The 57,671-nt window shown below is 41.3% G+C and carries 57 protein-coding genes (1 of these 57 running past the window's edge); 32 read left to right on the forward strand and 25 right to left on the reverse strand.

Features of this window, described 5'->3' with window-relative positions; all coding sequences use genetic code 11:
- Positions 1 to 357: 357 nt before the first annotated feature.
- A complete protein-coding gene (locus FY557_RS16695) occupies positions 358 to 1,005 on the reverse strand; it encodes a DUF1349 domain-containing protein (protein ID WP_149248382.1) in 648 nt (215 codons plus the stop codon).
- 92 nt (positions 1,006 to 1,097) lie between these two features.
- Between FY557_RS16695 and FY557_RS16700 the strand changes: the two genes are divergently transcribed.
- From FY557_RS16700 to dnaX, 4 genes are all read left to right on the forward strand, one after another.
- Complete coding sequence (locus FY557_RS16700) at positions 1,098 to 1,853, forward strand: response regulator transcription factor (protein ID WP_149248383.1); 756 nt, start codon at positions 1,098 to 1,100, stop codon at positions 1,851 to 1,853.
- 235 nt (positions 1,854 to 2,088) lie between these two features.
- A complete protein-coding gene (locus tag FY557_RS16705) occupies positions 2,089 to 3,345 on the forward strand; it encodes an aminotransferase class I/II-fold pyridoxal phosphate-dependent enzyme (protein ID WP_149248384.1) in 1,257 nt (418 codons plus the stop codon).
- Positions 3,346 to 3,353: 8 nt separating this feature from the next.
- Entirely contained in the window at positions 3,354 to 3,983 is a 630-nt protein-coding gene (locus FY557_RS16710; RefSeq protein WP_149248385.1) for a TetR/AcrR family transcriptional regulator, read from the forward strand.
- Between the two features lie 97 nt (positions 3,984 to 4,080).
- Positions 4,081 to 5,166 (forward strand): DNA polymerase III subunit gamma/tau, encoded by a 1,086-nt coding sequence (gene dnaX, locus FY557_RS16715; RefSeq protein ID WP_149248386.1) that lies wholly within the window; start codon positions 4,081 to 4,083, stop codon positions 5,164 to 5,166.
- Here the strand turns inward: dnaX and FY557_RS16720 are convergent.
- Positions 5,147 to 5,350, reverse strand: a complete 204-nt coding sequence (locus tag FY557_RS16720) for a hypothetical protein (RefSeq protein WP_149248387.1) — start codon at positions 5,348 to 5,350, stop codon at positions 5,147 to 5,149. The two genes, dnaX and FY557_RS16720, sit on opposite strands and share 20 nt — an antisense overlap.
- Here FY557_RS16720 and FY557_RS16725 point away from each other — a divergent pair.
- From FY557_RS16725 to FY557_RS16745, 5 genes are all read left to right on the forward strand, one after another.
- Positions 5,328 to 5,789, forward strand: a complete 462-nt coding sequence (locus tag FY557_RS16725) for a hypothetical protein (protein WP_228451813.1) — start codon at positions 5,328 to 5,330, stop codon at positions 5,787 to 5,789. The genes FY557_RS16720 and FY557_RS16725 overlap by 23 nt on opposite strands.
- A gap of 185 nt (positions 5,790 to 5,974) precedes the next feature.
- Positions 5,975 to 6,241, forward strand: a complete 267-nt coding sequence (locus FY557_RS16730; protein WP_149248388.1) for a hypothetical protein — start codon at positions 5,975 to 5,977, stop codon at positions 6,239 to 6,241.
- Between the two features lie 157 nt (positions 6,242 to 6,398).
- On the forward strand, positions 6,399 to 7,478 hold the full coding sequence (locus FY557_RS16735) for a chorismate mutase (protein WP_149248389.1): 1,080 nt from the start codon (positions 6,399 to 6,401) through the stop codon (positions 7,476 to 7,478).
- A 123-nt stretch (positions 7,479 to 7,601) separates the two neighbouring features.
- A complete protein-coding gene (rsgA, locus tag FY557_RS16740) occupies positions 7,602 to 8,528 on the forward strand; it encodes a ribosome small subunit-dependent GTPase A (protein WP_149248390.1) in 927 nt (308 codons plus the stop codon).
- A gap of 563 nt (positions 8,529 to 9,091) precedes the next feature.
- Positions 9,092 to 9,508 (forward strand): nucleoside-diphosphate kinase, encoded by a 417-nt coding sequence (locus tag FY557_RS16745; RefSeq protein WP_146939275.1) that lies wholly within the window; start codon positions 9,092 to 9,094, stop codon positions 9,506 to 9,508.
- A gap of 383 nt (positions 9,509 to 9,891) precedes the next feature.
- On the opposite strand, the gene rpe is transcribed toward FY557_RS16745, so the two are convergent.
- Together rpe and FY557_RS16755 are read right to left on the reverse strand one after the other, a co-directional pair.
- Positions 9,892 to 10,542, reverse strand: coding sequence for a ribulose-phosphate 3-epimerase (gene rpe / locus FY557_RS16750; protein WP_149248391.1), 651 nt, complete (start codon positions 10,540 to 10,542; stop codon positions 9,892 to 9,894).
- Between the two features lie 95 nt (positions 10,543 to 10,637).
- Entirely contained in the window at positions 10,638 to 11,711 is a 1,074-nt protein-coding gene (locus FY557_RS16755; RefSeq protein WP_149248392.1) for a M28 family peptidase, read from the reverse strand.
- Positions 11,712 to 11,762: 51 nt separating this feature from the next.
- Between FY557_RS16755 and FY557_RS16760 the strand changes: the two genes are divergently transcribed.
- Positions 11,763 to 12,467, forward strand: coding sequence for a DUF4294 domain-containing protein (locus FY557_RS16760; RefSeq protein WP_149248393.1), 705 nt, complete (start codon positions 11,763 to 11,765; stop codon positions 12,465 to 12,467).
- Between the two features lie 37 nt (positions 12,468 to 12,504).
- On the opposite strand, the gene FY557_RS16765 is transcribed toward FY557_RS16760, so the two are convergent.
- Together FY557_RS16765 and mnmD are read right to left on the reverse strand one after the other, a co-directional pair.
- Entirely contained in the window at positions 12,505 to 12,921 is a 417-nt protein-coding gene (locus FY557_RS16765) for an NUDIX domain-containing protein (RefSeq protein ID WP_149248394.1), read from the reverse strand.
- Positions 12,922 to 13,329: 408 nt separating this feature from the next.
- Complete coding sequence (mnmD, locus tag FY557_RS16770) at positions 13,330 to 14,004, reverse strand: tRNA (5-methylaminomethyl-2-thiouridine)(34)-methyltransferase MnmD (protein ID WP_149248395.1); 675 nt, start codon at positions 14,002 to 14,004, stop codon at positions 13,330 to 13,332.
- A gap of 84 nt (positions 14,005 to 14,088) precedes the next feature.
- Between mnmD and FY557_RS16775 the strand changes: the two genes are divergently transcribed.
- The 5 genes from FY557_RS16775 (at position 14,089) to FY557_RS16795 (ending at position 18,903) form a co-directional block, all read left to right on the forward strand.
- Positions 14,089 to 15,159 (forward strand): branched-chain amino acid aminotransferase, encoded by a 1,071-nt coding sequence (locus tag FY557_RS16775; protein ID WP_149248396.1) that lies wholly within the window; start codon positions 14,089 to 14,091, stop codon positions 15,157 to 15,159.
- Between the two features lie 136 nt (positions 15,160 to 15,295).
- A complete protein-coding gene (locus tag FY557_RS16780; RefSeq protein WP_149248397.1) occupies positions 15,296 to 15,805 on the forward strand; it encodes a hypothetical protein in 510 nt (169 codons plus the stop codon).
- A gap of 81 nt (positions 15,806 to 15,886) precedes the next feature.
- Positions 15,887 to 16,924, forward strand: a complete 1,038-nt coding sequence (locus FY557_RS16785; RefSeq protein WP_228451814.1) for a peptidylprolyl isomerase — start codon at positions 15,887 to 15,889, stop codon at positions 16,922 to 16,924.
- Positions 16,925 to 17,074: 150 nt separating this feature from the next.
- Positions 17,075 to 17,650, forward strand: a complete 576-nt coding sequence (locus FY557_RS16790; protein WP_149248398.1) for a hypothetical protein — start codon at positions 17,075 to 17,077, stop codon at positions 17,648 to 17,650.
- 89 nt (positions 17,651 to 17,739) lie between these two features.
- Positions 17,740 to 18,903 (forward strand): aspartyl protease family protein, encoded by a 1,164-nt coding sequence (locus FY557_RS16795; protein ID WP_149248399.1) that lies wholly within the window; start codon positions 17,740 to 17,742, stop codon positions 18,901 to 18,903.
- 134 nt (positions 18,904 to 19,037) lie between these two features.
- On the opposite strand, the gene FY557_RS16800 is transcribed toward FY557_RS16795, so the two are convergent.
- A complete protein-coding gene (locus tag FY557_RS16800) occupies positions 19,038 to 19,412 on the reverse strand; it encodes a hypothetical protein (RefSeq protein WP_149248400.1) in 375 nt (124 codons plus the stop codon).
- A gap of 335 nt (positions 19,413 to 19,747) precedes the next feature.
- Between FY557_RS16800 and FY557_RS16805 the strand changes: the two genes are divergently transcribed.
- Positions 19,748 to 20,899, forward strand: a complete 1,152-nt coding sequence (locus tag FY557_RS16805; RefSeq protein ID WP_149248401.1) for a hypothetical protein — start codon at positions 19,748 to 19,750, stop codon at positions 20,897 to 20,899.
- A gap of 354 nt (positions 20,900 to 21,253) precedes the next feature.
- Here the strand turns inward: FY557_RS16805 and FY557_RS16810 are convergent, their stop codons facing one another.
- The 7 genes from FY557_RS16810 to FY557_RS16840 form a co-directional block, all read right to left on the reverse strand.
- On the reverse strand, positions 21,254 to 22,609 hold the full coding sequence (locus FY557_RS16810) for a M28 family peptidase (protein WP_149248436.1): 1,356 nt from the start codon (positions 22,607 to 22,609) through the stop codon (positions 21,254 to 21,256).
- An 11-nt stretch (positions 22,610 to 22,620) separates the two neighbouring features.
- Positions 22,621 to 23,085, reverse strand: a complete 465-nt coding sequence (locus FY557_RS16815; protein WP_185151753.1) for a hypothetical protein — start codon at positions 23,083 to 23,085, stop codon at positions 22,621 to 22,623.
- A gap of 139 nt (positions 23,086 to 23,224) precedes the next feature.
- Positions 23,225 to 24,631: a M20/M25/M40 family metallo-hydrolase gene (locus tag FY557_RS16820; RefSeq protein WP_149248402.1), complete on the reverse strand. Its 1,407-nt coding sequence runs from the start codon at positions 24,629 to 24,631 to the stop codon at positions 23,225 to 23,227.
- Positions 24,632 to 24,684: 53 nt separating this feature from the next.
- Complete coding sequence (locus FY557_RS16825) at positions 24,685 to 25,929, reverse strand: DUF1015 domain-containing protein (protein WP_149248403.1); 1,245 nt, start codon at positions 25,927 to 25,929, stop codon at positions 24,685 to 24,687.
- A 3-nt stretch (positions 25,930 to 25,932) separates the two neighbouring features.
- Complete coding sequence (locus FY557_RS16830; protein WP_149248404.1) at positions 25,933 to 26,895, reverse strand: D-2-hydroxyacid dehydrogenase; 963 nt, start codon at positions 26,893 to 26,895, stop codon at positions 25,933 to 25,935.
- Between the two features lie 121 nt (positions 26,896 to 27,016).
- Complete coding sequence (serC, locus tag FY557_RS16835) at positions 27,017 to 28,081, reverse strand: 3-phosphoserine/phosphohydroxythreonine transaminase (protein ID WP_149248405.1); 1,065 nt, start codon at positions 28,079 to 28,081, stop codon at positions 27,017 to 27,019.
- 119 nt (positions 28,082 to 28,200) lie between these two features.
- A complete protein-coding gene (locus FY557_RS16840; protein WP_034714414.1) occupies positions 28,201 to 28,551 on the reverse strand; it encodes a 4Fe-4S binding protein in 351 nt (116 codons plus the stop codon).
- 59 nt (positions 28,552 to 28,610) lie between these two features.
- Here FY557_RS16840 and FY557_RS16845 point away from each other — a divergent pair, with 59 nt between their 5' ends.
- The 4 genes from FY557_RS16845 to FY557_RS16860 all read left to right on the forward strand — a co-directional run bounded on the left by FY557_RS16845 (position 28,611) and on the right by FY557_RS16860 (position 31,371).
- A complete protein-coding gene (locus FY557_RS16845; protein ID WP_149248406.1) occupies positions 28,611 to 29,645 on the forward strand; it encodes an acyl-CoA reductase in 1,035 nt (344 codons plus the stop codon).
- 35 nt (positions 29,646 to 29,680) lie between these two features.
- On the forward strand, positions 29,681 to 30,127 hold the full coding sequence (locus FY557_RS16850; protein ID WP_149248407.1) for a peptidylprolyl isomerase: 447 nt from the start codon (positions 29,681 to 29,683) through the stop codon (positions 30,125 to 30,127).
- A 63-nt stretch (positions 30,128 to 30,190) separates the two neighbouring features.
- The gene (locus FY557_RS16855; protein ID WP_149248408.1) at positions 30,191 to 30,658 is read left to right on the forward strand and encodes a peptidylprolyl isomerase; all 468 of its coding nucleotides are present in this window, start codon (positions 30,191 to 30,193) and stop codon (positions 30,656 to 30,658) included.
- A gap of 26 nt (positions 30,659 to 30,684) precedes the next feature.
- Entirely contained in the window at positions 30,685 to 31,371 is a 687-nt protein-coding gene (locus tag FY557_RS16860) for a Bax inhibitor-1 family protein (protein ID WP_149248409.1), read from the forward strand.
- Between the two features lie 154 nt (positions 31,372 to 31,525).
- On the opposite strand, the gene FY557_RS16865 is transcribed toward FY557_RS16860, so the two are convergent.
- The 3 genes from FY557_RS16865 to FY557_RS16875 form a co-directional block, all read right to left on the reverse strand.
- Positions 31,526 to 31,774, reverse strand: a complete 249-nt coding sequence (locus FY557_RS16865) for a DUF6952 family protein (protein WP_149248410.1) — start codon at positions 31,772 to 31,774, stop codon at positions 31,526 to 31,528.
- A gap of 2 nt (positions 31,775 to 31,776) precedes the next feature.
- Positions 31,777 to 32,082 carry a thioredoxin family protein gene (locus tag FY557_RS16870; protein WP_146939300.1) on the reverse strand — a complete coding sequence of 102 codons (306 nt, stop codon included), beginning with the start codon at positions 32,080 to 32,082 and terminating at the stop codon, positions 31,777 to 31,779.
- Between the two features lie 125 nt (positions 32,083 to 32,207).
- A complete protein-coding gene (locus tag FY557_RS16875) occupies positions 32,208 to 32,840 on the reverse strand; it encodes a peroxiredoxin (RefSeq protein WP_149248411.1) in 633 nt (210 codons plus the stop codon).
- 322 nt (positions 32,841 to 33,162) lie between these two features.
- Between FY557_RS16875 and FY557_RS16880 the strand changes: the two genes are divergently transcribed.
- Both FY557_RS16880 and FY557_RS16885 read left to right on the forward strand, forming a co-directional pair.
- The gene (locus tag FY557_RS16880) at positions 33,163 to 33,462 is read left to right on the forward strand and encodes a GLPGLI family protein (RefSeq protein ID WP_410496091.1); all 300 of its coding nucleotides are present in this window, start codon (positions 33,163 to 33,165) and stop codon (positions 33,460 to 33,462) included.
- On the forward strand, positions 33,432 to 33,629 hold the full coding sequence (locus tag FY557_RS16885) for a hypothetical protein (RefSeq protein ID WP_149248412.1): 198 nt from the start codon (positions 33,432 to 33,434) through the stop codon (positions 33,627 to 33,629). The genes FY557_RS16880 and FY557_RS16885 overlap by 31 nt, the downstream gene beginning before the upstream one ends.
- Before the next feature lie 340 nt (positions 33,630 to 33,969).
- Here the strand turns inward: FY557_RS16885 and FY557_RS16890 are convergent, their stop codons facing one another.
- The 5 genes from FY557_RS16890 to FY557_RS16910 form a co-directional block, all read right to left on the reverse strand.
- Entirely contained in the window at positions 33,970 to 34,398 is a 429-nt protein-coding gene (locus FY557_RS16890) for a helix-turn-helix domain-containing protein (RefSeq protein WP_149248413.1), read from the reverse strand.
- Positions 34,399 to 34,509: 111 nt separating this feature from the next.
- The gene (locus FY557_RS16895; RefSeq protein WP_149248414.1) at positions 34,510 to 34,905 is read right to left on the reverse strand and encodes a helix-turn-helix domain-containing protein; all 396 of its coding nucleotides are present in this window, start codon (positions 34,903 to 34,905) and stop codon (positions 34,510 to 34,512) included.
- 112 nt (positions 34,906 to 35,017) lie between these two features.
- Entirely contained in the window at positions 35,018 to 35,419 is a 402-nt protein-coding gene (locus FY557_RS16900; protein WP_149248415.1) for a helix-turn-helix domain-containing protein, read from the reverse strand.
- A 177-nt stretch (positions 35,420 to 35,596) separates the two neighbouring features.
- Positions 35,597 to 38,536, reverse strand: coding sequence for a M16 family metallopeptidase (locus FY557_RS16905; RefSeq protein ID WP_149248416.1), 2,940 nt, complete (start codon positions 38,534 to 38,536; stop codon positions 35,597 to 35,599).
- 61 nt (positions 38,537 to 38,597) lie between these two features.
- A complete protein-coding gene (locus tag FY557_RS16910; protein ID WP_149248417.1) occupies positions 38,598 to 39,791 on the reverse strand; it encodes a pyridoxal phosphate-dependent aminotransferase in 1,194 nt (397 codons plus the stop codon).
- 145 nt (positions 39,792 to 39,936) lie between these two features.
- On the opposite strand from FY557_RS16910, the gene FY557_RS16915 reads away from it, so the two are divergent.
- The 5 genes from FY557_RS16915 to FY557_RS16935 all read left to right on the forward strand — a co-directional run bounded on the left by FY557_RS16915 (position 39,937) and on the right by FY557_RS16935 (position 45,422).
- A complete protein-coding gene (locus FY557_RS16915; protein ID WP_149248418.1) occupies positions 39,937 to 40,758 on the forward strand; it encodes a GLPGLI family protein in 822 nt (273 codons plus the stop codon).
- Positions 40,759 to 41,022: 264 nt separating this feature from the next.
- Complete coding sequence (gene rsmG / locus FY557_RS16920) at positions 41,023 to 41,658, forward strand: 16S rRNA (guanine(527)-N(7))-methyltransferase RsmG (RefSeq protein ID WP_149248419.1); 636 nt, start codon at positions 41,023 to 41,025, stop codon at positions 41,656 to 41,658.
- Between the two features lie 122 nt (positions 41,659 to 41,780).
- Positions 41,781 to 42,188 carry a hypothetical protein gene (locus FY557_RS16925; protein ID WP_149248420.1) on the forward strand — a complete coding sequence of 136 codons (408 nt, stop codon included), beginning with the start codon at positions 41,781 to 41,783 and terminating at the stop codon, positions 42,186 to 42,188.
- Positions 42,189 to 42,192: 4 nt separating this feature from the next.
- On the forward strand, positions 42,193 to 42,729 hold the full coding sequence (locus FY557_RS16930) for a DUF922 domain-containing protein (protein ID WP_149248421.1): 537 nt from the start codon (positions 42,193 to 42,195) through the stop codon (positions 42,727 to 42,729).
- Complete coding sequence (locus tag FY557_RS16935; RefSeq protein ID WP_149248422.1) at positions 42,726 to 45,422, forward strand: PD-(D/E)XK nuclease family protein; 2,697 nt, start codon at positions 42,726 to 42,728, stop codon at positions 45,420 to 45,422. The genes FY557_RS16930 and FY557_RS16935 overlap by 4 nt, the downstream gene beginning before the upstream one ends.
- A 192-nt stretch (positions 45,423 to 45,614) precedes the next feature.
- On the opposite strand, the gene FY557_RS16940 is transcribed toward FY557_RS16935, so the two are convergent.
- The 3 genes from FY557_RS16940 to FY557_RS16950 form a co-directional block, all read right to left on the reverse strand.
- The gene (locus tag FY557_RS16940; RefSeq protein WP_149248423.1) at positions 45,615 to 46,793 is read right to left on the reverse strand and encodes an acyl-CoA dehydrogenase family protein; all 1,179 of its coding nucleotides are present in this window, start codon (positions 46,791 to 46,793) and stop codon (positions 45,615 to 45,617) included.
- Between the two features lie 121 nt (positions 46,794 to 46,914).
- Complete coding sequence (locus FY557_RS16945; RefSeq protein ID WP_149248424.1) at positions 46,915 to 47,703, reverse strand: NUDIX hydrolase; 789 nt, start codon at positions 47,701 to 47,703, stop codon at positions 46,915 to 46,917.
- Between the two features lie 23 nt (positions 47,704 to 47,726).
- Positions 47,727 to 48,914: an MFS transporter gene (locus tag FY557_RS16950; protein ID WP_228451815.1), complete on the reverse strand. Its 1,188-nt coding sequence runs from the start codon at positions 48,912 to 48,914 to the stop codon at positions 47,727 to 47,729.
- 177 nt (positions 48,915 to 49,091) lie between these two features.
- On the opposite strand from FY557_RS16950, the gene FY557_RS16955 reads away from it, so the two are divergent.
- The 5 genes in view from FY557_RS16955 to bglX are tightly spaced (at most 18 nt apart) and all read left to right on the forward strand, a layout consistent with a single transcriptional unit that may run on beyond the window.
- On the forward strand, positions 49,092 to 51,989 hold the full coding sequence (locus FY557_RS16955; RefSeq protein WP_149248425.1) for a SusC/RagA family TonB-linked outer membrane protein: 2,898 nt from the start codon (positions 49,092 to 49,094) through the stop codon (positions 51,987 to 51,989).
- A 10-nt stretch (positions 51,990 to 51,999) separates the two neighbouring features.
- On the forward strand, positions 52,000 to 53,538 hold the full coding sequence (locus tag FY557_RS16960) for a RagB/SusD family nutrient uptake outer membrane protein (RefSeq protein WP_149248426.1): 1,539 nt from the start codon (positions 52,000 to 52,002) through the stop codon (positions 53,536 to 53,538).
- 18 nt (positions 53,539 to 53,556) lie between these two features.
- Positions 53,557 to 54,417 (forward strand): hypothetical protein, encoded by an 861-nt coding sequence (locus FY557_RS16965; protein WP_149248427.1) that lies wholly within the window; start codon positions 53,557 to 53,559, stop codon positions 54,415 to 54,417.
- A 6-nt stretch (positions 54,418 to 54,423) separates the two neighbouring features.
- Positions 54,424 to 55,893: a glycoside hydrolase family 30 protein gene (locus FY557_RS16970; protein ID WP_149248428.1), complete on the forward strand. Its 1,470-nt coding sequence runs from the start codon at positions 54,424 to 54,426 to the stop codon at positions 55,891 to 55,893.
- Between the two features lie 8 nt (positions 55,894 to 55,901).
- Positions 55,902 to 57,671 carry the 5' portion of a beta-glucosidase BglX gene (gene bglX, locus FY557_RS16975; RefSeq protein ID WP_149248429.1) on the forward strand. Its footprint extends 453 nt past the window's final position, so only the first 1,770 of its 2,223 coding nucleotides appear in the window; it begins with the start codon at positions 55,902 to 55,904; its stop codon lies beyond the right edge, outside the window.

Here is a 57,671-nt window from a genome sequence, read left to right on the forward strand (position 1 = left end):
CAAGGACCTTTTCAGAAACCTAAGAAGGCTCTCCTTCGGGGAAATAAAGTGCGTTGACATATAATCTATTTAAGTGGTGGTGTGATTAAAAGTAAATTTTCCAGTTCAAATATCTCACCAAAAAATCTAATTTTTATTAAATGTATTGAAAATTTGTAATAAAACAACAGTATCATGTAATATTTTACCTGAAAATTAAAATATTATGCTGATTTTGATATTTCTAATGTATTATTTAATAAGTCGTATTTGAAAATTGAATAATAACCAAAAGTTTTTTTAAAATTGTAAGCTTAAAAAAACCTCCTGAAAAAGGAGGTTAAAAATTGACTGTATATATTGAAAGTTGCTTTTGATCTATTTATGGTTCTGGAGCCACTGGAGCCGGCGTTCATCCGGCAGGTGTTTTATCTTAAAATTCTCAAAAACCGCATTAAAACCATTGCCGTCCGGGCAGGCGGCCATCAGTCCAACCATAACCGGACTGTTATCCTGAAGGTGGGCATTGCGCATCATGATGTAATTTTTATCGTCGAAAGAATAAAATACTTCTACGGCATCAAGCCTTCTTACTGCCTTGATCCATACTTCAGACGGAATTTTATCCAGGGCAATAACGCTCCAGTCGCTGGTTTTGTGAGTCACTACAGTACTGAGGTTGTATTTACCGTCTACGAACTCGATACCGGCCTTGATGTAATTTTCTTTATCAATTCTCAACATAAGGCCCATCTGGTCGAATCTCGCTTTATAGTTTCCCTTAATTTTAACCTTGGCTTCAAATTCGCCGCCGTACGTGGTATACAGAAAAGGCGCATCGTCCACCGTAAAGCCGTAATGTGAAATTCTCCAGTAATCGCTCTGCGGAGTAACAAACATCGACAAGCTGTTGTCTTTAATTTCCCATTTTTCAGGCTCATTAAACCAGGTCATCTTTTCCAGGGTCTGGGAAAGGCTTTTATTGATCATAAACAAGGTGCAAAAACTTAAAAATATTTTCTTCATTCTCTTCAACAATCTTTATCGTATAATTATTATTACTTTAGCAAAGGTAAAACGAATAAAAGTCTTCATCAATACTTATAAATAACCATTTTATGGAAATCGTTGAAACACTGAATAAAGAACTCCTGGTCAGGAACAGTGAAAAAAACAGAGCCTGTAGCCTGGATCCCGAACTGTATAAAAATATGGCATTATCTTATTGCAGAGTAGAAAATGCGATCGCCGTGCTGAGTGATATGCAGGCAGATAAAAGTTATGTTTACTTTTCCGGAACAGCGGCAGAACTGGGGATTGATTCGGCTGAAAATCCCAAAGAGATCGATTCAATCTGGGAAGAAGATGTTCTTAAAAGGATCAATCCGGATGATAAGCTTAAAAAATATATTCATGAGCTGCGGTTTTTCAAAATGCTTGAAACCATTGATTTTAAAGAAAGGGCTAACTTCAGTGTATTGTCAAAACTAAGAATGAAGGACAGAAATGGCGGTTATTGTTTTGTCAGGCACCGGATGTTCTATTTTTATTCTCCCGATAACCTGAAGTTAAGATTTGCGCTCTGTCTTTATAATATGGCGGTAGACCAGTCCAAGAATCTTTCTTCAGAGTTTTTAATTATCAATACGGCAAAAGGGGAAGTGGTAGCTGAGGACCGGTTTACTTATAAAAATGTGCTCTCTGCCAGGGAAATGGAAATCCTGAAATACATTGGTGAGGGTCTTACCAGCAAGGAAATCGCACATATGCTTTCGATCAGCATCAATACCGTGAGCCGCCACCGTCAGAACATTCTTGAAAAGCTTAAAGTAAAAAATTCCGTAAAAGCTTTCAGTGATAGCTTTGGGAAGTGAATTATTGTCTCATTTTTATTAATTAATCGTTTAATTATTAATGTTTTATATAGGTCCTGCCAGATTGGGTTTTTACTGTTAATTTTCCATTTGAATTATGAATGTGCATGGTATTTATGATTTTTTAATAAAAACATTCTACGTATATTAAATTTTATTAGAAAAATCGGTTAATTATCTTTAAAAATAGTTTTATATTTGTTATTACTAACAGCTAACAAAATATATAATAAGGATGAAAATCGACTTTACTACAGCAACCTTTAAGGATTTTGAGAATATCCAGGGATTCGACATGATGCAACGGGCAGAAATCTATTATGATTTCCTGGACTATATGAAGACAAACGGGCACCGCTACCGGCTGCAGAACAATACCGGCTGCAGCTCAATTATGAATATCGGAGAAAACAATGTGACAAAAGAGATCATCAGTTTTGTAACGAGCGACTATCTGGGCCTTACACAGCATCCCAAAGTAAAAGCAGCAGCCATAAAGGGTGTTGAAGAATTTGGTACCGGTTCTGCAGCCACTCCTCTTATTGGCGGGTACTATTCCTACCACAACGAACTTGAAACCAAAATAGCAGGCTTTTTCGGACGCAGTCAGGATGAAGCGGTAACCTTTACAACCGGATACACTGCCAACAGTGCTACGTTACAGATCCTGCTGCAGAAAGAAGATATTGCCATTATTGATATGGCCGTCCATGCCAGCGTATACGAAGGGTGTATTCTTACCAACAGAAAGACGTTTCCGCACAATAACCTGGAAGCTCTGGAACATATTCTGAAAACCTCAGAACAGCAATTCCGTACAAAACTGGTCGTAATAGATGGTGTCTATTCGCAGGATGGAGACACGGCACCTATTGAAGAAATTTATAAATTAGTAAAAAAATATAATGCATACCTGATGATTGATGATGTACATGGAGTAGGGATCCTGGGGGAAACAGGAAGAGGGACTATTGAAGAGGCTGGATTGCTTGATAAAGTTGATATCATTACCGGAACTTTCAGTAAGACTTTTGGAAATATCGGGGGATATGTAATTGCGGATAAAAAACTAACGAATTTCATCCGGTTCCAGTCCAGGCAGCAGATCTTCTCTGCAACCACACCTCCGGGAACAGCCGCAGGCACTGTAAAAGCAATTGAGCTTATTGATGAAGAGCCTCAGCTCAGAACAAAATTGTGGGAAAACATCAATTATTTTAAAAAAGGCTTGGATGCTATGGGAATGGAAACCGGAACCACCCGTTCTGCGGTAATTCCCGTAAAAATCGGAGAACCGCGTATAACAATGGATGTGGGTAAGATGCTTCTGGACAGAGGGGTATATACCAACCCTATTATGTATCCTGCTGTAGCCCGGAAGGATGCGAGAATCAGGATGAGTATGACAGCTACTCATGAACGAGAACATCTTGATAAAACGCTTAATGCATTTGAAGATATCAATAAAAAGTTGCATATTGCAAAAAAATAAATAATAACATGCCTAGAAAAGTGGTACAGGGCCCTATTAGGGATAAAGAAAAAACTAAACAGAAACTGCTGGCTGCAGTTGGGAAAATTTTAAGAACAAAAGGATATTCAGGACTAAAAGTAAGTAAAATCGCTGCAGTAGCGGGATTTGACAAGAAACTGATTTACGAGTATTTTGGAAGTACCGAGAAACTGATTGACGAGTATATCCGTTCTCAGGATTACTGGAGCCGGATGAACCAGGATAATATCCAGGTTGATATTTCCGATGGCGGAAAAGAATTATCCAAGGTAGCCATCCTTAATCAGTTCGAACATATCAAGAAAAATAAAGAACTTCAGAAAATTATTCTTTGGGGGCTTTCCGAAAATAAACCGATTCTGAAAAAAGTGGCTGACGACAGGGAAGAAATGGGAGAAGTACTCTTTAAAAATGTTGTAGATCCTCATTTCGGCGATCAGTCGATGAGATACCGTGCCATTGCTGCCTTACTGGTTTCCGGAGCTTATTACCTCAATCTTTATACGGCTTATAATGCACAGATGTTCTGCGGAATCGATCTGAAATCTGAAGACGGAAGGAGGGAAATCGAAAAAGCCATTGCCGAGATCATCGATTTCGCCTATGAATCGAAATAATGATGAGAGAAAATTTCCCATTGACCGAATTAAGTTTTTGTATTAATTTGAAAGCATTTCGTTTTTGAATTAGAACTATATTTCTTATTTTTGGCCAATGGAAAATTTTATCGTATCTGCACGGAAATATCGCCCACAGGAGTTTGACACCGTGGTCGGGCAATCTCATATCACGGATACTTTAGAACATGCTATCGGAGAAAACCAGCTGGCTCAGGCTTTGCTGTTCTGTGGCCCCAGAGGAGTGGGAAAAACAACCTGTGCCCGGATTCTCGCCAGAAAGATCAACGAAAAGGACGGTTCGGTTTCTGAAGACGGCTTTGCCTACAACATTTATGAACTGGATGCCGCATCCAACAATTCCGTAGACGATATCAGGGAACTGATTGATCAGGTACGTTACGCGCCACAGACCGGTAAATACAAGGTCTATATTATCGATGAGGTCCATATGCTGTCTTCTGCAGCATTCAATGCTTTCCTTAAGACCCTTGAGGAGCCGCCGGCGCATGCTATTTTTATTCTGGCAACAACTGAAAAGCATAAAATTATTCCAACTATTTTATCAAGATGCCAGATCTACGATTTCAAAAGGATCGTGATTGAAGATATTCAGGGTCATCTTAGAACGATTGCTCAGAAAGAGACCATCCGGTATGAAGATGATGCTTTATATTTAATTGCCCAGAAAGCAGACGGTGCATTGAGGGATGCCCTTTCTATTTTTGACAGACTTTCTACCTTTTCGCAGAAGAATATTACCTTAGCGAAAGCAGCTGAAGTCCTGAATATTCTGGATTACGATCAGTACTTAAAAATTGTAGATTTAGCTAAAGAAAATAAAATTCCCGAAGTTCTTTTTGCATTCAATGAAATCGTAAAGAAAGGGTTTGACCCGCATATTTTTATTGCAGGGTTAGGAAATCATTTCAGGGATCTGATGATGGCACAGAATGCTTCCACGATCGAACTTATTGAAGTCGGGGAACAGACCAAAGCCAAGTTTGTGGAGCAGGCACAGAAATGGAGCCCGCAGCAGCTGATCGATGCCATTGAGATCTGCAACCACGCTGATATCAATTATAAAAATTCAAAGAACCCGAGGCTTACCGTAGAAATTGCTTTGATGCAAATGGCTTCTTTAACGGCTGATTCAGGCGTTGCTAAAAAAAAAAGTTCTTAATACTGCCTCCGTTTCCTAAGGAAAAGGATGAAATTAAAGCTGCTGAAAGCCGGGAAACCAAAGAAACCAAAACAGAAGCTCCACCGCCAAAGCCGGCGGATGTTACCCAGCCACGGGAAGCAGAGATCAGGAAAACCACTACCAAGCCTCTTACCAGGCAGGTGATCTCTTCCGGCTTCAGCATCAGTGCTTTTTTAAATAAAGAAGACGTTGTTGCCGAAGAAGAAGAGGTGGCTGAAAAAACCGAAAGCCTTCCCCAGAACCATTTTACTGAAACCGACCTTCAGGCGGAATGGAACCTGTTGCTGAAACAGCTTCAAAAGAAAGACACCTTTGTTTTTAATGCCATTAAAACATTTAAGCTCCTGAAATCCGGGGAAAACCAGATTACGGTTTTATTCCCCTCAGATTCTGCAAAATCGGAATTCGATAAAGTGAGCCGTGAATTTTTCAATCATTTTAAAACAAAAGTCCATAATTTTTCTATAGGGGTGGTGTATAAAAGAGATATCGAAAACCTGAAGATCGAGGTAATGACGAAAAGGAAAATCTTTGAAAAATTTGCTGAAAAGAACCCGCTGCTGAAAGATCTTGATGACCTGATGCGGTTTGATCTTACTTAACAGCCTGTCAGAAATGAGTCAGATTCAAAACTCTGAAATCCAAATAAATAAACCTAACGGTTTTTTAAACCAGTTAGGTTTACCACTCATGCTATTTCAGATGCAGAGGTTCGTTTCAAAATTATCTTTATTTATTTCTTCCGTATTTTTAATGCTGATCCTCAAACTGATTTTTCGCAGATTGCATGAAAAAATATTGGTTCAGAAATCAGTATTTAAATAAATTTTATATATTTGTCGGGTATTTGAGCGGAAAAATCATTTTTCAGACAGATACATTTTATAAACAAAAGCCCGGAACAGACGATCCACAATGGAAAAATTATCCAATCCATACCAGTCTTTTTTCACATCCGCTGATCAATCTTTCGGCGGTGGTTTTAGCTTTTTGTTTACCTATTTTAGAAATTTCAGAAACTATTATCGATTTTATTATTGGTATTGCTAACTGAATTTCTTTCCAAAAAATAATGGGATATTGATTTCTTCAATTCCTTTTCCCTTTAATAAATAATTTTTTAACGGCAGTTTTTTGAAAAGAATTATAAAATAATTTTATAATGCTTTCTGCTATGTACTCAATATAAAACAAAAAAATAAGTAAGAATAATGGATTTAAAAGAATTAAAAAGCAGCTGGACGGATGAGTTTTCACAACCCATCATGATCGCAGGACCATGCAGTGCGGAAAGTGAAGCCCAGATGCTGGAAACCGCAAAAAGAATACGTGAAACCAACGCCAATGTTCCGATTTTCCGTGCGGGAATCTGGAAGCCGCGTACAAAACCCAACGGTTTTGAGGGGGTAGGCGTAATTGGTCTCAACTGGCTGAAAAAAGTAAAGGAAGAGTACGGTTTCAGAACGGCAACCGAAGTGGCCAATGCCCACCACGTTTTTGCCGCACTGGAAGCGGACGTGGATATTCTTTGGATCGGCGCCCGTTCTACCGTAAACCCTTTTACCGTACAGGAAATTGCTATGGCCTTAAGAGGAACCGATAAGCCTGTCCTGGTGAAAAACCCCGTAAATCCGGATCTTGCTTTATGGATCGGTGCGCTTGAACGCTTATTAGGTCAGGATATTAAAAATTTAGGGGTAATCCACAGAGGTTTTTCCACCTATCAGAAAACAAAATACCGGAATAATCCGAACTGGCAGATTGCCCTGGATTTCAAGAGCCAGTTTCCGAACATCCCGATGCTGATCGATCCTTCGCACATCTGCGGAAACAGGACGGGGCTTGCCGATATTACCCAGGAGGCCATGAATGTCGGTTACCAGGGGGCGATCATTGAAACCCACTGCAATCCGGATGAAGCATGGAGTGATGCTTCCCAGCAGATTACCCCTGAAGTCCTGGCCGGACTGATCGGGAACTTAAAGATGAGAAATTCCGGTTTTGAAGGTTTTGAAGGAGATATGGGCCGTCACAGAACCCTGATTTCGGATATCGACTTCCAGCTGATCGAACTGCTTTCCCAAAGAATGAAAATTTCGGAAAAAATCGGGAAGCTGAAAAAAGAAAATGATATTGCGATCTTTCAGCCGGACCGTTGGAAGGTCATTACGGAATATGCCAATCAAAAGGCTATAGAAACGGGGATGTCGCAGGAATTTATCGAGAAAGTGTTCAAGGCGATCCATGAAGAATCCATTGAGGTACAGAACAATATTATGATCAACAGATAATTAAGTTTGGGGTTGGGGAATATAATAGTGTGAGAGTTGGAAAGAAACTGATATTCTCCAACTCTCAGACACTCTTATTCCTAAACCTGAACCTAATTCCTTATATTTGCACCATCTTATTATATGAAAGGAAAAATCATTAAATCTACAGGGAGCTGGTATCAGGTTTTGGAAATGGAGACCGGAAAAATTTTCGAGGCAAGGATCCGCGGGAAATTTAAACTTATCAAAACCCGGCTCACCAATCCGCTTGCTGTAGGCGATTTTGTAGAGTTTCAGCTGGAACAGGATGATATTGCCTGGATCACGAAAATTGAACCGCGCACAAATTACCTGATCCGAAAATCAGTCAACCTTTCCAAAGAAGCACACATCATTGCTTCGAATATTGATCTGGCGTGCTTTATTTTTACTTTAAAACACCCCGAGACTTCACTTGGTTTTCTTGACCGGTTTCTTGCCTGCTGTGAAGCCTACAACATTTCTCCTCTGATTCTTTTCAATAAAATGGATGTTCTGGATGAGGAAGAAATTGAGATTGTAAAAGATATGGAGTTCCTTTACAATGAAATCGGTTACGGTTCTCTGGAAATTTCATCCTATTCAGGATTGCATCTCGATCAGTTAAAAGAACTTCTCCGGAACCGAACGTCCGTATTTTTCGGGCATTCCGGATGTGGAAAATCTACTTTGGTGAATGCGTTGCAGCCCGGTCTGAATCTGAAGACTTCTGAAATTTCCGATACCCACCTGAAGGGAAAACATACCACCACTTTTGCCCAGATGCATTTCTGGGATTTCGGCGGCAATGTGATCGACACGCCCGGCGTGCGTGAATTTGCCATGATTGATATCGAAAAGGAAGAGGTACAGCATTATTTCCCGGAAATTTTCAAAAAGAGAGAAGACTGCAAATACCACAACTGCCTCCACATCAATGAGCCGAAGTGTGCCGTTATTGAAGGCTTGGAAACGGGAGAAATACAGCATTCCCGGTATGCCACTTACATTAAACTGATGGAGGAGGCGGAAGAAGCTTCCCAGAAATAATTCAATCTGCCGGTTTACTTTAAGAGCAGACATTTTTTAAAAGAACGAGCCTGCAAACTAGAAACCGCCTCTGCGGTTCTTGATTTGTATAACTGAGTTTTTTTGAATAAAGATTCTCTCGGATTCAATCAAGTGCTTTTTGCAACTGCATTTTCGTGCAAATTTTCTTCTGTATATTACATCTGTCGGTTTATCAGCAGAATCATAAGCTTTCAATTATCAGTTGGGCGGTTCCTGTCCAATCTCACAGTTTTGATGCTGATATTCAAAAATCCATGCTGATATTATAATTTTGTTAAACGTTAGTTTAATTATTTAAAAATGTCTGGGTTAAGAGATGAATTTGGGGATTTTGACAATAAAAAACCCAGCCGAAGCTGGGTAAAAACTAATAACCATGAAAACTCAAATTAAACATGAGAATCGTAATAGTAGAAACAAATCCTGTGCCAAAGTTTTACCTATAATTTCTTAATAAATGTTATTTTTATGTTAAAAATATTTTAAAATTAAAAAGACAGGAATTTTTTGTATTTTTGCGCCATTAAAAAAATTATTTATTTATGTCTAACATTACATTCACTATGATTAAGCCTGACGCAGTTGCAGACGGACACATCGGTGCTATATTAGGTAAAATCGCAGAAGGAGGTTTCAAGATCAAAGCGATGAAATTAACACAGCTTACAGTAGCTGATGCAAAAAAATTCTATGAAGTACATGCTGAAAGACCATTCTACGGGGAACTGGTAGATTTCATGAGTTCAGGACCTATCGTTGCTGCTGTTCTTGAGAAAGACAATGCGGTTGAAGATTTCAGAACATTAATCGGTTCTACTAACCCTGCGGAAGCTGCAGAAGGAACCATCAGAAAAATGTTTGCGAGAAGCATCGGAGAAAATGCTGTTCACGGCTCGGATTCTGATGAAAACGCGCTTATTGAAGCTCAGTTCCATTTTTCAGGAAGAGAGATTTTTTAAGAAGATTTACTTTATCATAAAAAAATCCGGAGAAAATTCTCCGGATTTTCTGTTTTGTACAGGCAATGCCGATCAGATATTTTGATTTATTTTTAAATTATAATTCTGATCTCTAATCATTTATCCCTATTTGTTGACTAATAGGGATAAGTTAAAGATTTACTTAAATGTGGTATTACGTATAAATACGTAAATTCATTTTCCGTATTTATACGGATATGTTTGTGTTTATTTATTCTCATCTTTACACCAGCATTAGAACAAAAGGAAAATTTAAGCATTAAAGTTTTCTGAAACTAATAACCATTATAGGCTCAGATTTTCACAAAGAAGAAGGCAGTTCTCCCTTGAACTGCCTTTTATGTATTTTATTCCGAAATAAATTAAATTTTCATCAGTTCGATGGTTCGCTCCGGACTTTCTGCAGAAAATACCGCATTTCCGGCTACCAGCACATCGGCTCCGGCTTCAAAGAGTCTTGCGGCATTATCGATATTTACTCCGCCATCCACTTCAATTAAAGCCGTAGACTTATTGCTTAGAATTAAATCCTTGGTCTCTGCAATTTTTTTGTAGGTGTTTTCGATAAATTTCTGACCGCCGAATCCGGGATTTACGCTCATTAAAAGAACAAGGTCAACATCGGCAATGATGTCTTCCAGCATTAAAACCGGTGTAGAAGGATTTAAAACAACTCCTGCTTTCGCTCCCAGATCCTGAATATGATGAATGGTCCTGTGAAGATGCGTGCAGGCTTCGTAATGTACGGAAACCAGGTCGGCTCCCTGATTGATAAATTCCTCGACATACTTTTCTGGTTCTACAATCATCAGATGCACATCCACAAATTTACCGGCGTGCTGCTGAACGGTTTTCATCATTGGAAAGCCGAACGAAATATTCGGGACAAACCTTCCATCCATCACATCTACATGGATCCAGTCCGCCTGGGAATGATTCAGCATTTCAATATCCCGCTGGAGATTACCGAAGTCTGCGGCTAAAAGGGAAGGGGCAATAAGCTTTGTTTTCATTTTTACTTTTATCGTTTTACTTTAAATTAAATCTTGCAATAGACGGATAACAGATATTTCACATCAATTATCAATCATCATTCATCAATAAAATTTTAGTGGTATTTCAGCTTCATTTCCGGTTTGATCTCCAGAATGGTTTCGTAAATCAGCTGAATCACGTTTCCGACATCTTCTTTGGCCACCATTTCAACAGTGGTATGCATGTATCTCAACGGTAAAGAAATCAATGCGCTTGGTACGCCGCCGTTCGAATGGGCAAAGGCATCCGTATCGGTTCCTGTTGCCCGGCTGGCTGCGGCCCTTTGGAAAGGGATATTCTTTGATTTGGCCGTCTGAATAATCAGTTCGCGGATGGTATGGTGAACACTCGGTGCAAAGAATACTACCGGTCCGGCTCCGCATTTCTGGTCGCCTTCTTTTTTCTTTTCGATCATCGGGGTGGTGGTGTCATGGGTAACATCGGTTACGATCGCGATGTTAGGCTTTATGGTATCGGCAATCATATCCGCACCGTATAATCCCACTTCTTCCTGAACGGAATTGGTGATATATAAACCAAAAGGGATTGTTTTTTTATTTTCTTTAAGAAGCCTCGCTACTTCCGCGATCATAAATCCGCCGATCCGGTTGTCCAGTGCGCGGCAGACAAAATACCGGTCATTCATTTCAAAAAATTCATCCGGATAGGTAATCATGCAGCCTACATAAATTCCCATATCTTCAACTTCCTGTTTTGAAGTAGCGCCACAGTCAATGAAAATATTTTCGATTTTCGGGGTCGGTTCGTTCTGATTGCTTCTGGTATGAATGGCCGGCCACCCGAAAACACCTTTTACAATTCCTTTCTCGCCATGAATGTGAACGACTTTCGACGGAGCGATTGTCTGATCAGAACCACCGTTCCGGATTACATAAATAAGACCGTCATCTGTAATATAATTTACATACCATGAAATTTCATCGGCGTGGGCTTCGATAACTACTTTAAATTCTGCTTCAGGATTGATGATTCCGTAGCAGGTACCATAATGATCCACTTCTACTTTATCAACGTAAGGACGGATGTAATCCATCCAGATTTTCTGGCCTTCATGCTCATATCCGGTTGGGGATGAAGTGTTTAAGTATTTCTCTAAAAATTTCAAAGATTTCTTTTCAAATTTCATAAAAAGGAATGATTTTTGCGTTCAATTTTTGTTCTAACAAGTGTAAAAATAATGAAATTTAGTAAGATTATTTGCCTTTTCCTTTTCTTTTTTGGGGTAAGCATTTTCGGTCAGAAAGATTCTGTCATTGCAAAGCCGTTAAGCCAATACCCTCAGGAATTGCTGAAAACAGACGAATTCGGAAATAAATATTTTTATGATGAGCGGCAGAAGGCAAAGATTTACGAAATCAACGGGGAGACGGTAGTGGTGATGGATGAACTGGTTTTACTGAATAAACCGAGATTCAATAACCAGCTGGACAGGAATTATTATTATTTCCTTAATAAAAAGCTGTACCGGGTTTATCCGCTTTTCGTAATGGCTTTACAGCAATACCGCGACATTCAGGGTGAAATGACCAATCTTGATGATAAATCCAAAAGAAAATACATCCGTGACCGGCAGAATATTTTGGCCGATCAGTATGAAAAGCAGCTCCGGGATCTTACTACAACCGAAGGCCAGGTATTTGCCAAATTGATGAACCGGGCTACCGGCAAAAACGTTTATGAAATTATTAAAGAACTGAGAGGAGGCTGGAGTGCTTTCTGGTGGAATGTAAAAGGTAAAATGGCCGACATCGATCTTAAAGATCCATATGATCCGCACCGGAACCGTACCGACGAATATCTGGAATCCCTGCTTCAGTCCAACTGGAACTCCGGTTACCTGCAGCCTTATCCGGGCGCCAGTACTTTCAGGGTACCGAGATAACAAAGAATACGAAACGTAAAAATTCCTGTAAGGTTGCTTACGGGAATTTTTCTTTTAATTTATCAAATACGATCTGATCTACCGGTAACGGAAACGGGTTATCCGGTCTGTCGATGTCTACCCATTCGGTTTTTTCGATACACGGATCAAGAATCAGGAAATCCTGCTCATTGATGATATTGACGATGTAATAAATGGTCAGCAGCTGTTCGTTTTCCCTGAAGCGCGATACCAGAAAGCCTTCCTGTGTATAAAAATGCTCTGCGATCTCTATTTTTACATTCAGCTCTTCATCGAATTCACGGTGCAGGCATTCGATAACGCCTTCGCCGAATTCCAGGCCGCCACCCGGGAATTTCATTAAGGGTTCTCCTGCATATTCTTCAAATAGGGCCAGCACTTTCCTGTTTTTTACCGCACAGGCATATACCCTGATGTTGATCTTATCTATCATATTTAATAATTTGTAGGGCTAATGTAGGAATTTCTGGCGAAATGAAAGGGGTGGTGGATGTTTGAAATGAAAGTCCTGCCATAATTTTGGTCACAATTAAAAGGTTTATCCTATATAATGTGAACTCGAAGTAGACATCAGGTTGGGAGGCTGGAAGAAGAATGATGGATACCGGAAGTTTTCAATCGCAGCCAATACTGAAAATCCATTAAGATCTGAGAAGGTTTTAGAGAATTAAGATGAGTTCTGCTTTAAGCATAATGCTAAAATAAAAATCTTGATTTTTTTGCCAGGCTTAAACTCTTCATATACCTTAATGGTTTAGATATGCCTTAATGGTTTAAATTGCAGTTCTATCAATAAAATTAAACGTTATTGAGTTCATGTTATATATAAAAGGTCGTTGCCCTACAGTTTAACGGCATTGATCATTTCCCTTTTTCCCGGCGGACCCTGCTTCTTTTCCACCTGGAAATTAAGTTCCTGAAGAACTCTTCTTACACTTCCTTTGGAAGAATAGGTTGTTAACAAACCGTTAACCGACATTTTGTCAGAAACCATTTCAAACAGGGGTTTTTCCCAGAGATCCGGCTGTACCCGTGCGCCGAAACAGTCGTAATAGACAAGGTTAATTTTGGGTAACTCGATGTTTTTCAGATCGAAAAAATCGCATTCGATCTTTTTCAGGTGAAAACCTTTAATGATTTCTGTTGGTTTCCCCCAGTCAGCATGATGAATTTTGTGATAAATATTCCTGAACTCAGGGTTATCAAAAAGCTCAAAATAGGCCAAATCGTCAATTTCAGATTCGTTTACGGGATATTTTTCAAGGGTAAAATAGTTAATGATATGATTTTTGTCAGTTTTTAAATATTCATTAATTGTTACCAAAACATTCAAACCTGTTCCAAAACCGAGTTCTAAAATATTAATTTGATAATCATTTATCAAATTAAGTCCGTTTTTGATAAACACGTGTTCGGCTTCCTGTAAAGCACCGTGGTGTGAATGGTAGTTTTCGTTTAATTCATTGATAAACAATGTTTTACTTCCGTCGTTGGTGGTCTTGATTTCTCTTTTCAAGCTATTTTTTTACAAATTTACTCTAAAATTTTTATATTTAGAAAATTATATTAAATTTGTAGAACCTCATAAAAAATTTTAGAAATGATAATTCAAAAAACTGAAAACTCCCGAATTTCTACATTCGATCCCAACAACTTTTCATTCGGAAACACTTTTATCGATCATATGATCATCTGTGAGTACGAGGATGGAAAGTGGGGTGATGTAAAATTGGTTCCCTATGGTCCTTTACAATTTACGCCTGCGATGATGGGGGTAAACTACGGACAGGCTTGTTTTGAAGGTATGAAAGCCTACAAAGACAAAGACGGACAGGTTTTCCTTTTCAGGCCTGAAAAGAATTTTGAACGTATCAATAAATCGGCGAAACGTCTTGCGATGCCTGAAGTAACGGAAGAGATGTTTCTGGGCGGGCTGAAAGCACTGGTAGATGCAGACCGCAACTGGATTCCTTCCGGAGAAGGGATGTCTTTATATATCCGTCCGCTGATTTTCGCAACGGAAGAAGCATTGAAAGCGAGAGTGGCCAATAAATATATGTTCGCCATTGTGGCAACGCCTGCAAAAATGTATTATACGGAACCGGTTTCCGTAAAAATCTCAGACCATTATTCCAGAGCGGCAAGTGGTGGAGTAGGTTCTGCCAAAGCAGCAGGGAACTATGCAGCTTCATTCTATCCAACGCAGCTGGCGATCGAAGAAGGATATGAGCAGATTATCTGGACAGATGATGCCACCCACGAATATTTTGAAGAGAGCGGAACAATGAACGTTTTTGTAAGAATCAACGATACGATTTACACACCGCCGACATCGGAAAAAATTCTTGACGGGGTTACCAGAGACAGCTTTATCCAGCTGGCCGAAAGAAGAGGCATTGAAGTAAAAGTAGAGTCTATTAAAGTAAAAGATGTTATCGAAGCGCAGAATAACGGAACCCTGAAAGAAGTATGGGGTGTTGGAACCGCAGTGGTAACTACCGTGTTCCAGGCTTTGGGCTACAACGGCGAGAAGCTTGAACTGCCGAGATTATCAGATGAAGAAAGCTTCGCGGTAATCCTTAAAAACGATCTGGTTGACCTTCAGACCAACCTTACGGAAGATCCTTTCGGATGGAGAGTAAAAGTGGATCAGGTAATGGAAACCGTTTAATCGGAATATTAAAAGATAAGCAGAGGCCGGGAATTTTTTCCGGCTTTTGTTTTTGCCGTAGCTGCAGTGAAAATCACTAAACTTTGCCGGCAAGTTTTGTTAATGATTCCCGAAATGTGTATTTTCGCAAAAGTTTATGAAAAAAATACTCTTCATATCAATAATAGGTATCGTCAGCTGCAGCAAAAATGCACAGACCCATCCTCCGGTGGGCGGTGTTCTCAGCAAGAATGATCTGGAGGTTTCCCGGAACAGGATGAAAAACCTTAACAGCTTGGAAAGAACACAGATCCAGGACTGGATCAGCGGCCAGCCGGTAAAGTTTTACCCGACCCAGCTTAATTACTGGACCAACGCCCATGGCTTCGACCAGAGGCAGAGGAGACAGGACAATAGCCTGATTTCGTATTCCTATGATCTTTACGACTTCGATCAGACCAAAATTTATGATCAGCCGATAGGAAGAAGGGATGCCCGATTCGGGCACTTTGATGAACTGAAAGCGGTGGAAGATGCCCTGCGTTTCATCCATGACGGAGAAGAGGTCACCCTGCTGGTTCCTTCGGCACTGGCTTACGGAACCTATGGCGACGAAAAGAAAATTGATAATGATATTCCTTTAATCATAAAATTAAAAGCATTATAGCCCATGAAATTGTTTAACAAAAATATAATTCTGGCAGCAGCAAGTGTTTCGCTGATGAGTTGTACACCAATTTATAAAAAAATGAACGTAGACAAAGAAACTTACGAAGGTCTTAATGACGGACTTTACGCAAACCTTCAGACCACAAAAGGCAATATGATTGTTAAGTTTGAAGACAAGAAAGCCCCTGTAACGGTAGCTAATTTTATCGGACTTGCAGAGGGAAAAATCGATAACAAAGCAAAAGCAAAAGGAGTTCCTTATTATGACGGGACCATTTTCCACCGCGTGATCAAGGATTTCATGATCCAGGGGGGAGATCCTCAGGGAACGGGAATGGGAGATCCGGGATATAAATTCGAGGATGAAAAGAACGACCTGAAGCATACCGGGAAAGGGATTCTTTCTATGGCGAACTCAGGACCGAATACCAATGGTTCCCAGTTCTTCATTACGGAAGTCGCTACTCCCTGGCTGGACGGAAGACACACGATCTTCGGAAAAGTAGTAAAAGGAGAAGACGTGATCGATACGATTGCTAATGTGGAAAAAGGGCCTCAGGATAAGCCTAAAACCGATATTGTTTTAGAAAAGGTTTCTATTTTCAGCAAAGGGGACGAGTACAAAAACTACGATCCTGCAAAAACTTTTAACGAAGGAAAAGCGAAGATCGCTGAAAATAATAAAGCGGCAGCTGCAAAAGAAGAAGCGGAGAAAAAGAGAAAGGAAGAAGAATTCAAAGCGAACCAGGAGAAAATGGTAGAAGATCTGAAAGCGGGGATGCAGAAAACGGAATCCGGGCTGTACTATAAAATCACAAAAACAACGGAAGGAAAAGCTCCGAAAGCAGGTGACAATGTTTCTGTACACTATGCAGGAAAGTTGGTTGACGGAACCGAGTTCGATTCTTCATTCAAGAGAAACGAGCCGATCGAAATCCCAATCGGAATGGGAAGAGTAATCAAAGGATGGGATGAAGGAATCCTTTTATTGAAAGAAGGTGAAACAGCTACTTTACTGATCCCGCCGGCAATGGGCTACGGGGAAAGAGGAGCAGGAGGCGTAATCCCGCCGAACGCATGGCTTGTTTTCGATGTTGAGCTGGTAAAAGTAAAATAATCGAATCCGAATACAATACTGAAAGCTGTCCGAAAGGACGGCTTTTTTTGTTGGGTCTATGAAATCTTGTAACGACAGGCAATTGTTGTTCGACTTATAGGACAGACAATCTTCAATATTTATCATCTAAAACTTTAAAACAAAACAACAATGAAAACCCGGACCTTTTTGTTTCTTTTCATGCTTCTGTCTATGGTAACCTTTGCCCAGACCAAAGCCAATTCTGATGATGCAGCCATAAAGAAATCTTTGAGCGGTTTTATCAACAGCATCAAGGAAAAAAAGATTGAGCAGTGCGTGAATTATATCTACCCTAAATTTTTCACGGTAGTCCCGAAAGAGCAGATGACCCAGATCCTTGCCATGACCTATAACAATCCTTTTATGAAAATCGATATGAGCAATCTCAGGTTCGGGGCTATTGAAAAGCCGGAAAAAACCGGCAGTGAATATTTTGCCATTGCGCCTTACTTTTTTACACTGAAGTGCAATGTAAGTTCGATGAATGAGGATATGAGAAAGAAGATCGGTGCAGCCTTTACTCAAAAATACGGTAAAAACAATGTAAAATACCTGGCTGCTGAAGGTGCTTATCTTGTCAATGCGCGTATGAGAGCCTGCGCTGTTTCCCAGGACCGCAAAATCTGGAAGTTTGTGATTCTTGAAAAAGAATATAAGCCTCAGCTGGTAAAAGTATTGCCGAAAAGGATTTTGGATAAGATTTAAAGGTTAATATTTAATTATATAATCCTTCTGAAAGTTTGGCAATTTCCCCATCCCCGCAAAAAACCTTACTTTCGTATGAAAATTAGTCAATGAAGAAGATCCTGTACTCATTTTTCTTGTTTTCAACGCTTACGGTTTATGCGCAAAGCAAAAAGTTTTTTGCAAAAGGAGAGGTGGAGCTTCAGCATCCTGTGGAGAAAGTGAATCTGAGATTTGAAAACAATCTTCCTTTTGTACAGGTGAACATCAACGGGAAATTCTATAACTTTCTTTTCGATTCCGGGGCACCGACGGTCATTTCCAGTGCCATTTACAACGAACTGAAACTGAAGAAAAAATACAGGCGGTCTATAGGGGATTCCAACAAAAGGAGGCAGCAGCAGATCTTTACCGAACTTCCGGAAATGACGGTTGATCAGCTGGTGTTCAGGAACGTCGGAGCTGTCGTACTGGACCTTAATTCCGCAGAGCTGGGCTGCCTGAAAGTAGACGGGATCATCGGGGCCAATCAGATGGCCAAGCTGTTCTGGAGAATTAATTATACTGAAAATTCGCTGGAGGCTGCGCGCGAGCTTTCTTATTTTGATGTGAAAGATTATCCGGCAGTCCTGCCTTTTGAAGCGAAGTCCCAGAAAACACCTGTGATCAAAACGCCTCTTTTCGGCAAAGATGTGGAACTTACTTTCGATACGGGATTTTCAGGCCGGTTTGAAATTACCGAAACGAATTTCGATCCGCAAAAAGCCTCCCGTAAGATTGAAACTTTCGGGACGCGTTCAACAGGGGCTTTCGGTGCTGCCAAGCCGGTTGCCGGGGCTATTTTCAGGATGGATTCGCTGGCATTGGGAAATACCGTTTTCCATGATGAAATTATTTCCACCGGCACCACAGACCTGCTGGGAAACGAATTCCTGAGGGATTTTTCTTTTATTCTCGACTGGAAAAACAATAAAATTTATCTGAAACGGATCCGAAACAGCCCCGCAAGGCTTGAATCTTTCGGATTCAGCTACCGTTTTGTCGATCAGAAGCCGGTGGTGGCCTTCGTTTTTCAACAGGATCATTTTCCCTTGAAGATCGGGGATTCCATTATCAGTATCAATAATGTCGTGCTCGATCATCTGGATGGAGAGGCGGTTTGCTATTATTTCATGAACCGGGTTGAAAGAGACCAGAAAAACATCACCATTAAAATCAAAAGAGATGGCAGAATACTGGACTTTAATCTGGACCGGAAGGAATATCTAAATTAATCGGCTAAGAAAAATCATGCCTGGCAAAGCATCTTTTATTTCTTAAACCTAAAACCTGCTTATCCTGATTTATAAAAGAACAGACGGCCCGCCTGTGTTTTTATTAATAACCTGTCAGATCGATTTTGCAGCAGCTATTTCAGAAGTGAGCTGCAATTCATTCCGACGGTTTGCATTTTTTCATTAATGCCCATATCTTCAGCCTTTTTAATGAGTTCTTTCGGAGGGTTCTGTCCGGGTTTTACATCATTCAGTTTAGAAAATAAGGCAAGTTCTTCCGGTGTTAATTTTTCGCCTAAGTCTTTTATAAAGCAATCTGCAAATTTTTCGGTCTTTGCTTTAGGGATGCCGTTAACAACCATTCCTTGTATCATTTTGTTCCGGAGCGATTTCATCATGGAAGCTGTGGAATTCGTAGTCTGTGATTTTGCCGGAGCTTTAGACTGCGCCGTTAATGTCTGGCTGCTGCATACGGACATCATGCAGAATGCAAAAAATAGTTTTTTCATAGTTATTTATTTGAAAGGCCAAAAGTAAGATTATTTTTTGATAAGGCAATAGGCCGGAGGAGGGATGAGGAAACTGAAGTTTTTTGTTAATATATCATTTGAAATTTTGAATTGCTTCTTAGAATCAAGGGGTTATCTTTTCCGTCTTCAACAATCAATTTTAAGGTATAAAATATTTTACATTAATATTAACAATATGACTTTAAATTGTTTAATGTGTACGTTTTCAAGGATTAAAATAAATTTTCATTAAATGATAATTAAATATACTTAAAAATATTTAAATTCAATTATATTTGCACCCGTAAAATCAGGAACTCTTATAAACAGTAATTATGAAAAACAGATTCATCCTAGCAATCTCCCTTTCCCTGGTGTTTTTTGCGGGAAGTGCAAATGCCCAGCAGGGACGTGTAGGGATCAACACCACCTCTCCGAGAACAACCCTTGACGTTGCCGCTAAACTCGGTACTACCGATGCAGACGGCCTTCAGGCTCCGCGCCTTACCAGAGCAGAACTTACCGCCAAAGGAAACAGCGTTTACGGAACAGACCATGCCGGAACGATTATCTACATCAGCGATATAGCAGGCGGTGACGTAACTTCACAGAGAGTCAATATCAACGCAACCGGGTATTACTTCTTCGACGGGACTTTTTGGCAAAAGGTAGGCGCAGGTAGCGATTTGTACAAGGATAACGGGACCCTGACTTCCAACCGTACAGTTTCGCAGGGAACCAACACCATGGCCTTTACTTCTTCTGCAACTACGGGAACCAGCCATTTTACGGTAGACAACAGCACGTTGAATGTTGATGCCGCTAATCATAGGGTAGGTATCGGAACCAATAGTCCTGCTACTAAACTGGATGTAAATAACGGGACTACTCCGGGAGCAGTGAAAATTACGGACGGAACGCAGGGAGAAGGGAAAGTTTTAACCAGTGATGCGAACGGCGTAGGAACATGGAGAACCATGGCGTTTTCCAGCAATGTAGAAGGAACCTGGCTGATTAATAATTCTCAGGCCGCTACAAACAATTCCATTCCTGTGAATCGTTACAGTTCGGTAGCCAAGCTTTCGCTTCCGATGGCGGGGACTTATCTGGTATTCCTGAATGCGGATTTCGGATTTGACAATGCGGTATCGATTCCGGCACAGGTCGAATATCTGATTACCCGTGGCGGAATCAATAATGAAATAAACCTTGCCAATGCTATCGGGGCAGTGCCCGGCACCTGGAACAGTATCTATAATTCCGTAACCTCGGGAATGGGCGGATTTACTATCAACAATACCTTTTTTATTGTGACGACGGGTCCGCAGGATATTTATTTAACCATCAAGCCAATTCCGGGACAGCCGGCAAACAACGGAGTCATTGCGACCAGGCTTATGCGATGGGGCGGTACGGCAGAAAACCCGTCATATCAGGGAATTCCGGGCGGACTGGCCATTGACCGTTTCGTAGCGTATAAATTCTAGATTTACTGAGTGAATTTTGCTTTGCAAGTGAATCGTCAATGCTGAATTTAACCGCGATCATGTTGGAAGACAAAGTCGCAAGAGGTTTTTAAATGCTTTGTGCGGCAAGGTGCAAGGATTTTATCTTTGATAAATTGTGTACCGCTTATTGATTTCGGGAAATCGCCACTCTTAGGCAAATTCCCTTAGTAGCAATTCTGTTCCGCTTTGACGGTTGATTATTAAATAATTAATCATAAAAAAGTTTATTGAACCCGTTTCAATAAACTTTTTTTAATCCAGGTAACTGAAGTAAGGCTTTAAATCTTTACCTTCATACATCCATCATCCGGTAACCCATCCAAACCTTTCACTTTACCAGTTCTTGTCAATCATATAAATGATTTGGGTTAAAATACCGGCACCCATCAGCAGCTCTCTCCGGTTTACCTTTTCAAAGGTATCCTCTTCCGTGTGGTGGATGTCGAAATACCGCTGTGAATCCGGAACAAGTTCCGCCGTCGGGATGCCCATGTCATGAAGCGGATACAAATCGGTACCGGAAAACGTGCCGGTAAAATCATAGACTCCGTAAGGCAGGAACAATCCCGCCCAGTTCTGGATCTGCTTTCTTTTGGCATCGTCCATATTTAGGGAAATTCCTCTCGGGCTGAATCCTCCGGCATCGGTCTCAATCGCAAACAGGTGCTTTTCATTGTTTTCCTTTGCCATTTTGCCATACTGGATACCGCCTTTTACCCCATTCTCCTCATTGGCGTAACAGACCACCCGGATGGTATGGTTGTTGGGGATACCGAGTTTTTTAAACGTTCGTAAAACTTCAATGCTCTGAACGATTCCGGCTCCGTCGTCATGCGCTCCTTCGCCCACATCCCAGGAATCCAGATGACCGCCCACAACAATGACCTGGCTGTCTTTTTTACCCGTAATTTCGCCGATGACAGAATGGGATAGCTTTTCATCTCTCATGCCACAATTTGAGTTGAGTTTTGCCGTTACCTTTCCGGTTCGTAAAAGTTCAGCCAGTTCGTCGGCAGTGGTGCTTCCAATGGCAACCGCAGGAATTTTTTTATCATCGTTGTAACGCATTGCTCCGGTATGCGGAACATCATCAAATGCAGAAGAAAGGGAGCGGATAATGGCAAATTTCCCGCCCTTTTTGGCTGCCAAAGAAGCTGCCGTTGTCCTGTATTTTGAGGCATCGCTATAGCCTTTGAAAGTTTCTACAAAAGATTGGCTGAATGGGTAGTTGAAAAAAACGATTTTATTTTTTACCTGCTCCGGTGTAAGTTGGTCATATTCCTGCATCGACCGTACCATGATGATCTCGCCGGAGACATCTTTTCCGCCGGTTCCTTCGGAGTTTCCTAAAGAAAGCATCCTCACGTTTCTCCATTTTCCGTTGGCGGTTTTGATCTGTAAAGATTCTTTTCCCCTTACCCAGACAGGAATCATAACATCCTGCAGCCATACTTTATCAGCTCCGGCATCGCGGAGTTTCTTCGCGGCCCATTGCACGGATTTCTCATAAGCTTCCGAACCACTGAGGCGGTGACCGATGTTCTTGGTAAGATCCCGCAGTTCGGTGTAGGCTTTTCCATTATTCAGTATTTCCGAGAAAATTCCGGCAAACTGTACAGAGTCTTTTTTTGTTTGGCTGTAAGCCGTTATACCGGCTAAAAGAAGGGCTGTGCCTATTATCTTCTTCATCATTCTTTTGTTTAATATTTAATTTCGACATCCAGCTGTCTGTTCTCTGTTTGTGCCTTTTTATCCATCGAAGCACCAACCGCGATCCCGATACTCATTCCAATGGGAAGTCCGATTCCAAGGAACCCCATATTCCCAAATGAAATTCCGAAGATGACGCCCAGCGGAATCCCGAATGCAGCCATGCCTGCAGCCAGCCATAGGTTCCGGTAGTGGTTTTTCGGGACCAGTTTTTCATTCTTTTCAAGAAGTTTGAGAATGAATGTCTGCTTTACTTTTAATAAATTCTGTAAAGATTTATCCTTTAGAGAAGTAGAGTTGATGGCTTCAACTTCTTGATTAATGATTCCTGCGGTCTCAGCGGATATTTTTTTGTCCCCAAGACTGTCCAGCAAAGCCTGCCATTGTTGATAAAGCCTGTTGGTTTTATGTTCCGTTAAAAGTTCAGTTTTCAGATGTAATTTGAGGATCTCCATTAAGTTCTTTTATTAAAGCATCTGTTTTTATTTTCAGATGCAAGTTTTATTTTCAGGTACGTAGTTTAAGTGAGCAAAGAAAAAATCAACAGGTTGATTTGATGAAAGAGGTTTCTGTCAGTACGTTCTATCACTATCCTTACCAGTTTTTATCGATCATAAAAACCAATTGGGCCATGGCTACCGCACCCAAAAGAAGTTCCCTCTTATTCACTTTATCAAAAGTATCCTGCTCGGAATGGTGGTAATCGAAATATCGCTGGGTATCTACCACAAGCTCGGCCAACGGAATATCCAGCTTTTTCAATGGCGAAATATCCTGGATGGCATCGGTCTGGTCGAAATCGTATACGCCATACGGAAGAAAGTAATTTTTCCACTCAAAGATCAGCTTTCTTCTCTGGGGCGGCATATCCAGGGAAAATCCCCTTGGCGAGTATCCTCCGGCATCGGTTCCCAGAGCGAAGACATGCTTTTCATCTTTCTTCTTTACGTACGCAGCATACATTTCCCGGCCCTGTCCGCCGTTTTCGCTGTTGGCATAAAATACCACCCGTATGGTATGGTTGTTTTCTATGCCGAGTGCTCTAAAGGTCCTCAAGACTTCCATGCATTGCGCGACTCCCGTACCGTCGTCGATGGCACCTTCTCCGAAATCCCATGAGTCCAGCTGGGCTCCCAGGACAATTACCTTCGAATCTTTCTTACCCTGGATCTCAGCAATGATATTCGGATTGGTGGTATCGCCTTTGGGTTGGGCCGTCATATTCAGTTTGGCAGTAACTTTCTGGCTTTTCAACAGTTTCTCGAGTTCATCCGCCGACTTTACGCCGATGGATAATGCCGGGATCCTTATTTTATCGTCCGGTTCGTAATATACCATTTTGGCATGCGGCGTGTCATCCGAAGCTGTAGTTAAAGACCGTATAATCAAAGCTTTGGCTCCTGTCTTTGCAATTACCGACGCCGAAATCAGTTTCGATTTGGCCGTAAGAAGGTAAGAATCGCTGGTGTTGATGATTTTCGGATCCATCGGAAGATTGACGAAAGCAATTTTGCCTTTCAGCTGTCCTACCGACATGGCATTCAGTTCAGAGGTTGAATTGATGAGTACAATTTCTCCGGTCAGGTCTTTCCCGTCAGTTCCTTCGGAGTTCCCGAAAGAAAGCATTCTGATATTTTTCCAGTCGCCGTTTCCGGTTCTGATCTGCAGGGACTCTCTTCCCCTGATCCATACCGGGGCTTTGGCTTCCATTTTCCAGATCATATCGATACCCATTTCCTTCAGTTTTTTTTCCGCCCATTCCACAGCTTTCATATATCCGGGCGTCCCGCTGAAACGGGGACCGATTCCTTTGGTAAGCTGTCCCAGGTTTTCATACGCCGTGCCGTTGGTCATGATCTCGTCGGAGATCTTTTTAAACTCCTCATGGTAGTTTAACTTTACAGCCGTCGATGCCTTCTTTACCGGTCGTTTAAAGGGTTTCTTCTGAGAAAATAAAAATCCACCCAAAAAGAGTGGAATGATAATGAATGCTTTTTTCATTTTATTGACCTTTCTTTTTCCATTGCTAAAAGTAAGGAAAAATTGGTAATAGTTTATTGTTTCATGTCGTACATCAGGAGGGCGGTAACCAACTTAGGTTCAATGAAAGTACATTTCGGCGGCATGCTTAATTTCAGGTCTGAAATTTTGATCATATCATTGAAACTCACAGGGTAAATTCCAAATCCGGCTTTTCCTTCACCGTTGTCTACTTTCTCTTTCAGCTGATTGATTCCTTCAATATTCGAAGTTCCTTTAACGTATGAAATTTTTTCGGAACTGTCCGGATCGTCGATTTTTAAAATATCCTTGAAAATATACTTATCAAGGAGATGGTGATCCAGGTTGTCCAGCGACATTTCCTGGGAACGCAGGTCATGCTTTACGTGAAGGGAATAAAATTTACCATCCATATACATTGAAATATGGAACTTTTGTGAAGGATAATATGCCGTTTCTCCTTTTTCATGAATCAGGAAATATTTTTCCAGTTTCTGTAAAAACTCTTCGTTCGATAATCCGTTGATGTCCGAAACAATCCGGTTATAATCATGGATTTTGATGGATTGATTGGAAACAATGAAACTGTAGACGAAATTATACAGCTCCGTTCCGTTATGCCTCTTGTTTTTGTTTTTCTGATGTTTTGCATTTAAGGCCGTAGAGCCGATCCTGTGGTGGCCGTCAGCAATGTAGAACGCATCAATCTGGTCGATTACCTCTTTGAACTGCTGCAGCTTCAGACGGTTGTCGATCCTCCAGATCTTATGCCGGATGCCTTTCGTATCGATATGGTTGAAGATCGGAACGTTTTTTTCCTCATGATTCATCAGCAGTTCGATCTTGGAATTGGCAGGATAGGTCAGCAGTACCGGTTCTGCCTGAAGGTTTACTTTTTCCAGATAGTGCGCCAGCTTTTCTTTCTTTTGCGGAATGGTACTTTCATGCCTTTTGATTTTACCATTCCAGAAATCCTCAATGCTTGCCAGACCCAAAAGCCCCCTGAAAACCTGTTTGTTGGGATAAATCTGCTCATAAAGATAATACGAAGAATTGTCCTGAACGAGTTTTTTCTCTTCCATCAGTTCTTCAAACGTAGACCGGATCTTTCTTAAATTCCGGTCGATGTCTTTTGATTTGCTTACAACATAAGGCTTGATCATATGGATGTAAGTATCTTCTACCTGAGCTTTTTCCGCTATCTCTTCCTGGGTGAAATTATCCAGAGGATGGGTAGGGAAGGTGCTCTCATAGTCTTTATGAGGTCTTATTCCACGAAAAGGTTTAAAAATAGGCATATTTTATTTTATAGTTTCTTTAATCTTAATAATTTGTTCGGCAAGTTCAACTCCGATTTTTTCCTGGGCATCCACCGTGTTTCCTCCGATGTGCGGAGACAGCGAAAGGGCAGGATTCATCAGTAACAGAACTTCCGGGCTCGGTTCTTTTTCAAAAACGTCCAGCGCAGCACCCGCTACTTTTTCAGATTCGATAAAATCGATCAGGGCAACTTCATTCATTACGCCGCCTCTTGCCGTATTGACGATGTAAACGCCGTCTTTCATTTTTTCAAACTGAGGCGTGTCTATAATGTATCCGTTGGTTTTCGGCGTATTGATGCTGATGAAATCCGCATCTTTAAGAAAGGCATCCATATCGTTGGTGGAAGTAATCTCAAAATTCAGCGACTGGCCGTCGAAGAATTCCAGGGTAAGGGTTTTGGTCTTTGGCTTTCTGGTCAGGACCTTTACTCTCATCCCTAAAGAAATCCCTATTTTCAATACTTCCTGGCCGATGCTTCCGAAACCGATAACACCCAGCGTTTTTCCCGAAAGCTCATACGCGTTAGCAAATGACTTTTTCATGGCATTGAAGTGCGTTTCTCCTTCCAGCGGCATCAGCCTGTTGGATTCATGAAGAAACCTCGCCAGTGAAAAGAAATGGCCGAATACCAGCTCTGCCACGGATTTTGAAGAAGCGGTAGGCGTATTGATGACGTATTTTCCTTTTTCAATTGCATATTCAACGTCGATATTATCCATCCCAATGCCACCTCTTCCGATAATTTTCAGATTGGGACAGGCATCGATAAGATCTTCTCTCACTTTCGTGGCGCTTCTTACCAGCAGAACATCTACGTTGTTTTCGTTGATGAAACTGATGACGTGGTCCTGGGCAACCCTGTTGTCCAGCACCTCGATTCCCGCATTTTTCAATGCCTGTTCACCTGCTTTTGAAATTCCGTCGTTAGCTAAAACCCTCATGTTTTTATATTCTTTAATTATTTAAATAAGTAAATTTTAAATAATTTAACAGTGGCGCAAATTAAGAAAATTTAAAATAACACCCTATATTATTTAAATAATTGAATTTCAAATTTTTATATTATTTCATTGATTTCATGGCATCCACCAATACCTGTACGCTTTCGATCGGCATGGCGTTGTAAAGACTTGCTCTGTATCCGCCTAAGCTTCTGTGCCCGTTCAGCCCGCTGATTCCGGCTGCTTTCCATGCTGCATCAAACTCCTCTCTTTTGGTTTCGTCGGTAATTTTAAAGGAAACATTCATCAGGGATCGGTCTTCTTTGACGCAGAAGGTTTCAAATAAAGGGTTGCTGTCGATTTCGTCGTACAGGAGTTTCGCTTTGGCTTCGTTTCTGGCTTCTGCCGCTGCAATTCCTCCGTTGTTTTCCAGATATTGCAAGGTAAGCAATGAAGCATATACCGGGAATACCGGCGGCGTGTTATACATGGATTCCTTAGCGATATGCTGCGAGTAATCCAGGATGGAGAACATATTTTCCCTTCCTGTTTTTCCTAAAATTTCTTTTTTGATAACCACCAGAGTTACTCCGGCAGGTCCCATGTTCTTTTGGGCTCCGGCGTAGATCAGGTCGAATTTCGAGAAATCCAGCTGTCTGGAAAAAATATCGGAACTCATATCGCAGACCATCAGCGTACCCACTTCCGGGAAAGATTTCATCTGGGTTCCGTAAATCGTATTGTTGGAGGTGCAGTGGAAATAATCATATTCTGAACCTATGGTATAATCTTTAGGAATGAAAGAATAGTTTTCTTCTTTGGAAGAACCTACAACATCTACCGTTCCTACTTTTTTAGCTTCTTTAATTGCACCTGCCGCCCAGGTCCCCGTGTCCAGGTAAGCCGCTTTTCCGCCTACTTTCATCAGGTTGTAAGGAACCATCGCAAACTGAAGGCTGGCACCCCCGCCCAGATACAAAACTTCGTAATCATCACCCAGATTCATCAGTCTTTTTACGATGGCGCGCGCTTCATCCATTACCGCTACAAAATCCTTGCTCCGATGCGAAATTTCAAGAAGGGAAAGACCCATTCCGTTGAAATCCAGAATTGCCTGTGCCGATTTTTCGAAAACTTCCTGAGGTAAGATGCATGGTCCTGCGCTGAAGTTGTGCTTTTTGCTCATATTATTTATTTTTTGGATTTTCTGTAAAGTTTCCCTTACCGTTTCATTTATAGTTTCTTATTAAATTCAGGTTTTGATACATAAAAAAACCGCCTCATAATGGATGAGACGGCAGTTTTTTATTCTCCGTGTAAGAATGCTTTTTTGTTAAGCAGTGCTTCTTCAGATTCTACGTGGTCCTCATCCGGCACGCAGCAGTCTACCGGGCAGACCGCTGCACACTGCGGCTCTTCGTGGAAGCCTTTGCATTCCGTACATTTATCCGTTACAATGAAGTATACATCATCACTTACAGGTTCCTGCGGTGCATCCGCATTTACAGTAAGCCCTGATGGCAGGGTTACGGTACCTTTCAGTTCAGTACCTTCCGAAGCTTTCCAGTCTACTGCTCCTTCATAAATTGCATTGTTCGGGCATTCCGGTTCGCAGGCTCCGCAGTTAATGCATTCATCAGTTATTTTAATAGCCATCGCTAATTTTTTTTAAATTTGCACAAAATTACAAAATATTCCCCAATTTTACAGTAATTATGAATACCGAAAATCAAGTTTTAGGTCTTACCAGACTCAGTGAATATATAAAAGACTTTTTAGCAAAAGATCAGCCAACTTACAACGAAGACGATGCCGGTTTTGAATCTCTGCTGCAAAGATCCCAGATCGAAAATCCCTGGTTCACCGTTGAAAACCAAAGGTTTGCCTTACAGCAGTGGTGTGATCTGCTGACGGAAGAAAATATAAATAACTGGCTGGAAGAATATCAGATTTCAAAAATTTCAAAAAGGGTAGGGCTTATCCTGGCCGGGAATATCCCGTTGGTCGGTTTCCATGATGTGGTCTCTGTAGTTCTGAGCAACCACATTCCGGTGATCAAGCTTTCCTCAAAGGATAAGTACATGATTCCGTTCCTGTTAAAAAAATGGAATGAATTTTCAGAAGGCAGCGTTCCGTTTGAATTTGTGGAACGGTTGGAGAATTTCGATGCGGTAATTGCTACCGGAAGCAACAATACAGCACGGTACCTTGAATATTATTTTAAGAACCATCTGCACATCATCCGTAAAAACAGAACGTCAGTTGCTGTTTTAAGAGGCAACGAAACGGAAGACGAACTGAAGCTGCTGGCAGAAGATATTTTCCGGTATTTCGGACTGGGCTGCAGGAATGTTACCCGGCTGTTTATCCCGCAGGATTTTGTCATCGACCGTTTATTTGAAAGTTTCCTGGACTTCCAGGATATCATCAACCATAACAAATACGCCAACAATTACGACTACAACCGGGCGATTTACCTGCTGAACCAGGAAAAATTCTGGGACAATAATTTCGTGATGCTGAAAGAGGATGAAAAATTATTCAGTCCGCTTTCCGTTATCAATTTCAGCCGGTATTCTTCTCTGGATGAGGTGAAAGATTTTATCACTGAAAATGAAGAAAATATTCAGTGTGTCGTAGCGAAAGAAGAGCTGGGCCTGGATTCCGTAGAACCGGGAGAAGCACAGAATCCGGGATTGCATACGTACGCGGACAATGTGGACACCATGAAATTTTTATCGGTAATATAATTCTTCGTATCTTGCCGTTACCAATCATGATCCGTATGAAAAAAATAGTGGCGGTCCTTACCGTATTGGCTTTTCATCTGGGATTTTCCCAGGGAAGCCAGATCAAAATTGTTGAAAGCAAGAAAATCGAGCTGACGTCCGAATTAAGTAAAGACCAGATTGCCATTTACAATCAGTCGTTTATTAAGTTTGTCGCGGCATTGAAAGATTCGGACAAGCAGGCCGTTAATGGGCTGATTTCCGATAAAGTAAAGGATATTGTATCCGATGATATGATCCGGAAGTTATTCGGCGGTATCAGCTTTGAACGGAAGACCGAGGTTTATAAATCGGGATACCAGAAGCTGCTGGATAATGCAACGTATCCGGCGATCCAGTACAAATATGCCGATGATCCGTCTGATCCGCCAAGAGATATCATCACCGTTATTTTTGAGAACGACGGTAAGATTCTGGGAGTAAAGCCGGAATACAGCAAATGAAAATCAGCGGCAGACAATAAGTCCAAGGTAAATCTGTTTATGATTTATCAGAAATAAAGTCTTATGAAAAAAATAATATGCATCCTTTCCGTTTTATCGGCACCTTTCTTTTTCTCCCAGAAAAAAGCAGTTCCCAAAGCTGAACCTAAAAAGGAGAGCATGAGTAGCGATACCAAAGCGGCCTTGCAGTTAAGCAAAGAGGAACTCGCTCTGTATAACGGGAATTTCCTGAAATTCATCAGTGCGCTGAAAGTTTCCGACCGTAAAGGGATGGATGCCCTGCTGTCCGAAAAAGCAAAGAAAATGGTTACCGAAGTGGTATATCAGAAACTGGCTGTTGACATTGATACCCATAAAACCTTTGCCGTCACCAAAAGCGGTTACAAGCCTTTTATCGATGGGAGCAGCTATCCGATGATCCAGTATAAATATGCAGATGATAAATCGGCTGAACCGGCGAAGATCATTACCGCCGTTTTTGAAAGAGATGGGAAAATTATGGGAATTAAGCCCTATAAGACAGTAAAATAAAATCAATTAAACTAAAAAATAAAACTATGATGACAAATGTTTTAGTGGCACATGCCAATGATGTGGATAAAGCAGCATTTTACAGGAAGACGTATATACATGTTGCCTTGTCGATCCTTGCTTTTATCGGGGTAGAAAGCGTATTGCTGAAAATGGTTCCGGATCAGGTGATCTTTGCCATGTTTGCCCAGCGGTATATCTGGCTGCTGATTATTGGGGTATTCTGGCTGGCTTCGGTGCTGGCAACCAAATGGTCGCTTTCTCAGAGCCAGTCGACGCAGTACTTCGGGCTTGGATTTTATATAATTCTGGAAGCGGTTATTTTCCTGCCGTTGATAAAAATCGCAACACTTTATGCAGGACCGAACGTTATTTTCCAGGCAGCAATGCTTACAGTGGCGATGTTTGCAGGAATTTCCCTGGTAGCTTTTACTTCCAAAAGGGATTTTTCTTTCCTTAGGAATATCATCATTATCGGAGGATTTATCTCATTGGGACTGATTGTCGGTGGAATGCTTTTCGGATTTAATCTTGGGCTTTGGTTCTCGGTGGGAATGGTAATCCTGGCCTCTGCCACGATTCTGTATCAGACCAGCATCCTGAAGAACGCCTACAGCACCAATCAGTATGTAGGAGCTTCCCTGCAGCTGTTCGCTTCGATTATGCTGTTATTCTGGTATATCCTGAGCATTCTGATGAGCAGAAGAAGCTGATTGAAATAAAAGAGATTTGTAAACCCAAAAAATCCTGATGTCTTGGCATCGGGATTTTATTTTTGGTTGGATTAAACACACAGACGGCACTATTTGAGCACAAATGAAACCATCGGAGCGGTGTTTATTCGTGAAGAATATTTTTGAGATTCGGCTATTTGTCGATCGAACCTAATACTTTCTGAGCAAATGAGTTTAAAGCATCCTTTTCACTCATTCCGTTCTGTACGCTGGCATGAACCTCAAGGGCTCCGCAGATATTGGTAATCAGCTCTCCGGCGACATTCATATCCTCTTCGGTGGTTCCTCTGAATTCCGTGAAGCTTTCCAATACTTCAAGAGTCTTTTCTAAATTTTCAGGAGTCTGGTTCTGATAGAACTGTCTGATGATGGGTAATTTCATGATTACAATTCGTTGAATAAGTTGATTAAACTTTCCGCCTGGTTAGACTGTACCTGGTTCACCAATTCACCATTTCTGAAAATGGCAAATGTCGGAAGATTGTCTACTTTAGCCAGTTTTCTGCTTTCCGGCAATTTTTCTGCATCTACATACAGGAAAGGAATGCTGTCGTTTTCAGAAGCTAATTTTTTAAATTTCGGCTTCATGATTCTGCAGTTCCCGCACCATGTGGCGCCGTACTGTACCACTACTTTTTCATTTTCGCTTACAATATTCTGAAGCGTATCTTCTGTTAATTCCGTATACATGAGTTAAATTTTAGGATAAAATTTAACAATGTACCAATATAACCTTATAACAGCCTGTCAATCTCATTTTCTGCTGCATTACTGTTACATTGCCTAATTGATACATTGTTATTAAAATTAAAATATTAATTTTTTGCTAAGTATTCAGCGGTAGAAGTACGGTCGGCTTTCATCGCATCCTTTCCTTCTTCCCAGTTGGCAGGGCAAACTTCACCGTGCTTCTGAACGTGCGTATAAGCATCGATTAATCTGATATATTCTTTTACGTTTCTGCCAAGCGGCATATCGTTTACAGACTCGTGGAAAATTTTTCCCGTCTCGTCGATCAGGTAAGTCGCTCTGTATGTTACGTTTGATCCGGTGAAAACTTCTTCACCTTCTTCGTTGTATTCGAAATCCTGGTCTACAATTCCAAGGATGTTTGCCAATTGCCTATGCGTATCCGCCAAAAGAGGGTACGTTACTCCTTCGATACCGCCGTTGTCTTTGGAAACGTTCAGCCATGCGAAGTGTACCTCGTTGGTATCGCAAGAAGCACCGATTACTTTGGTGTTTCTTTTTTCAAATTCAGGCAAAGCTTCCTGGAATGCGTGAAGTTCAGTCGGGCATACGAAAGTAAAGTCTTTCGGGTACCAGAACAAAAGCACTTTCTGCTGGCTGGCTGTAGCTTCTTCAAAGATGTTGATTCTAAGATCATCCCCCATTTCAGACATTGCATCTACGGTTACATTTGGGAATTTTTTTCCTACTAAAGACATAATTTCTTGGTTTTTATATTTAAATTTTCTGATGCAAAGATAAACATACTGTATCTATCATACAAAAGCACTTCGATAAATATAATCTATAATAGTTTTTGATCTAATAAGACGGAAAATAGCCCTGAAATTAATAGGTTTTAAGTATAATTTTAATTGGAAATTATTAGAACAGGAATTTTATTCGTACTTAAAGAAGATAGATGATCAGATTACTGATAAAGCAGGGGAAAACTTGATCTATGTATATCAACTGGAGGGTCTGGTGATACTTGTGCACAGTTTGGATTGACGTACACTTTTTATCAGGATAATAAGGACGATTGGTGCAACAGATGTCTATCAGGCAAGAATTAATAATAAACTTAACTGGGAAATATTACCTGATAAAAGTAAAGTCGCCAGTTTTGAAGTTCAGAAAGCAAAAGTAACGTATGGCGGGAGAAACTTGACCGCCTGGTTTGCTGTTGAAGTTCCTATTCAGGACGGACCTTACATTTTCCACGGGTTGCCGGGACTGATTGTTACAATTTCAGACGAACGGAACGATTATAATTTTAGTCTGACGGAAATAAAAACGGTAACGGTACAATGTACTATAGAAATAAAGGTTCGGAATTAACCTGGGAACAGTTTCAGACCTTAGCGATCACTTACTATTCAGATCCTTTTGCGTGCATCAAATCCATGGGAGTTCCCGTAAAAAAAGATGACGGAGCAGGCAATACGGTTTCTATGAATATCAGAAAAGAATCTGAAAGACTGAAGAAAATAATCAGGGAAAAATAATAATCCGGTAGAGCTTAATCATAAAATTAATTACCAATAAAGGTCACGGAATTTCATCACACTTTGCCAAAGTTGGAATCTTTGACAAGGTTTTAAATAGAAACCTGCTCTAGTGCAGGTTCTGTGCGTTAATTAACGTGAGTTAGGTAAGTATAATAGCCAACATCAATAGAAATAAAAATTGTCATCGTAGCCTATCTAATGAAGCCCATTTACCATATATTGCATAATGAGCGGCCTTAGCCGAAACTTACAATTGATTTTTGTCTTTATGTTCAACTCACATTAATCAGTTTTCCGCTTCTATGCTGATAAGATCATATTGCTTGTACCATTTACCTTATTTGTTTTGGAGAAGCTTCTCAAGCATTTCAATCGTCTGATTTTTTTCTCTAAGGGTACGTTCGTACAAAGCCGCTTTCTCATCGTTAAGCCTTTTAATTTCCTCTAAAGTTTCCAACCATTTTTCAAGAGGATTGATGTGAATCGTCGGGTAATAATTATATCCGTTGGATTGATCATTAAAGGTATTCGAAATAATCTGAACCGCCTGCTCCTGATCAAAATTGCGAAAAGCCTCAGCAGGAATCTTCAATACTTCTGAAATTTGTTGCAGCAGAGAATCTTCAATAACATCCTTCTGTTCCAGCAGCGATACTTTTTTCTGGTTCCAGTCTTCGCCGAGGTCGAAAGCCAGTGCTTCCTGCTTGATGCCAAGCATCTCCCTGAATCTTTTTACGTTGCGTCCCTGATGTACTTTTTGTTCCATGACCGGTGTTTTAATTTTTAGTAAAGGGTAAATTTAAAAAATATTGAGAGATTGGGCAAGGAAGAAGTTCGGTGTGTGATTTTAAATACAAAACCTGCTGTTAAGGCAGGTTTAATTATTATTGAGGATCATTTTCTCAAGCTTCTCAATAGTATCTTTCTGCTGCTGAATAATTCTTTCATACAGTTCAACCATTTTATCTAACGGATTAAAATTACAATTGGAATTTATGGCATTTAATGTTGAAGTATCATTACTTGTAAAAGTGTTTGAGATTACGTTAATAGCCTGATCTTCACCAAAATTCTGAAAAGCCTCAATGGGTATTTTCATAACTTCGGATATCTTTTGCAGCAATGCTTCTTCCACAACATCCTTCTGTTCCAGCAGCGATACTTTTTTCTGGTTCCAGTCTTCGCCGAGGTCAAAAGCCAATGCTTCCTGCTTGATGCCTAGCATCTCCCTGAATCTTTTTACGTTGCGTCCCTGATGTACTTTTTGTTCCATGACCGGTGTTTTAATTTTTAGTAAAGGGTAAATTTAGAAAATATTGAGGGACTGAGCAAGGAAGAAGTTCAGTGATTTTAAATTTAAAACCTGCTGTTAAGGCAGGTTTAAATTATTTATTGAGTATCATTTTCTCAAGCTTCTCAATCGTTTCTTTCTGCTGTTGAAGCATTCTCTCATATAGTTCAACCATTTTATCTATTGGATTAAAAGAAGGTTGGTAACTAAATCCGGAGGCAACTGCATTATCTTTAAAATCTTGAAAAGAATAAGTATTCGCAATAACATTAATAGCCTGATCTTCATCAAAATTCTGGAAAGCCTCAACGGGTATTTTCATAATTTCGGATATCTTTTGCAGCAATGCTTCTTCCACAACATCCTTCTGTTCCAGCAGCGATACTTTTTTCTGGTTCCAGTCTTCGCCGAGGTCGAAAGCCAACGCTTCCTGCTTGATGCCAAGCATCTCCCTGAATCTTTTTACATTGCGCCCCTGATGTACTTTTTGTTCCATGACCGGTGTTTTAATTTTTAGTAAAGCGTAAATTTAGAAAATATTGAGGGACTGGGCAAGGAAGAAGTTCGGTGCGCAGTTTATTTGTGGAAAGTACAGGTTGGTAGAATTGTTTTGCCTGATGGAATAATTGATTTCAAATTAAAAGAGGCTGTCGCAGGACAGCCTCTTTCTTATTTAATAACCGAATATTTCAGTCAGGGTCAGTTTTTTTACTTCACCGAGTTTCTGCATATCGGCTTCGCTTACTTTGTCCTGCGATGCCACCAGGCAGTAGGTGTAGCTTTTATCTTTCATTTCCTTATCGTGGAAACTGCTGATGTCGGCAAACGTCAGTTTCGGAGCCTGTTCGTACACATTTTTACGGATGTCCGAATTGTTTCCGAGCTTCTGTGCTCTCAGGTAGGTAAAGATGATGCCGTCCTGCGTAATCCTTTCAGCCGCAATCGACTTTTTCAGGCCGCCTTTCGCCGTTTCAAACAGCTGGTCGGACTTCGGAAGGGTCGTTAACAGTTCGTTCATCGCCGTAGTGGATTCGTTGAACTTATCCGCCTGGGTTCCGACATATGCCGTGATCATGTCTTTGTCCTCTTTCTTGCCCGGAAGAGAGAAATAAGAATACGTTGAATAAGCCAGCGCTTTCGATTCCCTGATGGTCTGGAAGACCACGGAACCCATTCCGCCCCCAAAATAGTTGTTGAACAGGCTGACAGTTGGGGTAATGCTCACATTGTAAGGATCGCTGTTGCGTACCCAGAAAATTTCCGCCTGAACCATATCGTAATGGGCAAACAGCACCTTGTTTTTATCGGTAGCTACCTGGGTGAACGTTTTGGACTTCGGCATTTCCTTCAGGGAATTCGGTACCTGGTGGATCTTTGTAAGGGAAGACGCGATTTCATTAGCCGATTTCGGTCCGTAGTGAAGGATCTTATGTTTAAAATTAAACAAATCGTGCAGCATATTCACCAGGTCTTCGGCTTTCAAAGCATCCAGTTCAGCATCACTCAAAGTATTGTTGAAAGGGTTTTGGGCACCGTACTGGGCGTAACTTCTCAATCCGCTCATAATGGCACCTTTATTCTGCTTGGCATTGGCTCTGGATTTTTTCAGTCTCACTTTATAAGCATCCAGCGCTTTCTGATCAGCCACGCAGTTTTTGATGAGGTCTTCGAATAAAGCGGCGGTTTTGTCGAAATTTTCATTCAGACCTTCTACGGTAACGTAGGTTTCTTCGTTTCCGGCACTTACATTGAAGTTTGAAGCCAGCTTATAGAACTCTTTGCTGATGTCTTCCGAAGATTTGTTTTTTGTGCCCAGGTATTGCAGGTATTCTGCAGCGATCGGAAGGATTTTGTTGTTCCATTTGCCGGCATCGAAATAATAATACAGCCTGAACAGATCGTTATCGGTATTTTTTACCGAAAGCACGTCTACGGATTTTACTTTGCTTTTTGCGATGTCCTTATCGAAATTCAGCCATACGGGAGCAATCGGGGATTCCGGCATTTCGTCGATCTTTTTCAGGAACGGGGACTGGTCTTCCCGGTTCACGGAAATCGGTGTAATGGTCGGCTTGTCTACTTTTACGATGTTTTTATCTTCACCTTTTCTTTTGTAGACCGCTACGTAATTGTTGTCTTTAAGATACCTGGACGCAAAATCCATAATATCTTTTTTCGTCAGCCTGGAGATCTCCTCGATGTATTCCAGCTGGGTCTTGTGATCTACTTCCGAGGTGAATTCGTCCATCAGCGATTCTGCCCTCGACGTATATTTTTCGTACTTCTGGATCATGTTTTTCTTCTCGTTATTCACGATAGACTGCATCAGATCCTGGGAAAATTCACCCTTTCTCAGCTTGTCGATTTCCTGAAGCAGGAGGTTTTTTACTTCGTCCAGAGACTGCCCTTCCGTAGGATTTCCCTGCAATAAAAGGGCGGAATAATCTTTCAGGACGTAAGGGTAGGCGTATGCACTTAGCAGCTTCTGTTTTTTCACAAGGTCAAGGTCGATAAGCCCTGCCTGTCCGTTGGTCAGCATGCTGCCGATAAAATTCAGCATCCTTGCATCTTTCGTGGTAGCTCCCGGAAAACGGAACCCGATCATGATGTTTTCAGGATTCGGACCCCAGACTTCTTTGGTAACAGGCGCCGTAATTGCGCTTTCCTGACCTGGATTATAAACCGGGACCGGCTTGTTTTTCATATAGGAAAAAGCCCGGTCGATCTTGCCGATCATTTCATCAGGATTAAAATCTCCCGACATAATGATCCCCATGTTGTTGGGAACATAATAATTGTTGTAATATTCACGGATCGCTTTCAGTGAAGGATTCTTCAGGTGCTCAATCGTACCGATGGTAGTCTGCTTTCCATAATTGTTATTCGGGAACATCGCCGCAAACATCGCTTCATAGACTTTTCTTCCGTCATTGTCCAGTCCTCTGTTCTTTTCTTCATACACGGCTTCCAGTTCCGTATGGAAAAGCCTTAGGATCGGCTGTCTGAAACGCTCGGCCTGAACTGCAAGAAACTTATCCGTTACATTGGCCGGGATGTCTTCCGTGTAAACGGTCTGTTCGTAAGACGTAAACGCATTGGTTCCGTCGGCCCCCATTCCCGACATCATTTTGTCGTATTCGTTGGCAATGGCATACTTGGCCGCCTCTCCGGAAACTTTATCGATCTCTTTATAAATCTCCTTTCTTTTGGCTTCGTCCGTCGTCGAATTGTACTTTTCATAAAGGGCATCGATCTGATCCAGCAAAGGCTTCTCCTTTGCCCAATCTTTGGAACCGAAAGAATCTGTTCCTTTAAAAAGCATGTGCTCCAGGTAATGGGCAAGACCGGTATGGTCTGAAGGATCGGTTTTGCTTCCTGCTTTTGTCGCGATATACGTCTGAATCCTCGGGTCTTTTTTGGTCGGGCTTAAAATAACGGTCAGTCCGTTTTTCAGGGTATAGTATCTTGCTGAAGTTGGGTCATTCGTTACATATTTATACGTATAGCCGTTAGACTTTGCTTCCTTCCACTGGAAATCCTGCCCGTACGCATAGCCGCAGTAGCTGGCGGCAGCAATGCTGGTGGCAATAGTTAGTTTTTTTAAAAAGTTCATTGTCTGATATGGAGTTAAAATTTAAACATTCAAGATTTTACGGGATTTTTAATTATTTAATTTAATTAAACTGATCCAGAAGGGTTTTGATTCTTCTCATTGCTTCCCGCAAATCATCTTCCGAAGCCGCATAAGAAAAACGGATACACTCCGGGCTTCCGAACGAAACACCGCCGACACATCCTACATGTGCATTTTCCAGGATAAACATCGCAAAATCATCGGAATTCTTGATTTCCGTACCGTTCAGCGTCTTCCCGATGTAATAGGAAACATCCGGAAAGAAGTAAAAAGCGGCTTTGGGCAAAACCACCTTAAAACCCGTAATTTCTTTCATCAGGTCATACACCAGATCCCTTCTTTTCTTAAAGGCATCAATCATATACCTGTATTCCGAAGGATCGGCTTGTAAAGCGGTAATTGAAGCCCTCTGCGCTACGGTATTGGCCCCGCTGGTCATCTGACCCTGAATTTTTTCGCAGGCTTTGGCCAGCCATTCCGGACACGCAGAATATCCGATCCTCCAGCCGGTCATTGCAAATGCTTTGGACATTCCGTTGATAACCGCAGTCTGCTCATACACTTCAGGAAACCGGGCGATGGAAGTCGTCTTCGTTTCATAATTGATGAATTCGTAGATTTCATCTGAAATAACGGTCACATGAGGGTACTTGGCAATTACCCTGGCTAAAGATTTCAGCTCATCATATGTATAATACCCACCGGAAGGATTACATGGCGAACTGAAGAGTACGGCTTTGGTTTTGTCGGTAATGGCTTCTTCCAGCTGCTCAGCCGTGATTTTAAAATCCGTAACGTAAGAAGTCGGAAGCATCACGGAAACGCCGCCCATCATTTTTACCATCTCGTCGTAGCTTACCCAATACGGATTCGGCAGGATCACTTCATCACCGTCGTTCAGCAGTGCTGCGAGGACATTGATGATCGCCTGTTTGGCCCCGTTTGAAACACAGATCTGGGCCGGCTTGTATTCCAAGTGATTATCTCTTTTCAGTTTATGGGCAATTGCCTGACGGAGTTCCAGGAACCCCGGAACAGGAGAGTAGTGGCTGTAGTTCTCGTTGATGGCATCGAAAGCGGCCTGCTTAATATTGTCCGGAACATCAAAATCGGGTTCGCCCAAGGTGAGGCTGATCACATCTATTCCGTTGGCTTTCATTTCTCTGGCCTTATTGGACATCACGAAAGTCTGCGAGTAACCGAGTCTGTTTACTCTTTCTGAAAGTTTCTCCATGTACTTATTTCTAGAGTGACAAATATATAATAAAAACTATTTCTTGAAAAATAAAATAAAATGACTTTAATGATAAGGCCTGCATAAAGTTTATCACTATATTTGTAGTTGTTCGACCGGCTTATTAATAAAAAATCATAATAAAATGTATAAAATCCTTTTTCTGCTGATCATGTCCATGGCTTCAGCACAAAGCTATCGTTTCGTTTACGAATATAAAATGAAGCCTGACACGGCTAAAAAAGATTCAGTGATCACCGATTACATGAACCTGGATACGGATGGCAGGAAATCCTATTTCTATAATTCGGTAAAGTACGAACGTGATTCAACCTACGCGGTAACCAGGGATTTTAAAGATCTTTTTCAGGCTAAATCTTATGATCAGAACTTAAGTTATGTTATCGAAAAGGATTACGCGGAGAAGAAAATCAGTTTTTACGATAACTTCAAGACCGTCAACATTCTTATCCCGGAAAACGAAAACCTGAAATGGAACATCGAAAAAGAATTTGCAGAGATCAATGAGATGAACTGCCAGAAGGCAACGGCAGACTACAAAGGCAGAACCTGGGAAGCCTGGTTCAGCAAAGATTATCCTGTAAATGACGGGCCTTATAAATTCAGCGGTCTTCCCGGATTGATTATCAGGCTTAAAGATGCTGAAGATGACCATATTTTTAATTTAATTCAGGTTAAAAAAATCGGTGCCCTGCCCATGGTTTTACCGAAATCCCCGAAGCAGATTACGCTTGCGGAATATAAAAAAGCCATGGCCGATTATTCGTTCTCCAATGAAGATATCGAAGGGATGGATGTCAGCAAACAGGACAGTAGAATATCCATCCGTCTGAAAGACGGATATGTTGCTAAGTTCGGAGCGGATGAAATGAAAAAGGTACAGAAGCTCGATGAAGAGATAACCAAGCGGCTGAAAAGAACTGACAATTCTATTGAAAGAAAGTAGTTTTCACTAAAGAGCCGGAAGGTGGGCTGGATGCCGGAAGTCTACTTTTAATTATAAAAAATTAAGGGTTATAATTAACTTTAGCCCTATTGATGCAGAGAATCGTTGACATTCCAGCCGCTGATTTTTCGGCCTTAACGGCATTCCATTCAGCAAATGACAGCAGTTGATATCAATCTATTTGTGAAATCTCATATTTTGAAAGGTCTATTTTTTGAATAAAGCGGGTAAAAAAACTTATTTTTGCCTTTTATAATATTTCAGATGTCTACAACGTTACTATTAAAATACTTTCCGGATCTTACAGAAACACAGATCGATCAGTTCGCTAACCTGGAAAATCTGTATAATGAGTGGAACGAGAAAATCAATGTGATTTCAAGAAAAGATATGGAGTCGCTCTATGAAAAGCATATTTTACACTCTTTGGGAATTGCCAAGGTTATGGCTTTTGCTCCCGGAACAAAAGTATTGGATATCGGCACCGGCGGCGGATTTCCGGGGATTCCTCTGGCAATTCTGTTTCCTGAAACTGAATTTACGCTGATCGATTCCATAGGAAAGAAGATCACAGTGGTGAATGCCGTTGCAGAAGGGGTCGGTTTGAAGAATGTAACGGCCATCCATGGAAGAGCGGAGAAACTAAAGGAGAAATTCCATTTTGTGGTAAGCCGTGCGGTTACCCAGATGCCGGAGTTCCTCAGATGGCTGAAAGGGAAGTTTGAAAAAGAGCAGTTCAACCAGAAGCACAACGGAATCCTGTATCTGAAAGGTGGAGACCTGGCAGAAGAACTGGCCGGACTGAAATGCGAAATTTTCAGCCTTAAGAATTATTTCGACGGAGAATTCTATGATACTAAAAAAGTGGTTTATCTTTCTAAAGGAAATTTTAATTCCTAGCAGGTAAACTCATCAAAGAAGGACAAAAGATTTAGTAATGGAATAAAATCTGAAGTAAGTTTCTACTCACGGGCACAGAGGAATAATTTTTGTTTAAATTTTTAATAATCAAAATTTTAGCGATGAAAAAGTCTTTCCATATTTGTTTTTCGGCAATGTTTTTAGGATTATTTCTGACCTCCTGTAATAACGATGACAATTATAATACGATTGAATCCGTAGACCGGATTAAGATCGACAGTGTAAAAATCATTAATGATACGATGGATGTCTTTACGGTGCAGAGTATCAGAACCTATTCTACCTTTCCGTCTCACTGCGAAGGATTTTATGGTTATGATTATGTTTACAGCAATAATCTGACAAGAAACGTAACCGCATATAAATACATTACCGACGGGCCTTGTACACAGGATACATACACCGCTGCCAACCAGATCAATTTCAGTCCGCAGCAGAAAGGAATGTATACTTTTAAATTCTGGAACGGCGGCAACAGCTGGATCACCAAAACAATAGTAGTTGAGTAAATAAATGAAAGGAATTTTTGTAGCCTGCCTTCTGATTTCCAATGTGATATTTGCCCAGAAGATTTACTGGGAAGAAGGAAGAAAACTGAACTGGGGCAATTTTAAAAGCCGGATTAATACCCAGAGAGGAACCAATGTAGTGGCTTATACCAACTGCGGCTGGTCTTACTCCTATGTAAAATCCTCCAATCCGAAAGTGCCTGTAAAAATAAAAATAGAAACAATCTTTAACGAAGATAAATCCTGGAAGGATGATAAAAGGATCAACGATTATGTGCTGCTTCACGAACAGAAGCATTTCGATGTTGCCGAAGTTTTTGCCCGAAAGCTTAGAAAAGAAGTTTCGGAAAGAATAAAAACGGGAGCGGATTTCGATAAATATTTCAAATCCATCTACAGCAGGATCCTGAAAGAATACCAGGATTTCCAGCGGGCCTACGACGGTGAAACAAAAAACGGAATGGTAGAAGAGAAACAATCGGAATATAATCGTATCATTGCTGAAGAATTAGAAAACTATAAAAGCTTTAAAACGTCTTGAAATTCCTTAATAAAGTCATCCATGAACTCTTAGAGCAGAATGCCGATTTATCTGAGTTTAATATCGTGCTTCCCGGAAAACGTCCGATTGTCTTTATTAGGCGGATCCTGGAAGACCGCAACTATTCAGGCTTTCTTCCGACTTTTTTTACCATTGAGGAACTGATTGATAAAATTGCCGGTCAGCAGGAAATCCAGGGTATTGCACTCTGGCTTTTTGCTTTTGATGTGTATAAAAGCCTGAATCTGATTCCGAATGACGATTTTGCAGAATTCCTGAAATGGTTTCCGACCCTACAGAAAGACTGGGACGATATGCTGAAATTTGCCGACAGCGATACGGCGGTCCTGCAGTATATGTTTGATGAGGAGCGGATCAAAGAATGGGCACAGGATTTAGGCGAAGACGATGAGACCCCCAGAAAGAAGTTCCTGAATTTCTGGAAGAACATGAATGTTTTTCTTCCGGTTTTAAAGGAAAAACTGCAAGAGAAAGAATGGGCAACTTCCGGGATGATCAACGAAACGGCAAAAGCAAAAATCAGTGATTTCGCTAAAAACACAAAGCAGCAGTTTATTTTCTGTGGCTTCAATGCCTTTACGCCCGCTGAGGAAAAACTGGTCAGAAACCTTCTGCAATGGAATAAGGCACAATGCTTTTTTATGGCAGACCGGTATTATTTCGACGATGAAAGGCAGGAGGCCGGAAAGTTTTTGAGGAGTCATAAGACCTGGAAAGAATTTGACGATAACCGTTCTTTCCAGTGGATCGAAGATGATTTTAACCAACCTAAAAATATAAAAGTCTACGAAGTTTCCGGAAATATTACCCAGACCAAAATTTTACCGGAGATTTTTGAAGGTATTGAAGACAAAACGTATTCCAATACCGCTGTTGTGCTGCTGGATGAAAACCTGCTTCCGGCAAGCCTCGATGTGATGCACGGTGTCCGGAATCTGAATATTACAATGGGTTTTCCTTTGAAAAACCTTTCCTTTTCCAACGCGGTGAAGCAGCTTTTTTATCTGCAGAAACAGTTGGAGAAAAACAGGTCTTCCTATTATTACCGCGATATTTTCCCGATTCTGGAGGAACTGCCGAAATCCGCAGAGGATGAGTTGGTAATCAACAATTTCAAAGCCAAAATAGAGGAACGGAATATTGTTTACATCTCCAAAAAACTGCTGCATGAACTGCTTGGAGGACTATCTTATTTTAATCTGCTGATCAAAGCAGCATCGGCTGCTATTTATCTGGATGCACTTATTGAATTCTGCCGGCAGATCAAATGGCTGGAAATCGACGACATCCAGTACGAAAACGTATCGCATTTCGAGAATGCTTTCAGGATCATTAAGAACCAGCTGGCGCCTTACCGGTTTGAAATCAGGATGGAAACGCTGGAAATCCTGATTAACCAGCATATCAATTCCGAAAGCATCGACTTTCAGGGGGAGCCGCTGCGCGGACTGCAGATTATGGGGTTGCTGGAAACCCGTCTGCTGAATTTTGAAAATGTAATCCTGCTTTCCGTGAACGAAGGGAAGCTTCCGCTCGGAAATTCACAGAATACCTATATTCCGTTTGATATAAGGAGGGTTTTCGATCTCCATACATTCCTCGAAAACGACAGCATTTATGCCTATCATTTTTACCGCTTGATCCAGGATGCCCAAAATGTTCATTTGCTATTCAATGCTTTGAGCTCAGGAGTAAATACCGGCGAAAAAAGCCGCTTTATCACTCAGATCGAGATGGAAAGTTCCCATCCCATCGAGCACGTCATTATTGAGAACTCTTCGGAACCTATCGTTACCCAGCCGATCGAAATTTCAAAGACGGAAATTGTCATGCAGCGGCTTGAGAAATGGAAAGAAAAAGTTTCCGCTTCACACCTTACCAGCTACCTGTATAATCCGATTGATTTTTACCTTTCCAAGATTCTGAATACTTCGGAAAGCGATGAAATCGAAGAAGAACTCTCCGTAAAAAATTATGGTAACCTGGTGCACTATACACTTCAAGAAATATATGAAGTGTTAAAGGGTAAAATATTAAAGGAAAACGATCTAAAAGACTCAGTTAAAGCCATTGATCAGTATATTGAAATTGCCATCGAAAAACTGAAGCACCAGCCTGAGTTTTATGAAAAGGGAATGAACTTCATCCATAAAGCAATAGCCAAAAAGGTAATTGAAAATATCCTTACTTATGACCTTGACCTTGTAAGAGACGGAAATACCCTGGAAATTCTGGATATTGAAAAACGTTTTGAGGGAGTCGACTTCTACCTTGGTGAAAATAATAAAATTTCCTTTTTCGGATTCATCGACCGGATCGACCGGCTAAACGGTACATTAAGGATTATTGATTATAAAACTGCAAAAATCAAAAACCTGATTGTAAAAATCGATGAGACCAACGTTGATGAATACTTTCATAATAACGAACGTAAACAGGCCCTTCAGCTCTGCATTTACCAGTATGTTGTCCAGAACCTTCCCGAATTCTGGGGAATGCCGATTGAAACAGGAATCTGGAGTTTCGCCGAAGCAAAAAAAGGCGTCGTTTCCCTGCAATTTGAAAAAGGAGATATTGATGAGGCGATGAAATCGGTAAAAAGCCTGATCGAAGAAATCCTTAATCCGGATGTTAGTTTTGTAGAGGAAATCAAAGCGTACAGCAGTAGTTGATCCTGGCGGTACAATCGGCTTAAAAGTCTGGAAGAAGGAAGATGGATGCCGGAAGGTTTTCCCATCCATAACACAACCTGCAGGTTTAAGTAACCAAATGATATTTTTTGTCAGCTATTGTTTAGCAAAGATAAACACAGAAAAAGGAGCCTGATTTTCAGACTCCTTTTTGTACTTTGAACTTAATTGGATTTAAAAAGCATTAATGCCCGTAATATCCAGACCGGTAATCAGCAGATGTACATCGTGGGTCCCTTCGTAGGTAATTACAGATTCCAGGTTGGCGGCGTGCCTCATCATCGGGAATTCTCCCATAATACCCATTCCTCCTAAGATCTGGCGGGACTCGCGCGCGATGTCGATGGCCATTTTTACATTGTTTCTCTTGGCCATGGAAATTTGGGCCGGGGTTGCCTTATGGTCATTTTTAAGGTTACCTAACTGTAAGCAAAGCAATTGGGCCTTTGTGATTTCCGTTAAGAATTCAGCCAGCTTTTTCTGTTGCAGCTGATAGGAACCGACCGGTTTCCCGAACTGCTTTCTTTCTTTGGAATACTGAACCGCGGTGCAGTAGCAGTCGATAGCGGCTCCGATAACGCCCCATGAAATTCCGTATCGGGCAGAATTCAAACAGGACAGAGGCCCTTTTAAACCCGTGGCGCCGGGAAGTAAATTCTCTTTGGGAACTTTCACGTTATTAAAGACCAACTCTCCTGTTTTGGAAGCCCTTAAGCTCCATTTATTGTGGGTTTCCGGAGTTGTAAATCCTTCCATTCCTCTTTCAACGATCAGCCCCTGAACTTTACCTTCCTCATTTTTAGCCCATACCACGGCAATATGGCAAAGCGGAGAGTTGGTAATCCACATTTTGGCACCGTTCAAAAGATAATGATCCCCCATGTCTTTGAAATTGGTTTCCATAGAGCTCGGGTCGGAACCGTGGTTTGGTTCTGTAAGCCCGAAGGAACCGATCATTTCTCCGGCTGCCAGCTGGGGTAAATATTTTTTCTTTTGTTCTTCAGAACCGAATTCATTAATTGGGAACATCACCAGCGAACTCTGCACAGAGGCAGCAGAACGTACGGCAGAATCACCTCTTTCCAACTCCTGCATGATCAGTCCGTAAGAAATCTGGTCAAGCCCGGAACCTCCGTATTCTACGGGAATATAAGGTCCTAAAGCCCCGATCTGCCCCAACTCTTTCATTAGATTGGGAATGTCGGTATGGTTTTGGGCAGCCTGATCAATCTGCGGCATCACAAAACCCTCCACCCAGTCTCTTACGGACTGCCGGATAAGCTTATGTTCTTCGGTGAGTAAAGCATCGATCCCGTAATAATCGGGAATGCTGGTAAGGGAATAATATGACATTCTATTTTAATTTTCCTAAAAATAAGACTTTTCATTATTACAGGAAAATTTTTTTTATACGTCTTTTACCGGTTGATTATTAATATTTTAAACCGGCTATTGAAGCGGAAAGCCGTAAAAATCAGTCTTCCTCTCCGTTGGAAATAGGGTAGCGGTTGGTAGGATTGTAAATTCTGTTTTTAAACTTATACAGGTAGGGTGCTTTATTGGCAGAACCGTCATATAATTTTTCCAGTCTTTCCAGGATATTCAGGCTCAATATTTTACGCTGGAAATTATTTCTCCTGAATTCCTCATTTAATATGGTTTCGTACAACAGCTGAAGATCTTTCATGGTAAACTTCTCAGGAAGCAGATTACTGGCGGCCACTTCGGTATTGATGTTCATTCTCAGGTATTCCAGGCCGGTTTCGATAATCCGGTCATGATCAAAGGCCATTTTCGGAAGCTTATCTACCTCAAACCATTCACAGCTTTCATTAAACGCATCCGGAAAGGTATTGGCCATCGAAAAGTCGATCAGGCTGCAGTAGCCGACGGTAATGAACCGCTGGAAGATCCAGTGGTCTTTCGGCACTTCAACGCCTTTGTTTCTGAGAAGAATCTGGTGCACATTATTTTCTGTCCGGTCGATTCTTCCGAAAGTATGGAACTGTTTTAAGAAAATATCTTTAAGATGCGTGCGCTCGTATAAAACACGGGCAGCAGCTTCCCGCAGATCTTCGTCATTAAAAACAAAACCGCCGGGCAGAGACCAAAGATCCAGGTCGTGGTACTTCAGCAGCAGGACTTTGAGGATGTTGTTATGAAAACCAAATATGGTGCAGTCTACAGAGACGTGTGCTACAAAGTCTTTTGTATCAATGAGTTCCTGAAGGGTTTCTTTGTTTTTTTCGGTATTGATTTTCATGGAGGTAAAAGTAAAATTTTTTTCTAAATTTTCTGATCTGCAAATCTAAAATAAATTAAGCTAATAATAAAGAGTACGGACACAGCACACAAAATATAGAAAGGATAAAAATTAAGCAGTTTGTTTTCAAATAAAACGGCCATCGTCACCGAGCTTACCGAACTTCCCAGTGAGGAGAAAATAACGATCAGCGAAGTAAGAAGATTAGCCTTTGATTTATCGATGCTGACGATCATTTTAGAATTAATCACCGGATAAAGCGGTGAAAGGAAAAGCCCGATCACGGGAAATAAAAAGAGCAGGACCCGTGAGTCTTCCGCATCGGCAAACTGGATTCCGATGATGATCGTCAGTACCAGCAGAATTAACGAAATGCACAGGATATAGTATTTCGATAATGAGAACCTTTGAATAATATTGGCCGTAATTATTCTTCCGATATAGGAAAACAAGGCCAGGAATGATGAAGCCTGAAGGGCAAAAAAAGAATTGACCTTCAGATGGTTTTTATAAAACGAAGGCAGCCAGGAATTGAAGCTCTGTTCAACAAAGAGAATGGAAAAAATAACCGCCAGAAAAATGATCAGTATTGGATTCATTAAATTGGAGACTTCCTTAAAAATGTTATTCTGTCCTTTTTTGTCAGGTTCCGAAATCCGGAGCCTTGAAAACAGAAATATCGCGATCCCGGATAAGACCGAAATTGATAAAAACCCGAATTTCCAGAATTCTGAAAACCGGCTGGAGATCAGCCAGCCAAAACCGGTATTTACCACAAAAATCCCGATCATGAATGAAGCTTCCACGCTGTTCATGGTTTTTGCCAGCGACATTTCATCAGGAATATTGTTTCGGATAATCCCAAAAACACAGATTTTCACAATCGCAAAACAAGCTCCGATAATGGCAAACCATAATTTATAAAACCAAAAAACCTCGACAAACGGTAAAATTAGTGAACAAATCCCAACAATTGTTAAAGCTAGAATCAGGGAATTTTTCATGCCGGCTCTGTTGATAAAATTAACGGCAAAAAGTGAAATAAAGGCAACGGGAAGATCCTTGAAAGACTCTAAAAAACCCAGCTTATCATAAGTGATTTTTGCTGCCGAAAGTTGAAGAATCACAATGCCCATGCAGTTTAGCACCATGGAGAAAATAAGGAAGGTAAGCTTGAGCGGAAGTGAAAATTCGGAGAGCTTGGATGTCATTTTGGGGAAACTTTTTATCGGATTTTTAAAAATAATCAGGGTTTGCAGGATAAAATTTAGGCCTTGAAACCCCCAAAAATACTGGAAATATTAAAATAGTTATTAATAAAATGTTAATTATTTAAAAAAAAATATATTTTTATTGTCTCAATTTGAGAATTAAAAAACTAACTGTATATGAATGTAAGAATATCTAGGAATTTGGGGATGGTGGCAGTGCTGTATTTTACTGCCAGCTTCAATGCCCAGAACACAAAAAACGACACGCTTCCCAAAGAGCAGAAAATCGAGGAAGTCGTGATGATCGGTTACGGTACCCAGAAGAAGAGCAACGTAACGGGAGCCATCTCCAGCATTAAGGCCAGTGACATTGAAAATGCTCCGGTAGCGGGCAGACCCGAACAGGTTCTTCAAGGAAGGGCAGCCGGTGTAAGTGTGATATCAAATTCCGGACAACCGGGCTCAGCTCCCACCGTACGGGTGAGAGGGATTACCAGTTTCGGCGCAGGAAGTAATAATCCTCTTTGGGTAGTGGACGGTATCGTAGTGGATAACATCGGATGGCTGAACCAGTCTGACATCGAAGGGATGGAAATCCTGAAAGATGGTGCTTCCGCAGCAATCTATGGGGTTTCCGCAGCAAAAGGGGTAGTGCTCATCACAACCAAAAAAGGAGCTAGAGGGAGAATGAATCTCTCGTACAACGGCTTCTTCGGAGTTGGAAGTGCTGCCAGAAAGCTCGATCTGCTGAATGCTACCCAGTACGCAACCATCATGAACGAAGCTAATGCCAATGACGGAAAAGCTCCTATGTTTTCTAATCCCGCTTCATTGGGAACAGGAACGGACTGGCAGAAACAGATTTTTAACAGTGCACAGCGGCAGTCTCATGAGATCAGCATCAGTGGGGGAAGTGATAAATCCACATTTTATACATCATTTGGTTACTACGACCAGGAAGGAATTGTTTTAAGAGACATTTCTAATTATAAGAGAATCAACGGAAGATTTAATTCCACCCATAAAGTTTTTGATTTCCTGACTGTGGGGCAAACCTTTGCCTATACACATGTAAAAGCCCAGGGAATAGATGATAACAATGAATTCGGAGGACCGCTGAGTTCAGCCATTAATCTTGATCCCATCACGTCTGTACTTGCTACTGACCTCAGTTTACCTGTCTACACGAATAATGCTAATATTGTAAGGGATCAATATGGAAACCCTTATGGAATTTCCAGCTATGTGAGTAAGGAAATGACTAACCCATTAGCATTCCAGGAAACACAACGAGGGAGATACAGATGGTCCGATGATATTGTAGCCAATGTTTTCGCAGATGTAAAAATCAATAAGCATATCAATTTTAAATCAAGTGTTAATGGAAAACTTGCCTATTGGGGCAATCAGGCTTTTACTCCCATCGCTTATTTAAGTACTGCAAATAATAACCTCACCAACAGCCTTTATCGTGAGATGCAGAAAAAATTTGAATGGAACACTGAAAATACGCTTACTTATCAGAATAAATTCGGAGCGCACAATTTAAGCGTCTTATTAGGTCAGGGATATTATGAGTATAATATTTCTTACGGGCAGGGTGCTACTTATAAAAATCTTCCGGTAAACAATTGGGAAGATGCATCTTTTAACTTTGATGTCGCAGAATCAGATAAAACTTCGAACGCATGGGACGGGAAACAGACTCATAAAGCATCTTATTTCGCCAGAGTAGTCTATGATTATAATAACCGATACCTCTTCACAGGTACGCTGAGAAGAGATGGTTCATCAAAATTTGGAAGAAACAACCATTGGGGTAATTTCCCGGCAATGTCATTGGGATGGAATATTTCCAATGAAAGCTTCTGGCCCGAAAACAATGTGGTCAATAGCTTCAAACTGAGAGGAGGGTACGGAGTACTGGGTAATGATGCAATTGATGATTTTGCCTACGCAAGTTTTCTTGTTCCCGGTAGCAACTACACTTTCGGAGATAATATCATCCGGGTAGGATATGCGCCAAGTACATTGGAAAATCCTGATTTAAAATGGGAAAGAACATCGCAGATCAATATTGCTGCCGACCTTAAACTTTTCAGAAATTTTGATCTGAGTGTCGACCTCTATCGGAAAAAGAGTACGGATATTCTGAGAAGAGTTGAACTTCCCGGATATTTGGGATTAAGCCAAAATCCTTTCAGAAATATCGGCGATATGAATAATGATGGAATTGAAGTAAGTTTAGGATACAAAAAAAGCTGGGGAGATTTCGGTATCTCTGCCAATGGAAATTTTGCTTATCTGAAAAATGAAATCTTAAGACTTGAAGGCGATAAAGAATTTGTGAATTTTGCATCATATCAGACCTTAGGGCAGGTTTCAAGATTACAGGTAGGCCAATCTTATGGTTCTTTCTATGGTTATCAGAATCTGGGGGTTTTCCAGAACCAAGCTGAAATAGATGCTTACAGGAATGCTTCCGGAGGACTGATTCAGGCCAATGCGAAACCAGGAGATTATAAAAGACTGGATGCAAACGGAGACGGCAAAATTGATGACAATGATTTTGTAAACCTTGGAAATTCTGTGCCGAAATATACATTTGGTTTTACGGTCAATATGAATTACAAAAACTTTGACTTAATGGTTTTTGCACAGGGACAGGCCGGTAATAAAGTTTTCCAGGGACTGAGAAGGCTTGATATTCAGGAGGCTAACTATCAGACTGCCATTCTGAACCGTTGGACAGGCGAAGGAACATCCAATACCATTGCCAGGGTTACCAAAGATGATCCGAATCAGAATTATACCAAGATGTCGGATTATTACCTTCAGAAGGGAGATTATCTGCGTCTGAAATTAATTCAGGTAGGGTATACGCTTTCTCAGGATGCTGCGAAAGCCATAGGTGCTTCTAAAATAAGATTTTATGTGACAGGAGAAAATCTGGTAACTTTTACAAAATATACGGGATATGATCCTGAAATTGCAGGAGGAGATACTTTCGGGATAGACAGAGCGTATTATCCACAGGCCAGAACGTTTCTTTTCGGTGCTAATGTTCAATTTTAATTAAAGAAAAATGAAAAATAAAAAATTTATATATAAAAGTATTTCTGTTTTGATGCTGGCCGGTATCGGTCTTGGCGCAGTATCTTGTAATAACAGCAATTTAGAGGATGTAAAGAATACAGGAACCTTTGATACGGATAATTATTATCAAAATGAAGAACAGTCTTTTTCAGGGCTGGTGGCTACCTATGATATGCTGAGAAAATATTCCGGAGGTTTTGAAAATATGGTGACTTTTTTCAATGCAGCTTCAGATGACTTTTATTCCGGTGGAGGAAATTCATCGGATGGAGCAGGTATACAGGGCTTTTCAAACTATTCCCTGAACCCCGTTATCATGCCGGCAAGCTATTGGAAAGATTATTACCAGGGTATTGCTAAAGCTAATATCTTAATAGACAGGATTCCGAATGCTAAAATGGATGATCAGAAAAAAAAGAGATTTATTGCTGAAGCAAAAGTTCTAAGATCATTATATTATTTTGAACTGGTAAGAATATTTAAAAATATTCCTCTTATAACCAAGCCTATCCTGGCAACAGACGACTATTACAATATTCCACAGGAAGATCCGGCAAAAGTATATAATCAGATAGAGGCCGATATTGTATCGGCAATCGGTGATCTTCCTTTAAATATTTCTTCAGATAGTGAGAAAGGGAGAATTACGCAAGGGGCAGCCCGAGCTATATTAGGGAAAATTTATTTGTATGATAAGAAGTACAACCTGGCTGCAGCCGAACTGCAACAGGTTAATGGAACTCCTGGAGGAACAAGCCAATACGGATATGCATTAGTTCCGAACTTTGCAAGTCTTTGGGTGGTTGATAATAAATTTACAACTGAATCTATTCTTGAAGTCAATCATACCACCAAAGGAAATGGAACCTGGACAAATTGGGGAAATGGAAAAGATGAAGGGAACTCTATTAATGTAATGTTGGGAATTATTTCCTACGGACGTAAAACGACAACACCTAATAATGATGCGCCGAGTATTTATTCCGGTTGGGGTTTTAATCCTGTGACAGAAGATCTTTTTAATTTCATGCAGGGTGACCCGCGTTTAAATGCAACTATTTTCAATGGGAAAATACTGAAAGAACAGGATAAAATTACTTACTCACCAGGATTCAGAGATACCGGATATTTCTTAAATAAATTCTTACCGAGAACTTCTGATATCACTCCGGGAGCAGGCAATGTAGAATTGAATTTCCGTCAGAACTATATGGTCATCAGGCTTGCGGATACTTATCTGATGGAAGCTGAAGCATTAAATGGCACCGGTTCGAGAGCACAGGCATTGCTTGATGCTGTTAGAGCAAGAGTTGGTTTGGCATCAGTTCCGGTTTCAATGCAGGCGATCAAAGATGAAAGGAGACGGGAATTGGCAGGAGAAGGACATCGATGGTTTGATTTGGTAAGATGGGGAGATGCACCGGCAAAATTAGGAGCGAGAGGATTTACCGCGGGTAAAAATGAAATTCTTCCGATACCTTTTAATGAATTAATCAATACTGCATTGAAACAAAACCCAGGCTATTAATCCAAAAAAAAATTAAAAATGATAACAAAATATATCAGCAAAAGTATACTATTGGCTCCTGCAATGCTTTTCTTTGCAAGCTGTACTCCGGATACCATCGATGGTGATGGAAACGGTATTGTGCAGGGACCTTTGGATGCATCTTTCAAGATTACCAAAACTTCAGAAAACCATTATTCCATAAAAAGAAATTTCAACAACTATCTGATGTCAAAATGGAATGTTGATGACGACGGCTTTAATACCGGCAAAGAAGAAGAGAAAATCTTTCTGCCGGATGCAGGCACCTATGTGATCCAGCATCAGGCTATAGGCGTTGGAGGAGCTTTGGGAGGAACGGCCAGCGAAACAGTGGTTGTTCCGACTTCAGATCCGATTGCCGGTAATATGATCCAGGGAGGAAGATTTGATACGCCGGCTGAAGCTGCAAAATGGTCGATCCATAAAATAAGTGCTTCAGGAGCGCAGTGGGTAATAGGAAATGGTACCGGCGTAGCAACAATTGTAGCAAGCGGAAGCAATCAGCAGGGAATTTATCAGGCTGTAAATGTAGTGGCCGGACGTAAATATTCCATTGATCTGGTAGCAGCATCAGAAACCCCATTGGTAAATACCTGGTTTGAAGTATATGTACTAAGCACAGCTCCGGTAGACGGACAGGATATCAGCGGTACGGTTTACAGAAACATCAATACCTGGGATGGTTGCGGAACCAGTAAGTTTAAAGGAAAAGTTTCCTCTGTAGGGTGTAATGGTTCTAAAAATAGCGGAGTCTATACAGCAACGACTACTGGAACAGTTTATTTGGAAATTAAATGTGGGGGAGGAACTGTTAACAGCTTAAAAGTTGATAAAGTTGAATTCCGTAGAATGCAATAATTTGATATGAAATCACAACATTCATATAGTTTCGTACTTAGAAGTGCTGCACTCTGCGGTGTAGCGCTTCTTTCTTTTTTAAGCTGCAGCAGTACGTCTTCGGATCTGGCCGGTAACGGCGACAATCCGGGGAACGGCACCGGTGGAACTACCACCGGAGATCCCGTACAGGTGTGGCTGACGAAAGGAGACCAGTCGGTGAAACTACAGCAACAGGGCACAGCCTACTTTTCAGGAGCCGCAGGCACGGGAACAACCGTTGAGATCGATCCGGCACAGGTTTTCCAGACCATCGACGGTTTCGGATATACCCTTACCGGAGGAAGCGTTCAGGTGATCAACCAGCTGAGTGCAGCTAAAAAACAGGAATTGCTGAATGATTTATTCAGCAGCTCGGGAATCGGTATCAGTTACCTGAGGATCAGCATCGGTGCTTCGGATCTGAACAGTGAAGTCTTTTCCTATGACGATATGCCGGCAGGGCAAACCGATCCTACGCTGGCACAGTTTAGTCTTACCAAAGATCAGGCGGTGATCCAGATGCTAAAAGATATTCTGGTCATCAATCCGAATATTAAAATATTGGCCACTCCATGGTCACCGCCGGTCTGGATGAAGGACAACGGCAATACGATGGGTGGAAGCTTAAAGCCTGAATACTATGGCGTTTATGCCCAATATTTTGTAAAATACATCCAGGCAATGCAGGCGCAGGGTATTAAGATCGATGCCATCACGCCGCAAAATGAGCCTTTGCACCCGGGAAACAACCCGAGCATGTATATGACGGCCGGCCATCAGACGACTTTTATCAAAGGCAATTTAGGGCCTGCCTTTCAGGCAGCCAATATCACTACGAAGATTATCGCTTACGATCACAACTGCGACGATCCGGCTTATCCGTTGGCAGTCCTGAACGATCCGGCAGCCAACCCTTATGTAGACGGATCTGCTTTCCATCTGTATGCAGGAGATATCTCGGCCTTGGGAACGGTGCATAATTTATTTCCGAATAAAAATGTTTATTTTACAGAGCAATGGACCAGTTCCACCGGAAATTTCTCAGGAGATTTGGATTGGCACGTAAAAAACATTATTATTGGGTCCATGAGAAACTGGAGCAGAACCGCATTGGAATGGAATGTTGCTAATGATGCATCGTTCGGCCCTCACACACCGGGTGGCTGTACACAATGTAAAGGAGCGATTACCGTAAATGGAGGCAGCAGCTATGATAAAAATGTAGCCTATTACATCATTGCCCACGCTTCGAAATTTGTTCCGGTAAATTCCCAGAGGATTGCTTCCACCCAAGGCGATAACCTCTCAACGGTGGCTTTCAAAACGCCGGTAGGAAAAACAGTTCTGATTGTTCAGAACAGCAATTCTTCAGATAAAGCATTTAATATTAAATACAATCAGAAAGCAGCCTCTGTAACGATTCCGGGCATTTCAACAGCAACCTATATCTTTTAATATTCGTCATGAAAAGAGTTTATTTCATATTGGCATTTACTGCATTCGGTTTCCCGGCATTCGGACAAAAGACCATCGATCAGAAAGTGGCTGATATATTGTCGAAAATGACGCTGGAGGAGAAAGTCGGTCAGCTTGTTCAGTACAGTGGTTTTGAATACGCCACCGGTCCTCAGAACTCCAATTCTGCAAATGTTTTAAATGAAATAAAGCAGGGCAAGGTAGGTTCCATGCTCAATGTTTCGGGTGCCGTGGAAACGCGGAAATTTCAGGAACTGGCTTTAAGGTCTAGGTTGAAAATTCCGTTGCTGTTTGGGCAGGATGTCATCCATGGCTACAGAACTACCTTTCCGGTAAATTTGGGACAGGCGGCAAGCTGGGATTTAAAATTAATTGAAAAATCAGAAAGAATCGCAGCCACGGAAGCTTCAGCTTACGGCATTCACTGGACTTTTGCCCCGATGGTTGACATCGCCAGGGACCCGAGATGGGGAAGGGTAATGGAAGGTTCCGGCGAGGATACCTACCTGGGAACGCAGATTGGTCTGGCAAGGATCAAAGGATTTCAGGGGAAAGGCCTTGGAAACCTTGACGCCATCATGGCCTGCGCCAAGCATTTTGCAGCGTACGGAGCGGCAGTCGGCGGCAGGGATTACAATTCCGTGGACATGAGCCTCAGGCAGCTGAACGAAACTTATCTTCCCCCGTTCAAAGCAGCTGCCGAAGCAGGCGTTGCTACTTTTATGAATTCTTTTAATGACATCAACGGGATTCCGGCAACAGCCAACCGCTATATTTTAAGGGATCTGTTAAAAGGAAAATGGAATTATCAGGGTTTTGTGGTTTCGGACTGGGGAAGCATCGGGGAAATGGTTCCCCATGGCTATGCAAAAGACAATAAAGAAGCCGCAGAAAAAGCCATCATTGCCGGAAGCGATATGGATATGGAAAGCCGTGCTTACATGGCTGAGCTTCCCAAACTGGTTCAGGAAGGAAAAGTAGATCCGAAGCTGATTGATGATGCTGCCAAACGGATTTTAATTAAAAAATTCGAAATGGGATTGTTTGATGATCCTTACCGGTTCAGCAATGAGAAAAGGCAGCAGATACAGACCGACAATCAGGAGAACAGAAAATTCGGCAGGGAATTCGGTTCGAAAAGTATTGTCCTGCTTAAAAACCAGAAAAACATTCTACCCCTTTCAAAATCAACAAAAACTGTTGCTCTGATCGGACCTTTTGGAAAGGAAACCTCTGTCAACCATGGTTTTTGGTCAGTCGCTTTTAAAGATGACAATCAGAGAATTATAACGCAGTTTGATGGAATTAGAAATCAACTGGATAAAAATTCTACCCTGCTGTATGCAAAAGGCTGTAATGTAGACGATCAGGACAGATCCATGTTCGACGAAGCTGTGGAAACCGCAAAAAAAGCGGATGTAGTGATCATGACGCTTGGTGAAGGCCATGCGATGAGCGGTGAAGCCAAAAGCCGGAGCAATATTCATTTTTCAGGTGTTCAGGAAGAGCTTTTAAAGGAAATTGCCAAAACCGGGAAACCGGTTGTCCTGATGATCAATGCCGGAAGGCCATTGACTTTTGACTGGGCAGCAGACCATATTCCAACCATTCTTTACACCTGGTGGCTGGGAACGGAGGCCGGGAACTCCATCGCCGACGTTATTTTCGGAACCGTAAATCCGGGAGGGAAACTTCCGATGACTTTCCCAAGAACGGAAGGACAGATCCCGGTACACTATAACCATTACAATACGGGA

This window comes from Chryseobacterium sp. SN22 (assembly GCF_008329705.1).
In the GTDB taxonomy this organism is placed as follows: Bacteria; Bacteroidota; Bacteroidia; order Flavobacteriales; family Weeksellaceae; genus Chryseobacterium.

Bases quoted from the DNA above. Each gene is read 5' to 3' on its own strand.
- FY557_RS16695 (WP_149248382.1), bottom strand. From the start codon at position 1,005: ATGAAGAAAATATTTTTAAGTTTTTGCACCTTGTTTATGATCAATAAA.
- FY557_RS16700 (WP_149248383.1), top strand. From the start codon at position 1,098: ATGGAAATCGTTGAAACACTGAATAAAGAACTCCTGGTCAGGAACAGT.
- FY557_RS16705 (WP_149248384.1), top strand. From the start codon at position 2,089: ATGAAAATCGACTTTACTACAGCAACCTTTAAGGATTTTGAGAATATC.
- FY557_RS16710 (WP_149248385.1), top strand. From the start codon at position 3,354: ATGCCTAGAAAAGTGGTACAGGGCCCTATTAGGGATAAAGAAAAAACT.
- dnaX (WP_149248386.1), top strand. From the start codon at position 4,081: ATGGAAAATTTTATCGTATCTGCACGGAAATATCGCCCACAGGAGTTT.
- FY557_RS16720 (WP_149248387.1), bottom strand. From the start codon at position 5,350: ATGCTGAAGCCGGAAGAGATCACCTGCCTGGTAAGAGGCTTGGTAGTG.
- FY557_RS16730 (WP_149248388.1), top strand. From the start codon at position 5,975: ATGAAAAAATATTGGTTCAGAAATCAGTATTTAAATAAATTTTATATA.
- FY557_RS16735 (WP_149248389.1), top strand. From the start codon at position 6,399: ATGGATTTAAAAGAATTAAAAAGCAGCTGGACGGATGAGTTTTCACAA.
- rsgA (WP_149248390.1), top strand. From the start codon at position 7,602: ATGAAAGGAAAAATCATTAAATCTACAGGGAGCTGGTATCAGGTTTTG.
- FY557_RS16745 (WP_146939275.1), top strand. From the start codon at position 9,092: ATGTCTAACATTACATTCACTATGATTAAGCCTGACGCAGTTGCAGAC.
- rpe (WP_149248391.1), bottom strand. From the start codon at position 10,542: ATGAAAACAAAGCTTATTGCCCCTTCCCTTTTAGCCGCAGACTTCGGT.
- FY557_RS16755 (WP_149248392.1), bottom strand. From the start codon at position 11,711: ATGAAATTTGAAAAGAAATCTTTGAAATTTTTAGAGAAATACTTAAAC.
- FY557_RS16760 (WP_149248393.1), top strand. From the start codon at position 11,763: ATGAAATTTAGTAAGATTATTTGCCTTTTCCTTTTCTTTTTTGGGGTA.
- FY557_RS16765 (WP_149248394.1), bottom strand. From the start codon at position 12,921: ATGATAGATAAGATCAACATCAGGGTATATGCCTGTGCGGTAAAAAAC.
- FY557_RS16775 (WP_149248396.1), top strand. From the start codon at position 14,089: ATGATAATTCAAAAAACTGAAAACTCCCGAATTTCTACATTCGATCCC.
- FY557_RS16780 (WP_149248397.1), top strand. From the start codon at position 15,296: ATGAAAAAAATACTCTTCATATCAATAATAGGTATCGTCAGCTGCAGC.
- FY557_RS16785 (WP_228451814.1), top strand. From the start codon at position 15,887: ATGAACGTAGACAAAGAAACTTACGAAGGTCTTAATGACGGACTTTAC.
- FY557_RS16790 (WP_149248398.1), top strand. From the start codon at position 17,075: ATGAAAACCCGGACCTTTTTGTTTCTTTTCATGCTTCTGTCTATGGTA.
- FY557_RS16795 (WP_149248399.1), top strand. From the start codon at position 17,740: ATGAAGAAGATCCTGTACTCATTTTTCTTGTTTTCAACGCTTACGGTT.
- FY557_RS16800 (WP_149248400.1), bottom strand. From the start codon at position 19,412: ATGAAAAAACTATTTTTTGCATTCTGCATGATGTCCGTATGCAGCAGC.
- FY557_RS16805 (WP_149248401.1), top strand. From the start codon at position 19,748: ATGAAAAACAGATTCATCCTAGCAATCTCCCTTTCCCTGGTGTTTTTT.
- FY557_RS16810 (WP_149248436.1), bottom strand. From the start codon at position 22,609: ATGAAGAAGATAATAGGCACAGCCCTTCTTTTAGCCGGTATAACGGCT.
- FY557_RS16815 (WP_185151753.1), bottom strand. From the start codon at position 23,085: ATGGAGATCCTCAAATTACATCTGAAAACTGAACTTTTAACGGAACAT.
- FY557_RS16820 (WP_149248402.1), bottom strand. From the start codon at position 24,631: ATGAAAAAAGCATTCATTATCATTCCACTCTTTTTGGGTGGATTTTTA.
- FY557_RS16825 (WP_149248403.1), bottom strand. From the start codon at position 25,929: ATGCCTATTTTTAAACCTTTTCGTGGAATAAGACCTCATAAAGACTAT.
- FY557_RS16830 (WP_149248404.1), bottom strand. From the start codon at position 26,895: ATGAGGGTTTTAGCTAACGACGGAATTTCAAAAGCAGGTGAACAGGCA.
- serC (WP_149248405.1), bottom strand. From the start codon at position 28,081: ATGAGCAAAAAGCACAACTTCAGCGCAGGACCATGCATCTTACCTCAG.
- FY557_RS16840 (WP_034714414.1), bottom strand. From the start codon at position 28,551: ATGGCTATTAAAATAACTGATGAATGCATTAACTGCGGAGCCTGCGAA.
- FY557_RS16845 (WP_149248406.1), top strand. From the start codon at position 28,611: ATGAATACCGAAAATCAAGTTTTAGGTCTTACCAGACTCAGTGAATAT.
- FY557_RS16850 (WP_149248407.1), top strand. From the start codon at position 29,681: ATGAAAAAAATAGTGGCGGTCCTTACCGTATTGGCTTTTCATCTGGGA.
- FY557_RS16855 (WP_149248408.1), top strand. From the start codon at position 30,191: ATGAAAAAAATAATATGCATCCTTTCCGTTTTATCGGCACCTTTCTTT.
- FY557_RS16860 (WP_149248409.1), top strand. From the start codon at position 30,685: ATGATGACAAATGTTTTAGTGGCACATGCCAATGATGTGGATAAAGCA.
- FY557_RS16865 (WP_149248410.1), bottom strand. From the start codon at position 31,774: ATGAAATTACCCATCATCAGACAGTTCTATCAGAACCAGACTCCTGAA.
- FY557_RS16870 (WP_146939300.1), bottom strand. From the start codon at position 32,082: ATGTATACGGAATTAACAGAAGATACGCTTCAGAATATTGTAAGCGAA.
- FY557_RS16875 (WP_149248411.1), bottom strand. From the start codon at position 32,840: ATGTCTTTAGTAGGAAAAAAATTCCCAAATGTAACCGTAGATGCAATG.
- FY557_RS16885 (WP_149248412.1), top strand. From the start codon at position 33,432: ATGTACTATAGAAATAAAGGTTCGGAATTAACCTGGGAACAGTTTCAG.
- FY557_RS16890 (WP_149248413.1), bottom strand. From the start codon at position 34,398: ATGGAACAAAAAGTACATCAGGGACGCAACGTAAAAAGATTCAGGGAG.
- FY557_RS16895 (WP_149248414.1), bottom strand. From the start codon at position 34,905: ATGGAACAAAAAGTACATCAGGGACGCAACGTAAAAAGATTCAGGGAG.
- FY557_RS16900 (WP_149248415.1), bottom strand. From the start codon at position 35,419: ATGGAACAAAAAGTACATCAGGGGCGCAATGTAAAAAGATTCAGGGAG.
- FY557_RS16905 (WP_149248416.1), bottom strand. From the start codon at position 38,536: ATGAACTTTTTAAAAAAACTAACTATTGCCACCAGCATTGCTGCCGCC.
- FY557_RS16910 (WP_149248417.1), bottom strand. From the start codon at position 39,791: ATGGAGAAACTTTCAGAAAGAGTAAACAGACTCGGTTACTCGCAGACT.
- FY557_RS16915 (WP_149248418.1), top strand. From the start codon at position 39,937: ATGTATAAAATCCTTTTTCTGCTGATCATGTCCATGGCTTCAGCACAA.
- rsmG (WP_149248419.1), top strand. From the start codon at position 41,023: ATGTCTACAACGTTACTATTAAAATACTTTCCGGATCTTACAGAAACA.
- FY557_RS16925 (WP_149248420.1), top strand. From the start codon at position 41,781: ATGAAAAAGTCTTTCCATATTTGTTTTTCGGCAATGTTTTTAGGATTA.
- FY557_RS16930 (WP_149248421.1), top strand. From the start codon at position 42,193: ATGAAAGGAATTTTTGTAGCCTGCCTTCTGATTTCCAATGTGATATTT.
- FY557_RS16940 (WP_149248423.1), bottom strand. From the start codon at position 46,793: ATGTCATATTATTCCCTTACCAGCATTCCCGATTATTACGGGATCGAT.
- FY557_RS16945 (WP_149248424.1), bottom strand. From the start codon at position 47,703: ATGAAAATCAATACCGAAAAAAACAAAGAAACCCTTCAGGAACTCATT.
- FY557_RS16950 (WP_228451815.1), bottom strand. From the start codon at position 48,914: ATGACATCCAAGCTCTCCGAATTTTCACTTCCGCTCAAGCTTACCTTC.
- FY557_RS16955 (WP_149248425.1), top strand. From the start codon at position 49,092: ATGAATGTAAGAATATCTAGGAATTTGGGGATGGTGGCAGTGCTGTAT.
- FY557_RS16960 (WP_149248426.1), top strand. From the start codon at position 52,000: ATGAAAAATAAAAAATTTATATATAAAAGTATTTCTGTTTTGATGCTG.
- FY557_RS16965 (WP_149248427.1), top strand. From the start codon at position 53,557: ATGATAACAAAATATATCAGCAAAAGTATACTATTGGCTCCTGCAATG.
- FY557_RS16970 (WP_149248428.1), top strand. From the start codon at position 54,424: ATGAAATCACAACATTCATATAGTTTCGTACTTAGAAGTGCTGCACTC.